Here is a 46,272-nt window from a genome sequence, read left to right on the forward strand (position 1 = left end):
TGGAGCTTTTGACGTAGAGGCGCTCTTTGCCTCGCAGGAAAAAGCGAAGCCACCGAACATTCTAGCTACCGGAGCTGGATATCACTAAAAGCGGAAGCGGCTCGTTCAGAGTCGCTTTTTTCTATGGGGATTGTCGTACGTTCTGGTACATGACATTTATATCAGCGATTTTCTAATTATATCGACTTACCGACAAATCACGACAATATCAGCACCCCTCTCCTCTACTTTTATCAATATATTACAATCCCTTTTATGTTAAAATATAGGTAACATCCTTTAGTAAAATAGATCCAAAAAAGCTTTTCCATATTCATCATTTACTACTTAAATGGCGGGAGTGGTTCAGTTGAAAGACTACTTAATTAGAGCATTTTTTGCGTTAATAACGGTTGGTATTGTCTTACTTATAGCTAATATTTTCAATATACGTATCGAGGTGAAAGACTATGCTTTCCTCGTTGTTGTAGCAATTGGTGGCGGCTGGGGTGGCTGGTACCTGTATAAAAAACAAAGTAATCAAAATGATAAAGGCATTCCAAAGTAATACGGAATGCCTTCTTTTTATTGCCGTCTATAATAAATAATAAAATTCAAACCGCTAATACAACCAATCGCAATAAACATATTAGAACTATGCACATCTCCGGCTAGATTATACTCATCAACGATAAAGCCAATCATAAAGAGTGTTATCGCCGAAACACCAATACACAATATCGAAATAAACCAAAGCGAAAATTCATTAATTAGCTCTTTCTTCTGTGTTGAAACAATTAGCATAACAAGAATAGATGCTGCTAATATACTTTTAAAAACAGGACGTAAATACACAAACTCCTCCATCTATTTCTCCTTTTCTAAAAACATTACATCTTAACATTAACATATTTAACCAAATTAAAAACACATGCCTTTTCAAAGTAAAATGACATGTGTTTCCAAAAATATCTATAAAATTGTATTATGATAGCTGTTTCCACTTCGTTCCTAAAACAGGACGCTCATAATTTTGGATTGCATGAATTAGTTTATCTGCCGTCTCAGCTGAAACGATCAACTCTTTATTTGATGGATTCATAAATCCTTCTTCTGCTGCACGTTCAACCATTTGCAAAATTGGTCCATAAAAGCCTTTTATGTTCAATAAACCAACCGGCTTATTATGTATACCAATTTGTGACCAACATACTACTTCAAATAGCTCTTCAAACGTTCCGTATCCGCCTGGTAATGCAATAAAAGCATCCGCAAGCTCTGCCATTTTCGCTTTGCGCTCGTGCATCGTTTCTACTTCAATTAATTCTGTTAGCCCTGTATGAACAATTTCTCCTCGGAATAGACCGCGTGACATAACACCTGTTACACGTCCGCCTAAGCGAAGAACTTCGTTTGCCACTTCTCCCATTAATCCAACGCAAGAACCACCGTATACAAGCTCATAATCGTTCTCAACAAACATTTTTCCTAACGCTATTGCCTGCTCTTTAAATTCTGGTCTCTCCCCTAAGTTGGAACCTGCAAACACACAAATCTTTCTCATTCCTACACCCCGAAACTATATATTGTTATGATACAATGAATATTGTACAACATATTGAAGGGATGAGGAAGAAATGGATATCATCGCATTTCAAAGATGGGTGGAGGAATTTTACGAAAAACGAAGCTGGTCACAGTATAATTCCTTTATTCGCTTAAATTTCTTAACAGAGGAAGTTGGAGAAGTTTCACGCGTTGTTCGCGCAATCGAAATTGGCCGTGATCGTCCTGACGAAAAAGTGAAAACAGAAGAAGAACTAAAACAAGAGTTAAAAGAAGAACTTGGTGATGTACTATCTAATCTTATTATTCTTTCACAAAAATATGATTTAGATTTACAAGACATTATGGAGGCTCACGTCACAAAGCTTTCGAAAAGGTTCGAAGTATCCAAATGAGAATATTATCAATTATGGTATAATATTCTTGTCACAATATTAAGGGGGATTTTATGTTATCTAAAAAATTGCACGACGCATTAAACGATCAAATGAACTTTGAATTTTACTCTGCCCACGCCTATATGGCAATGGCTGCTTACTGTACAGCTGAGAGCTATGATGGATTCGCTAACTTTTTCCTTGTACAAGCTGAAGAAGAACGTTTCCACGCAATGAAGCTTTACAACTACATTAATGACCGCGGTGAGCGCGCTATTATTACTGGATTTGATAATCCAAATAACGTATATGAATCTGTACTGAACGCTTTTGAAGTAGCACTTGAGCACGAGCGTGAAGTAACGAAGCGTATTTACAACTTATCTGATATCGCTTGGGATGAGCGTGAGCATGCAACAATTACATTCTTAAAATGGTTCGTCGATGAGCAAGTAGAAGAAGAATCTTCATTCGATAGCATCATCCAAAAATTAAAACGTATTACAAGCGATTCAAACGCATTATTTATGCTAGACGCTGAATTAGAGAAACGTACATTTACGCCTCCAGCTGAATAGTATTTCAATCACCTTAATGAATGTATTAAGGTGATTTTTTTATTTCTTCTCTAAGCTGAATAACCCTCGCCAAATCCTTCTTATAAAGCCCTGAAACCTTTTCAACAAAGTTACTATGAGTAAAAGTCCCATCGCCTTCTTCTACTATGCTTAAATATCCATGTATAAACTTCAAAAGCGCTCTAGCATCTTCTCCAGTTAAATGATTAATGTTCTCTATAATCTCATCAAACTCCCTTAAACTATCCGATTCTTTCACCCTAATTCCCCCTCTCTATATTATTCATCATACCAAAATAAAAAAGTCGTTCATCCCTCTAGACGAGAGATAAACGACTTCGTTTGTTTTTATTACAGCATAACCCCAACGATAATCGCTGATAATATACTTACTAACGTTGCACCGTATACAAGTTTTAATCCGAATGAAGATACAACGTTTGCTTGTTTGCCATCGATACTCTTCGTTGCACCTGCGATAATTCCGATTGATGAGAAATTTGCAAATGATACAAGGAAGATAGATAAAATACCTACTGTACGAGTTGATAAATCACCAGCTACTTTTCCAAGGTCAAGCATTGCAACGAATTCGTTCGTTACTAATTTCGTTGCCATAATTTGTCCTGCCGTTAGCATCTCTGATGTTGGAATACCCATTACGAATGCTAATGGTGAGAAAACGTATCCTAAAATGCTTTGGAATGTGATTCCGAAAATTGAATCGAACACACCGTTAATTGCTGTAATTAATGCTACGAAACCGATTAACATCGCCGCTACTGTTACAGCGATAGAGAAACCAAGCATAATATATTCGCCTAACATTTCAAAGAATGTTTGTTTTTTATCTTCTTGTAATTCTAAAATATCGTCTTCTTCTTTCACTTCATATGGATTAATAATATGAACGATAATGAATCCACTAAATAAGTTTAATACAAGTGCTGTTACTACATACTTTGGATCAATCATTTTCATATAAGAACCGACGATTGACATCGATACTGTTGACATGGAAGATGCACAAAGTGTGTATAAACGATTTTTCGGTAATTTGCTTAGTTGATCTTTTACTGTAATGAATACTTCACCTTGACCAACGATTGCAGCTGCTACTGCATTATATGATTCTAGTTTTCCTAAGCCGTTAATTTTACTTAATAGGAAACCGACTGCACGGATGATAATCGGTAAAACTTTAATATGTTGTAAGATCCCGATTAATACTGCTAAGAAAATAATTGGTAATAATACTGTTAAGAAAAATGGTGCTTGTCCATCATTTGCTAGACCACCAAATACGAAATTAACCCCTGCTTCCGCAAATTTTAAAATAGCGCCAAATCCATCTGCAATCCCTTTTACTAATACAAATCCGACCTTTGTATTTAGTAAGAAATACGCAAGTACCAATTGAATGACAAGCATAAGTGCAATTGGTTTATATTTAATTTTCTTACGATCTGAACTGATAAGGAACCCTAGTACAAATACTACAAGTAAACCGACTAGAAACATTACGATCTTCATATGTGAATCCTCCACTTCTCCCACGAGTTATCGGTCGTATAACGTATAACGAATGACGTCTGACCATTGATGTTAAAAAATTTAAAACCCCTAAATATTATTCAACTGTTTTCCAAAATCAGTAAGCGTTTACATAAATTGCAATTTATAAAAGGTAGCTTCTTCTCTCCTACCATACTTGAAAGTCTGAAATTGATACCACCTACAAATCAAATTGTAAGCGTTATCTAATCGAAATGCAATATAAATTTAAAAAGATTTTTATATGTTAATATATTCCTAACTAATTGGTTTTTTCATGCAAATTTACCATAAAAAATAGCCCTAGCTATAAGCTAGGGCCACCTTTGTTTATAACATAACACCAACGATAATCGCTGATAGAATACTTACTAATGTCGCACCATACACAAGGCGTAGACCGAATGATGATACAACATTTGATTGGTTTTCATCGATACCTTTCGTTGCACCTGCGATAATTCCGATTGATGAGAAGTTCGCAAATGATACAAGAAATACAGAAAGAATACCAACTGTACGAGCTGATAAATCACCCGCTACTTTTCCAAGATCCAGCATCGCAACAAACTCATTTGATACTAATTTTGTTGCCATAATTTGTCCCGCTGTTACCATCTCTGCTTGCGGGATACCCATTACGAATGCTAATGGTGAGAAAATGTATCCTAAAATAGCTTGGAATGTAATACCGAACATTGAATCAAACAAGCTATTAATTGCTGTAATTAATGCTACGAAACCAAGTAACATTGCCGCTACTGTAATCGCGATTGTAAAGCCAAGCATAATGTATTCACTTAGCATTTCAAAGAATGATTGTTTTTTCTTATTTTCTAATTTCAGTGTATCTTCTTCTTCTGTAATATCGTACGGGTTAATAATATGAATAATAATGAAACCACTAAATAAATTTAATACAAGTGCTGTTACTACATATTTCGGTTCGATCATTTTCATATAAGAACCTACGATTGACATTGATACTGTCGACATGGAAGATGCACATAATGTATATAAACGATGTTTTGGGATTTTACTTAATTGATCTTTTACTGTAATAAATACTTCCGCTTGCCCAACAATAGCCGCTGCTACTGCGTTATATGATTCTAGTTTTCCTAAACCATTTACTTTACTTAGCGCAGTACCAATAGCACGAATAAATATCGGTAAAATTTTAAAGTGTTGCAGAATTCCGATTAAAACGGCAAAGAATACGATTGGTAATAACGCTGTTAAGAAGAATGAAACCTCTCCTTTATTAACAAGACCGCCAAATACGAAAACGATTCCAGCTTCCGCATATCCAAGAAGTGCGCCAAATCCATCTGAAATTCCTTTTACTAAAATATAACCAACTTGCGTGTTTAATAAGAAATAACTTAACGCTAGCTGAATAACAAGCATAATTGCGATTGGTTTATACTTAATCTTCTTTCGATCGGCACTTATAAGAAAACCGAGTACGAATACAACGAGCAATCCTACAAGAAACATAACAAACTTCATTAATAAAATCCTCCATTTAACTCTTCATTAACGTTGAACGTCTGACTACTTGAAATAAGAAATAATCCGAACTTTCCATTTCTCCTCCAAAACCTTCAATCGGATAGGAAAGATCATAAAACCTCTTGTTTCAAAGGCATTTCCCATTCTAACATAAATCACAACTCATATCTGCATTTTTCTTAAAAAAATTACATTTTATTATAAAACGTTCATGAATGTTCGTCTTTTACATTATATAGCGAAACTTTAATCAATATCATCCCCACTGATTATTAGCCCGTATCAATCGAGAGTTTTACTGTTCACAAATAGCAGGATAAAACAAAAAAATGAGCATCAAGTTTCACTTGATGCTCACCTCATTATACTGCTTTTTCTTTATCAGCTACTGCTGGCTTATCCCAGCACTCTGTATTGTTCAAACCTGGAATAGACTCCGCATAGAATACTGGATCTTTTCCTTGTTTCTTTTGCTTAACGTAATCTGATAATGCCGCGAAAGCATACTTAGAAAGAAATACGATCGCAACTAAGTTAATAACAGCCATAATCCCCATAAATAAATCTGCTAAATCCCAAACGATTTGAATTGTTGCTACAGATCCTAAAACAACCATACCAAGTACAGCAATGCGGTATGCATTTAATAACACTTTACTTCCATTTAAAAACTCAATATTCGTTTCACCATAGTAGTAGTTACCTACCAATGAACTAAATGCAAACAAGAAGATTGCAACTGCTACAAATATAGACGCCCACGGTCCGATATGTTGGCTTAATGCTTGCTGCGTTAATTGAATACCATTTAGATCAGCTGCATTATGCACATCTGATAAAAGAATGATAAATGCTGTACAACTACAAATTAATAATGTATCTGTAAATACCCCTAAAGTTTGAATGAAACCTTGTTTAACTGGGTGCGTTACGTTTGCAGTCGCAGCTGCGTTCGGCGCACTACCCATACCTGCTTCATTTGAGAATAATCCACGTTTTACCCCTAGTAAAATCGCAGCTCCTAATCCCCCACCTACTACTTCTTTAATTCCGAAAGCATGTAAGAAAATTTCTTTAAATACATACGGAATTGCCGTAATGTTTGTTACAACAACGAATAATGCTACTGCTACATAAATAATTGCCATTACTGGAACGATCATTTCAACCGCACGTGCAATACGTTTTACTCCACCGAAGATAATAACTGCAAGTAAACCAGCCATTACAAGACCTACTAATCTACTGTCTGTTTTGAATGCCCCATCAAAAGCAGCCGCTACAGTATTAGACTGTACAGCGTTAAAAACCAATCCGAAACTTACTGTTATTAAAACAGAGAAAATTGCTCCAAGCCAGCGCTTATTTAATCCCTTTTCCATATAATAAGCTGGACCACCACGGAATGCATTCCCATCTTTTACTTTATAAATTTGCGCTAATGTGCTCTCTACAAATGCAGAAGCACCCCCAATTACCGCAATTAACCACATCCAAAATACTGCTCCTGGTCCACCTGCTGAGATTGCGATAGCTACACCAGCTAAGTTACCAGTACCTACACGAGAAGCTGTACTCATACAAAAAGCCTGGAACGAAGATACACCGCTCTTCTCTTTTTGTGCTTTTCTCGTTTTCGAACTTGCCCCATCCCCAAGCAAACGAATCATTTCACCGAAGTAACGAACTTGGACAAATTTCACACGAAATGAAAAGTAAAGCCCTAACCCAATTAACATCGCAATAATGATATATGACCAAAGGACATTATTTACATCCCCAATTACCTTAGCTAAAAAATCCATAATTGCATTGCCCCCTCTTCCTAACAATAAGAAAATTATATTCTAAAAACTTTTAGTAATCAAGAATTTTATGTTAGGTTTCATGACATGGTCACGTTAAACTTCTTAACATATATGTTTTTTTACGTAAAAATATAACCAGTACGTGCATTTATCCAATACTCAATCACTCATCCCATTCGACCGGTCATACTTTTAAGACAGTGCGTTCTCTACAAATAACGAGAGGAATGAACAAACAAAAATTATATTACTAATTACCTCTCACCCTTTTCATCATTTACTACAACAAAAAAGGCGAGCATCGAATTTATCTCGATGCTCACCTTTTCATTACACTGCTTTTTCTTTATCCGTTACCGTTGGCTTATCCCAACACTCTGTATTCGTTAAACCAGGAATAGAATCTGCACTGAAGACTGGATCTTTCCCTTGTTTCTTTTGCCTTACATAGTCTGCCAAAGCAGCATATGCAAATCGGCCAAGAAGTGTAATCGCGATTAAGTTTGTGATTACCATTAGTCCCATAAATAAATCCGCCATATTCCATACAACTTGAAGTGTGGCAACCGAACCGAATAATACCATTCCCACTACCGCAATACGGTAAATCGTTAACCAAGTTTTACTTTGTTTAATGAATTCAATGTTCGTTTCACCATAATAGTAGTTTCCTAGAAGTGAACTGAAAGCGAATAGGAAAATAATAATCGCTAAGAAGCTACTTGCCCATGGGCCAATTTGTGAACTTAATGCATTTTGTGTTAATTCAATACCTTCTAAATTTGTTGCCTTATATGCACCAGAACATAGTACGATAAATGCTGTTGATGTACATACTAAGAATGTATCCACTAACACTCCAATTGTTTGAATAAAACCTTGTTTCGCCGGATGCGTTACATCAGCTGTTGCTGCCGCGTTCGGCGCACTACCCATACCTGCCTCGTTCGCAAATAATCCGCGCTGAATACCATACTTCATTGCAGCACCGATACCGCCACCTACAGCTGAATCTAAACCAAATGCTCCTTTAAAAATTTCTGTAAACATATCCGGTATTAAATAATAATTTTTAATAACAACGAAAATTGCTACTGCAATATAAATAAGTGCCATTGGCGGAACGATCATTTCAGACATACGCGCGATACTTTTCACGCCACCAAAAATAATAACCGCAACTAATACTGCTAATACAATCCCAACAACGTAACGCTCAATACCAAAAGCGTTTTTAAATGCTAATGTAACTGTATTTGCTTGTACGGAGTTGAAAATTAATCCGTAACTAATTGTAATAAGGATAGAGAACCAAATTCCCATCCAACGTTTATTTAAACCTTTTTCCATATAATAAGCAGGACCACCACGGAAGCCACTGCCATCTTTTATTTTATAAATTTGTGCAAGCGTACTTTCCACGAAACTTGAAGACGCTCCGACAATTGCAATAACCCACATCCAAAATACTGCTCCAGGTCCTCCCATAGAAATAGCTAACGCTACGCCCGCTAAGTTCCCGATTCCAATACGAGCTGCTGAACTCATACAGAACGCTTGGAAAGAAGATACACTACCTTTTTTACGCGTCTTTCCAGTTAATCCATCACTCATTAGTCGAACCATTTCCCCTAAATGAGTAATTTGTACGAATTTCAATTTAATAGAAAAATAAAGACCTAAACCAATTAACATTGCAATAAGAATATATGACCAAAGAATTGTATTCGTTGATGAAACAAATTGCTCTAAAATATTCATACAATTAACCCCTCCTTTTCTCCATAAAACGAATTATATTTAAAAAACATTTAAAAATCAACATTTTTCGACAATTTGCAATTTCCAAATATTAGCCAGACACGAAGTAACAATATCTTTATGACTCTCCTCCCTCTAACTGTGCATACTAAACAAAAAGTAAATCTACAAACTACCCCATTGACAAAAACACCAACCTGTAACTATAATGATTACATCAGGTTGTAACAAAGCTTATTACAACAAATTCATTTACTTTCAGATATACACTTTAACAAAACACTTTGGAGGGATTTATTATGAAAATCGGAATCATCGGAGCAACTGGTAAAGCAGGAAGTCGTATTTTAAAAGAAGCATTAGATCGCGGACATGAAGTAACTGCAATCGTAAGAAACGCTGCAAAAATTACAGAAGAAAATATAAAAGTTTTAGAGAAAGATGTATTCGCTCTTACATCTAATGACCTACAAGCATTTGACGTAGTTGTAAATGCATTCGGCGCTCCAGCAGGAGAAGAACATCTTCACGTAGATGCAGGAAACGTACTAATTGAAGCTATGAAAGGTGCACCTAACACAAAATTACTTGTAGTTGGCGGCGCTGGAAGCTTATTTGTAGACGAAGAGAAAACAACGCGTGTATTTGATACGCCAGGTTTCCCAAATGAATACCTTGCAACAGCTCAAAACCAAGGTAAAAACTTAGAAATTCTGCAACAAACAAACGATATTACTTGGACATTCATCAGCCCTTCTGCACTATTCGCATTAGGAAAACGTACTGGTTCTTATACAGCTGGACAAGACAATCTCCTTGTTAACGCAAAAGGTGATAGCTACGTAAGTTACGAAGACTTCGCAGTTGCAGCACTTGATGAAATCGAAAATCCAAAACACGTAAACGAACGCTTCACAGTTGTTTCTGAAGCTGAATAATACAAAAATGCGCGTAGACCCAACATCTACGCGCATTTTTTATTACAATGTTTTCTTTACTAGCTTTAATCCACTTTGAGTGATTTTAAATTCAACTTCTGTTGAAGCCACTTGTTCTGCTAACTCATTCTTTTTATACCATTTCAGACGACTTGGTTCTGCATGATACACTTTTACTACATCACCATACTCAAATGAAGTAACATTTACCTGTTCCGCAAAATTCTTTGAAGTTTCTTGCCCTTCCGCTGATATATGCTTTTTCTTATTCCCATTTTGATCATAAATCGCAAAGCCTATATACTCTTCGTTCACAAAACGATAATGAATCACATCATTCGTAAATGTTGCATGTAACTTCTTTTCATCATGATTTAACGTAATAATAGAACGTGTAACATCGGACACACCTTGATAGACTAGACTATCCCCATATGTCACTTCTACAGGAACTTCCGTCACTTTCTTATTTCCAAATCGATCTTTCGTTTCTACTTTCACTGTTTGCTGACCAATTTTTGTCGTATCTGGTTTCCCTACAAAACCTACTACTTCTCCACCCTGTACTTCAACAAATTTCTTCGCATCTAGCGTTTCACTATTTGTTCCGATTACTACTTGCTGCGGATTTGCTTTTACTGTTTGCTCACCGTCTAATCTTTCAAATCCATTTTCAGTGATTTTGAAGACTAATTCCTTTATCTCTTTACTTTTTCCTTCGCCCACATATACATCTTTTTGATACCAATGTAAACGAGAAGATTCCGCATGATATACTTTCACTACATCTCCATACTCAAATGCAAGTCCATTTACTTCCTTAGCAAATTCTTGCGTATTCTCTAAACCTTTTACCACTATATTTTTCTTCACTGTTCCTTCTTTATCGTACAGTGTGAATTCAAAATACTTTTCATCTTTAAAGTAATCATGAATTAAGTTCTTTGTATGTGTCGCACTCAGTTTTTTCGTATCATGATGCAAAGTTACAATTGATTTCATATCGTCGGCACCATAACTTAATCCATATACAAGTAGGCTATCTCCATATGTTACTGTTAAAGGAACTTCTGTCACTTGCTTATTTCCAAACATATCTTTCGTTTCTACTTTTACTTTTTGTTCACCTAGTTTTGTTGTATCTGGTTTCCCTATAAAACCTACTACTTCTCCACCTTTTACTTCAACAAAGTTTTTCGCGTCTAACTTTTCAACGTCTGTTCCTACTACTACTTGTTGCGGTTTCGCTGTTATTTCTTGTTGAGTCGCCATTCTTTCGAAACCTTGCTCCGTAACTTTAAAGAATACTTCATGAACGCCATACTCTGTATCCACGAATTCATTCTTTTTATACACTTTAAATCTATCAAACTCTTTTTGATATACTTTTACTACATCACCATACTCAAAAGTCATTCCATTGAATTGTTCTGCAAATGCTTTCGTATTTTCAGATGCTTTTACAGATACTACTTTCTTCTCTTTTCCAGCTTTATCGTATACAGTCATCTCCATATACTTCTCATCTGCAAATGAAGTATGCATTGAACCTTCTGAATTTGTTGTACTAAATTTCTTTTCTTCATGGTTTAATGTCACAATCGATTTAATATTCGTTCCACCATGCCATGTACCAAAGAACATAATGCTATCACCGTAAATTACTTCTAATGTAACCTCTGTCACTTGCTTATTTCCGAAACGGTCTTTCGTTTCTACTTTTACTTTTTGTTCACCGATTTTTGTTGTATTTGGCTTTTCTACAAATCCAACTACTTCCCCATCTTTTACTTCAACAAAGTTTTTCACGTCTAACTTTTCAACATCTGTTCCAACTACTACTTTTTGCGGTTTCGCTGTTACTTCTTGCAACATATCCATTCTCTCAAAACCTTTTTCTGTCACTTTGAAGAATAGTTCTTTTGCCCCTTTTTTCTCACCTTGACCAGTAAGGGTATTATTTTGATACCATTTCAAACGATCCGGTTCTGCGTGGAATACTTTTACTACATCTCCATACTCGAATTGCATACCATTCACTTGCTTCGCAAAGTTCTCTGATGTTTCTTGTCCCTCTGCTGTTACATGTTTTTTCTCTTTTCCATCTCGATCGTATAACGTGATACCCATGTATAACTCTTTATTAAAATACTCATGAATCTCGCTATCCATATCAGTCACATGGAATTTCTTCTCTTCGTGCTTTAAAGTTACAATTGAAGCAATATCATCGCCATATCCTGCGTATACAATACTATCTCCATAAACCACTTCTACAGGTACCTCTGTCACTTGCTTATTCCCAAAACGATCTTTCGTTTCTACTTTTACTTTTTGCGGTTTCGCCGTCACTTCTTGTAAACTATCTTTTAATTCGAACCCTTGCGGAGTAATTTTAAAGAATTTTTCTTTTTTATTTTTAGCTTTCCCTTGATCTACAAGTTCGTTATTTCGGTACCATTTTAAACGACTTGGTTCTGCATGGAATACTTTTACTACATCACCATATTCAAAATTCAATCCATTTAGTTCCATCGCAAATCGTTTTCCACTTTCTTGCCCTTCTGCTGATACACTTTTCTTTTCAATCCCATTTTGATCATATACTGTTAAACCTATATATTTTTCTTTATCAAAAAGGTAATGTATTTCATTACTAATAAAAGCGACATGTAATTTTTTTTCATTGTGACGAAGCTCCACTGTCGACATTACATCATTTGAAATCCCTTGAAAAATCATACTGTCACCATAAACAGCATTGACTGGAACAGTAATTAAATTTTCATTCCCTTTTTCATCCTCAATTTCTACTAACACTTCCTGTTTTCCACTCTCTAATTTAGACCATATAATCTTACCTGTTACTTTTACATTCTCACCTAAATTTTGAACAAGTTTACCCGCTTGCTCTTCATCAAAATTGGTACCAACTACAAGGTTTTGTACCTCATTAGCAGGTTCACCATACGGAACTTTATACGGTTCAACTTGCTTCTCGCGAATATCATTACTATCTGTAGCTTTCCATATTTCTTTTTCTAATTTAGGTAAATTTAATTTTTCTATTTTTTCTCTAGTCTCATCACTTGGAGTTAATCCCCATTCTTTAAAGAAAGGAACTAAATTTTGTCCTGCCACTTTTGATGTCATATAAACAAACATTTGCTTTTTCTCTTCATCAGAAGTAGGCAATTCCTCCTTAGGTAACATACGATAAGCTTGATGCAGTCTCGGATAAAAATGTTCTCCGTAAACAACATTTAATTGCCAAAACATTGTAAGAGGATCAAATTCATCAATTATTCTTTCTTCTATAGGTTTCTCTAAGTACTCAAATGACTTTTTATAGTGCCCATCCATTTCTAATTCATTTCCTAATGCTTTTTGCACCATTAAAGAATAAATATTGACTGTTACTTCTCCAATAGCATCCCAATCCCAAGGACTTTGCTGATGTAGATGTCCAACTTCATGCCATGGTCCCCAGCCATCCTTTTCAAGCACTTCTATATCTAAAACTCTATTCATTGCGCTTGGAATATATCCTGTATGATAATTTGTTGCAAACATAAAATCATCTTCAGCAGGCTTCCGTTTTTCAACAAACTGAACATAATGAATTGGAGATTTCGCGAGTCCAATTCCATCCTCTGATAAACCAGCTACTGCATTTTCTATTCGAATAATCTTATCATGCAATTTCATTAACTCTATCGGGCTTGTGTTTTTCATAAACTTTTGTATAGAGCTCGGACTAGCAGTAACTAAACTTCGCTCACCTTTTAATTCAACCGCATAAGGATCTTTATATTTCTTTAACATTTCATCCCAATCTTTTTTCGTATGCTTACCTAAAATAAACAAAGGAAAATGGCTACCACCCTTCGTAACTGAAGCAGTTACCTCACCTTCGTTATTCATATTGTAAAAATATAAAATACCACCTCTTGGCGATGAAATAACGTTTTTTCCAGGTTTTAAATCGAATTTTTCAGGTGCCTCTTCATCATAAGATCTCGTTCCTATGAAAGCTTGAATAGACTGTGTTCCTTTTATTTCAACTGTAATTTTTTCATTTGCCGCTGCATAAATTCCAGTCGGTTCATTAACAGAAAGATCAAAAGTTACTTTTAATCGTTCTGTTTCCTTGTCTATATCCCCTTTTCCAGGTACCTGGAACGTCCTTTGCTCAAATTTGTTCTCTTCCAAATTCCCACCTTTAACCTCTTCTAAAGGCGCTGCATATCCTTTCGATGCTTCGAAAGCTACTGGCGATAATAATGTAGATATACATATTCCAGCTACTAATACCCTACTCGTCTTTTTCTTCGACATAATCTGTGTCCCCTGTTCCTTTATTTAGAGAAACCACCCTATGCATATTCATCTAATAAGAAATCCTATTATTTTTATAAAAACATTTAGTGAATAGACTAACACCTCGCGCACCTGTATCATTTACTACCGCATATCTCTCCATGTATTTACTTTCCTACATTATAAAAATTTTTATGTACTTTATTCTCCTCACTTCTCTCTGCTTGTGATGAGTTCTCTCTACATAAATAGAGAATAGTAAACGATATATTTTCAGTATTGTCATCTATACATCTAAAGTTGTAAATAACAAATAGAATCTTACATTTTCTTCATATATGACCATCTATAGGTAGTTTTTCCAACTGAATTCTACACGCTTTCTACTTTGTTTGATAGCCTTTTCAATCAGAATAATGTTACAATTTTGTGAATAAAATCCACTAATTGTAACGTTTGGATTTCACTATATTTATATTATTTCAAAATAAATTTCAAACTGTATAAACAGCGCTCTCATTCGATATATAATTTTCCTGATATAATTTTAAAATTCATATAAAAAAGCACTGGCACACGCCAATGCTTTTTCATTATCTCTTTTGATTCGGTTTATGTGGTTCATTTGGAGTATGTGGTTTATTATTCTCATGACCATTTGTTGTTTTCCAACTGACCGATAACTCCGGACTTGTTTTTTCTTCACTACGCTCAAGTAATACAACTGCATTTTGAATAGTCGGTGTCCCTTTATGTGCAATCCCTTGTAACTTTGTTAAATTCCCTAATACTTTAAAGCTAAACCCACCAGCTGGTGTTTGTTTCGGAATTAAGATGCGGAACTTTTCTCCTACATTAAATTCCGTTTTTGCTTCGCCCTTTTCATTTACAAATTTCGCGCCTTCTGGTGCACCTGTTGCTTGCACTTTATATGTTCCGCTTTTCGCATTTGTTTCTACTGTATATAAACCTGTTTCAAAGAAATCATTTTTCAACACTGCTTGTTGTTCTTCTGACGGCACGACACTCATCGTAATTTCTTGTAATTCTTCACTAGCACTCGCTTTTGCAACGATGTCTTTCGTTACTTTTTCTACATTTTTATTACGGAACTCTAAATCGTTAATATCAATTTGCTTTAACGCATTCCATACTGCAAGCTGCGTTGCGTAATGGGCATCTCTCCAATCAGAAACACCTAATTCTTGTGGGCTCTTTTGCGGATACCCATTTAACAGTACACGGTATACATTAATATCCACTTTTCCCATTTCCGGTAAATCTTGACCGCTTGGAGATTTCAAATCTACATTTAAGCAAAAGGCAATTTTTCCATCTGCTGTTTTAATAAGCTCTGTTCGAATTGGTTTCTTCTTTGACCTACTATAACTCCAATCCATTTCATACTTTGTATGATCCATAACTTCCGCGAATGCTTTTTGAAGTGGAAATAATAAGTTCGCAAATACAAATAAAACACTCAAAAAAGCGGCCATTAGCTTGAACGATCTTTTTATATTCATGTTTACAACCCCTTATGAAATAACAAATTTTCTTCTGTTTATTATTTAGTTAGAAACTTTTTTTATGCATAAGCAAAACAAAAAAGAGTGCAAACTGTTTGCACCCCTTCTCTCCACTATAAGTTTAGAAATCAAAGTTATCAGGATCTGGACCAACGCGATGATTTTCATTTAACGCATCAATTTTCTCCATATCTTCTTTCGTTAATTCAAAATTAAATATATGAGCATTTGCAATAATGCGGTGTTCTTTCGTTGATTTCGGAATTGTTACAACTTCATTTTGAAGATCCCAACGTAAAATGATTTGAGCTGTCGTTTTATCATACTTATCAGCAATTTCTTGCAATGTTTCGTTATCTAACAATTGACCTTGCATAAGTGGTGACCATGCTTCCATTTGAATACTCTGCTCTTTACAGAAAGCTTGTAATTCTTTTTGTGTTAAGCGAGGGTGATATTCCACTTGGTTAATCATTGGCTTGATTTCCGCATCTTTCATTACATCTTGTAAGTGATGAACTTGGAAGTTACTTACACCAATTGCACGTACGCGCTCTTCTTTATAAAGTGTTTCTAACGCTCTCCATGTATCTTTATATTTTCCTTCTACAGGCCAGTGAACAAGGTATAAATCTAAATAGTCTAGTTCTAATTTTTTTAAGCTCTCTTCATATGCAGCAAGTGTCGTTTCATACCCTTGATCTGCATTCCACACTTTTGAAGTAATAAATAAATCTTCTCGAGTAATCCCTGCTTCTTTTATACCAGCACGAATTCCTTCTCCTACAGCTTTCTCATTTCCATAAATCGCAGCTGTATCGATACTGCGGTATCCTGCTTTAATCGCCGATTTCACAGCTTCTACAAGTTCTGGTCCATCTTCTACTTTAAATACACCTAAACCGAACCAAGGCATTTCTACACCGTTATGCAATGTTGTTGTACTTTGTAAATTTTTCATTATATTTTCTCTCCCTTATTTCACTTGATCTCTTTTTTCTAATGTCATACTCCACATTGTTAAAATAACAGCCCCCGCTACCATGATGCCGCCTACCCAGGCCGTATGAATTAACCCTAACGAGTTCGTTACAATACCGCCCAAGTAAGCACCAAGAGCAATTCCTGCGTTAAATGCTGCAATGTTAATCGCTGATGCCACATCAACAGCACTTGGAACAAATCTCTCAGCCAAGATAACGACATACACTTGTAGCCCTGGAACATTCATAAACGCAAATAGTCCCATAAAAATAATTGTGATGAGTCCAGCGACTTTAAATGGCGCTGTAAATGTTAAAACAAATAATACAATTGCTTGAATAAAGAACATGTAAAATAATGCTCGAATCGGATTATGATTTGATAATTTCCCGCCAACCATATTCCCAATCGCAATTGCAATTCCGTACACTAACAAAATAATTGTAACGGTACTTGATTTAAATCCTGTTACTTCTTGTAATAGCGGAGATAAATACGTAAATGTTACGAATGTCCCCCCGTACCCTAATGCAGTAATAGTAAATACAAGTAATAGTCTTCCATTCGTAATCAGTTTGAATTGATCACGAAATGATACGGATGTACCTTTTTTCAAGTTAGACGGAATTAGCATACTGTTAGCGATTAAGGCAACGATTCCAATTGCCACAATTACCATAAACGATGCTCTCCAGCCAAATTGTTGACCGATAAATGTTCCAATTGGTACGCCTGTAATGGTCGCAACAGTTAAACCAGTAAACATAAATGCAATTGCACTTGCACGTTTATTCTCTGGTACAAGCGCAGCCGCAATTGTGGATCCTATCGACATAAAAACACCATGCGCAAACGCAGATACAACCCTCGCGATAAGTAACACAGTAAAACTTGTTGCCACTGCCGCAATTCCATTACCAATAATGAAAATAATCATAATCCACATTAATAACGTCTTTCGCGACATACTAGCTGTTAACGACGTTAATACTGGGGCACCAAACGCTACTCCTAATGCATATAAAGAAACGGTTAAACCCGCTGTTGTAACAGAAACATGTAAATCCTCTGAAATAGATGGTAATAAACCGACACTAATAAATTCGGTTGTACCAATTCCAAACGCACTAATTGCTAGTGCTAATAAAGCAAACATACTTCTTCTATTCGTCTGTACCGCTGAAGAAGATACTGTATATGAATTCACTTGAACTCCTCCTTAATGCGAGAAATCCAATCATAATAGTGTGATAAAAAGGCCTTTTTATCTTCTACAAACATAACTTTACTGCTGATATATGCTATTATGAATGGCTTCACTCTTTTTTTGAAGAACGCACTTTGAAGTACGATAGGTACCAAAAAGTAACATAGGCACTTTTTAGTACCGTACTACTCATTTCCCTCTTACGTATGCTATTATGGAACATATTCAACATGATAAAAAGTACGTACTTTAAAGTGCTATAGGTACTTTTTAGTAACATTTAAATTATTTAGCTTCTTTTGTTGGAGAACTGAAATCTATATTCATCAAAGGAGATTTTTTATATGAAGAAATATAATATTCCCGTTGAAGCGACTTTAGAGGTTATCGGCGGAAAATGGAAAGTCGTTATTCTTTGCCACTTAACGAAAGGTACAAAGAGAACGAGTGAATTAAAACGTCTCATGCCTGGTATTACACAAAAGATGTTAACACAGCAATTACGCGAATTAGAAGAAGACGGAGTTATTCAAAGAAAGGTATACAATCAAGTACCACCGAAAGTAGAATATTCTCTTACAGACTACGGTTGGTCTTTAGAATCCATTCTTGATTCTCTTTGTACTTGGGGCGAATGCCACCTTGAAAAAAGCGGTAACACATCGATGCTAATTACAGAAGGTGAACAATAAGAAAAGGAAAAAATGAACATAAATTTGTCCATTTTTTCCTTTTCTTATTTATATATACGTACATTTCCTATCTTATCAAAATAATTTATGCGCTTTCACGCCTTGTCAGTACTACGTTATACGCTTAATATCAAATAATTAGGAATCATTTTTATGTTAACATAGGTGTATATAGTATATAATATAGGATATATATTATATACACTTTCCGATAAAGGAACTTTCCATTATGCGGACAAGCCATGTATCGGACAGTTCATAAATAATAGGTAGGACATTATGGTTTTGGATTTATGATTTCAGCTTACTTGCTGGCATAAATTTAAAGGCATTTTATTGTGCTTTGTGAAACTTTGTATAAAGTTTCGCAAACGTTTACTATCTTACCTATCAAAAATAAGAGTATTGCTATCGTAAAGGAGAATTGGAGATGCCAGAAACTATGACTCAAACAAAGCCAGAACAAGAAACTGTACAAATTTCTGCTAGCCAAGGACAACTTGATGTACTTGATCAGTTGTTAAAACCTGAGGTACAAGAATCATTAACTACACTAGTAGAACAGCTTCCAAAATTAACTGAGCTTGTTAACATTTTAACTAAGTCTTATGATTTCGCTCAAACTGTTGCTACTGATGAAGTATTAAAAAGCGACACTGTTAGTGCAATCACAGAGCTTGTAGAACCTGTAAAAGATACAGTGAAAGGCATGGCTGCTACTGCAATCGAAGCGAAAGATCGTGCTGACGAAAGCAATGAAGTTATCGGCCTGTTCGGTCTATTAAAATTATTAAAAGACCCACAAGCGCAAAAAATGTTCCGCTTTGTGAACGCATATCTTCAAATTAGTGCAGAACGTAACAATAAATAAGTTAACTTATAACAACAATTAGTAAAGACGGGGGATATCATACTATGTCAAAACAAATTGTCATCTTAGGCGCTGGTTATGGCGGTCTTCTTGCCGCTTTAAACGTACGTAAATATTACAGCAAATCAGAAGCGCAAGTTACAGTGATTAACCAATACCCAACACACCAAATCATCACTGAACTACACCGCCTTGCAGCTGGTAACGTTGCTGAGCAAGCAATTGCAATGCCACTTACAAAGCTTTTCAAAGGTAAAGACATCGATCTTAAAATCGCAACAGTTGAGTCATTCTCAGTTGATAGCAAAGAAATTAAACTAGCTGGTGGCACTACTTTATCTTACGACGCACTTGTAGTTGCTTTAGGAAGTAAAACTGCTTACTTCGGTATTCCAGGACTAGAAGAAAACAGCATGGTATTAAAATCTGCTGCTGATGCAAACAAAATCTACAAACACGTTGAAGACCGTATTCGTGAATACGCGAAAACGAAAAACGAAGCTGATGCTACAATCGTAATCGGTGGTGGCGGATTAACTGGCGTTGAGCTAGTTGGTGAGCTTGCTGACATTATGCCTAAACTTGCAAAAAGCCACGGCGTAAATCCAAAAGAAGTTAAACTTCTTCTTGTTGAAGCAGGTCCAAAAATCCTTCCAGTATTACCAGACCACTTAATCGAACGTGCAACTACTAGCCTAGAAGCACGCGGTGTTACATTCTTAACAGGTCTTCCTGTAACAAACGTTGCTGGCAATGAAATCGACTTAAAAGACGGTCAAAAACTTGTTGCTAACACATTCGTTTGGACAGGCGGCGTACAAGGTAACCCATTAATCGGTGAATCAGGTCTTGAAGTAAACCGTGGCCGTGCAACAGTTGATGCATACCTACAATCTACTTCTCACAAAGACGTATTCGTTGCTGGAGACAGCGCTGTTGTCTTCGCTCCAGACGGACGTCCATACCCACCAACTGCACAAATCGCTTGGCAAATGGGTGAGTTAATTGGATACAACTTATACGCAGCACTAGAAGGCAAAGCATTCGAAGAGTTCGCACCTGTAAACTCTGGAACACTTGCTAGTCTAGGACGCAAAGATGCTGTTGCTACAATTGGAGCAAGCAATACTCCACTTAAAGGCTTACCAGCATCATTAATGAAAGAAGCAAGTAACGTTCGTTACTTATCACACATTAAAGGTCTATTCAGCTTAGCTTACTAATCTGAATATAAGCCCGAATCATGCCCTGCATGGTTCGGGCTATTTTTGTCCCGCATTAACGGGCAGTAAAACTTCCACCTTAAATTCAGTGAATGCAGGGATGAAGTTGGAAGATTAACTGCCCGTAAAAGCCCGATTGGTTCAACTAATAATCAGTGGGGATGAACAAAATCCCCACTGATTAAAGTTTCACTTTATCCGTAATTTTCTCTAACTTATTTATTCGGCAGAAGAATATTATAACCCTTTTAATTATCTAAATTTACTGATTATTTTATGTCTAAATTGTGTATATGAAAAGATGGAAGTATTCTTCCTACTCCCATCCTTTCACACAAATTATTCTCCTAACTTCACTAAGCTGTAGTTCTTCTTCCCTTTACGAATAATAATAAATCGTCCATCAAATGAATTTTCTACAGTAACATCTGTACCCACATCCGTTACTTTTTCGCCATTCATCGAAATAGCTCCATTATTAATATCCTCACGTGCTTGTCGTCTAGATGGCTCAATTCCTAAATCGACTAGCCATTCTACGATATTTTTCGTCTCCTTTGAAGACTGGAATGTTGGCATCTCTTTAAAGCCCTGTTCAATTTCATCGGCTGTTAACGATTTAATATCCCCGCTAAATAACGCTGCTGTAATTTTCACAGCTTGCAGGAAGGCCTCTTCTCCATGAACGAATTTCGTCATTTCTTCCGCTAATACTTTTTGCGCTTCACGTCTATGAGGCTCTGTTTCTACCTTCGTTGCCAATTCATCAATGCGCTCTTTCGTTAAGAACGTAAAGTATTTCAAGTATTTAACTACATCACGGTCATCTGTATTCACCCAAAACTGGTAAAATTCAAATGGTGTTGTTTTTTCAGGATCAAGCCAAACTGCACCACCTGCTGATTTACCGAACTTCGTACCATCTGATTTCAGTAATAACGGAATCGTTAATCCAAATACTTTCGCTTCGTGCCCTTCTAACTTACGAATTAAATCTAAACCACTCGTAATATTTCCCCATTGGTCACTACCACCAATTTGCAGTTGAACTTCTTCTTTCGTGTATAAATGATGGAAGTCCATCGCTTGCAAAATTTGGTACGTAAATTCTGTGAAAGAAATTCCTGTATCTAAACGACTTGCTACAATATCCTTCGCTAACATGCTATTAATGCTAAAGTTCTTTCCGTAATCACGTAAAAACTCAATAATGTTTATTTCATGTGTCCAGTCGTAGTTATTTACCATCTTCACTTCGCTATTTCCGCCAAAATCAAATAGCTTTTTCATTTGCTCTGTTAACGCATCCACGTTATGCTGAACTACTTCTAACGTTTGAAGTTGACGTTCTGATTGACGTCCGCTCGGATCACCAATCGTTCCTGTTGCCCCACCAATTAAAATAACTGGATGATGGCCAGCTAACTGGAATCTCTTCATCATCATAAACGGAATTAAATGTCCAATATGCATACTATCACCAGTCGGATCAACTCCGCAGTATAGTGAAATCTTTTTCTCTTCTACTAGCTTACGTAAACCTTCTTCATCAGTCTGTTGATTCACAGCGCCGCGCCATTCTAATTCATCAATAATATTCATCTTTTGTCATCCCCTTTATTTTTTAAAACAAAAAGTCCCTATGTCTATGACATAGGGACGATTATTCACCGTGTTACCACCCAGTTTGTATAAATAGCATAGCTACTCATACCACTCTTAGCAATAATATCGATTGCCAATCCGCTTAGCATTACCTAAGATACTCCAGAGTGTAATTCGCAAGTTTGTTTGTGCTAGGTTCCAGCAACCCCTAGCTCTCTCGTTAACAGTGACAAACTGCTACTGGGCTCTTTCAACGTATGTTATTTGTTAAATTATTAGCCATTATATTGAATTGAAAACAAATTGTCAACAATACCCAAATGTTATTTTAAAATAATTCATACTTTTATACGCTTTTAATTCAAAGATTATTATAGATCTTCTCCAATAATCCTTACTTCTCGCTCTAACTTCACGCCAAATTTCTCTTCAACAGTCTTTTGTACAAAGTGAATTAAATCGATGTAATCTTGTGCTGTTCCGTTATCAACATTCACCATAAATCCAGCGTGTTTTAAAGAAACTTCCACTCCGCCAATTCGCTTACCTTGTAGTCCTGATTCTTGAATCAATTTACCAGCAAAGTTATTTGGTGGACGCTTAAATACACTACCACATGAAGGATATTCTAGAGGTTGTTTTGATTCACGTTTAAACGTTAAATCATCCATTTTTTCTTTAATTTCTTCACGCACACCTTCTTGAAGCTCAAATCTCGCTTCAAGAATAATGTAATGGTTGTTTGCAAATACACTCTTACGATATCCAAATTCAAATGCTTCTTTCGTTAAAGTACGTAACTCTCCATCACCTGTCATTACGACAGCTTCTGTTAATACAAACGATACTTCACCGCCGTATGCGCCAGCATTCATATATAAAGCTCCGCCAACTGAACCTGGAATGCCACAAGCAAACTCAAGACCCGTTAAATTATGATCTAATGCAATACGTGATACATCAATAATTGCTGCACCACACTGTGCCACAATCGTCGTTCCTGTTACAGTCACATCTGTAATGTGAATTAAACTTACTGTAATCCCACGAATTCCACCATCTTTAATAATGACATTCGATCCATTTCCTAAAAACGTAACTGGAATATTATATTCGTTAGCATATTTGATAACTTCTTGAATTTCATCATAATTTGTCGGCGCAACGAACACATCTGCTTTTCCACCAACTTTAATATGCGTATGATTCTTTAACATTTCATCTTGTTTCACATGACCTTCAGGCAATACCGTACTTAAATATTTATAAACCTCTTGCATATTCATTTTACGATTCCTCTATTTCTATATTCTTTTTATCCCGTTATACGGGCCCATAATATCCCCACATACATGAACGAACCTAAAGTGGTGGATACAGTGTACCCAAAATCAATTCGAGACACCTATAAACCTCTTAATTTATAAGAGGTGCCACTCATATTAAAATATATATTGCATAATAAAGCAACCAAAATGGGCTACTAAACTTGACATGTCATCAGAAAGACAACAATTTGTAAAATATATTACTTTTTCAAAACACTATCCTTCAGTATCTTACTATACCATACGAAAATAAAGTGGTATTTTTTTGTAATCTTTACTTTATTTTCATCAATAAAAAAGATGCTTTTACCTATGTAAAAGCATCTTTTTTATTACTTATTGTAATTTACTTTTCGTTCTCTTCTTTTTCCTTATCAAACCATAATAGCTCATCGTCATCAACTTCACCATTATAATTGATTAGAATCTCTTCTCCCGCTTTTATATCTTTGTAAGCAAAGAAGTTAAACGTGTGATTCTCAAAGACAATATCATACGTTGCATTCGGATTATATGCATGATTAAATAACATGCCGTATCCTAAAAGGAATGCTGTATGATTTACCCCATACTCAAATGCGTAGTCAGCAAGTAACGTTTTCTCAATGTGTTCATGCTGTTCATTCGGATAAGAGATAACTGGTGCTGAGTGAATCAACTCACCCTTTTTAATATCACGAGTTGCAAATACCCCTCTATTAAATTCTCCATCACTAAGTTCAGAAGTCTTAACTTCGATCATATGCGTCACCTATATAATTCTTTCTTTGAAGTATTTTATTCCGCTATTTGCGGGGTTCAACTAATAATCAGTAGCGTATAGCCCCACTAATTAAAGTCTCAGTTTATCTCCTTAAGCTTGGCAGAAAACGCGCAGAAAAGCAATTAAATTACTATCAAGTATTCATTTAAATGAAAAAAGAGCACACATAGTGTGCCCTTTTTAAGAGATATTACTTTTCTAAAATATTTTCTAGCAACTTCACTTGCTCGCTAACAGTATGCAACGTCTTCACCGATATATCATTTCGATGTTTTTCTTCTTCCACACTTGCTAACACTTCTTCCGTAGCCGCAGAAGTTTGCTGAATTACATTAGAAGCATATGTAACATCCTTTACGATATTTGTCGTTTTAACCTGCAAGTTTTCTTGATGACCAACAATCTCTCTCATTACATCATTAATTGCATCAATAAACTTTCCTAAATCCGTTACATTTGTTAAAACACTTGCTAGCATTTCATTACATTCTTCTTGTACTTTTTCTGATTTTTCTACCTGTACTTCCACTTTACTTGCCTGATTACTAAACTCCTTCAAAATACCTTGAATTCTCCCCGCAGAGCGATTCGATTCTTCGGCAAGCTTTAATACTTCATTCGCTACAATAGCAAATCCTTTTCCATGCTCGCCCGCTCTTGCCGCTTCAATATTTGCATTTAAAGCTAGCAAACTCGTCTGACTTGAGATATTCGTTATTACATCTACAATTTCGTTGATTTGCTTCGACTGCATCATTAAATCTCTAAATATAATTCCTGATTGTGAAACAACATCATTTAAACTTCTCATATTCGCTTCAAAATTTCGTAAAGTATGTACACTACCCTTTGAAATCTCTAAACTTTCATCAACACGAGTCGATGCATTTCTTACTTGCGAAATGATTTGTTCAATATTCCCTTCCATATCGTTCAATACTTCTACTGAACGTGACATCATCTCTGATTGTGATTGAGTGCCAACTGCCACCTCTTCAAAAGCAAAATTAATTTCACTCATCGACTCCATCGATGTATTCATATTTTGTCTTAAGTGATTGAAATTACTATCTAGATTCACAACCGTTTCCTCAATCAGTCTTTGCGTTTCTTCTAGCTCCTGAGCTTTCCTCATTACTTCTTGCTTCTCATCACTTAAACGAGCTAGCAGATTAGAGCCAATCTTCGTTACGCCCCACATAGCGATCGTTACGATTGCTAACAAGCTTGCGAAGTTTGCAGCTTCAGATGCCGCTGTATAAGCAAAAAATTGCTTCGGCCAATAACTACAAAGAATAAATGTGATAATAACCGCCACTCCGCCGAGAATGATAACGAGACGTTCACTTAAATAAATAAGTGAAACTGCTAATGTAAAGTAGACCATTTGAAATACAGCCGGACTTTCATTAAAAGCTTGTACCATAATGAAAGACATAATAAGCAACATAAATGTCATGATATATTTATACATCGCTTCCATGCTTTCTATAAAAGTAAACAGCGTTCCAAATACAACAACTGAAATACCACAAACCCAAAACGCTATTGCTCTCTCTGTAAAAATATATCCGTAATACCCAATCGCGATTATTCCAAGAAAGAAACTACAAATCGTAATGAACAGCAATAAATGATTTTTCTGTGATTCTTTCTCCAGGTTAGAAAAACAAGTTCTCTTTAACCACTCCATATATGAAACCCCACCTTCTACTTATACATATCGATTACTTCAGCTTAAATACCGCACTTACTGGGTTATGATCGCTATTTTCAAACTTTAAATCTTTCCCTTGTACATTTACAATTTCCACATTCGGTGAAACGATAAAACCATCAATAATTGTGACAAAGTTTTCACCTTCCACATACTTCTTCACATCATCTCTCACAGTCATAACAGACGGGTCTACAGCCCACTTAAAGCCACCATCAGTAAAGTCCTTTGGTAACTCTACTAACCACTCAGGACGCTCTTTCACAAACTTCGGATCACTTAACTGAGCGTCCGAAAGTAATTGATTCCAATCTCCGCCCATTATTACGTAATCACCATTTTCATAATGCTTGTTCATATATTCTTTTAAAAACTCTACTTGCTGTTTTCTAATTTTCCCGCCTTCATCATACGCAGACAAATGTAAATTTACGAGTCTCACAAACTTCCCATTATTAACAGGTATTTTATGCTCAACAATCGCTCGATCTAAATCAAACAAACGCTTTGGCCAAGGCTCCATTCCAGGAAGTTGGAACCTCTGCGCTGTTTGAACTGTATATTTAGAAAACGTACTTAGTCCAGCCTCCGCATATCCCATTGGACTTGTAATTGGTACAGGGACCCATTTTGTATCATAGTTCTTTCCGAACGACGAAGCATAATCAGGTAATCCTTTTTTCAAAAATTCATGTCCATTTACATCAAAAGATCGCAGTGATTTTATATCAACCTCTTGTAATAAGGTAAAATCACTATTCTCATTTTGTAAAAACGAAAGCATATTCTTTAAATTCGTTTCCGTTTGCTCTTTACTACTTGAACCAGAACCTTTTCCACCATCCATAAAGAAGTCTTGATCCTTATCTAATCCAGCATATCCAATATTAAATGTTGTAACTTTAAATTCATTTCCAAGCGCTAACACACGTTCCTTATTATTTTCCACCTTCAAACTTATAACATTAGCTGGCTGTTCTTTTGTAAGTGTCATATACGCTAAAAAACCACCTACAACTCCCACCCCTACTAAAATACATATAAGTACTATTTTTAATAATTTCTTCAAATAAACGCCCCTTTTCTAAAACATGCAACTTAATTATCTTTATTTTCAGTTAAATAAAACTGAATGACAGACATACGAAATATTTTATCACATAGAAAACCCTATATCACTATATTTAGTTTATAAGTAAATATTCTTGCTCTTACATCAGCAAAAAATACAAAATATCCCAACTTTTTCACTGGAAATCAAACGCGATGTTTAGTACACTATATGTAATAATCATAGGCGATGGAGTTCGCCATAACTGCTGCTTAGCTAATGACTCCTACCAGTATAACTACTGGTAGGAGTCTATTTTTTTGAGCAAGCTATTTAAAGAGGTGAAGAAATTGATTTATATTATCGTTGGCATAGCCGGTATATTAGGAGCCCTTTCTCGCTATTATTTAGGTCTTACTATTCATAATTCATGGAATCATTCATTTCCGCTAGCTACATTGCTCATCAACTTACTCGGCTGCTTCTTATTAGCGTGGCTGACTACGTATATCGCTCGGAGAAACATCTTGCCTTCAGAAATTATCACAGGCATTGGGACTGGATTCATCGGTTCCTTTACGACGTTTTCAACATTTAGTGTAGAAACTGTGCAACTAATCCATCTTTCTGAATGGGGTACGGCTTTCTTATATGTATCATGCAGCATACTTGGTGGTCTCATTATGTCTGGTCTTGGCTATACACTAGGTGATTTCTTAATTAAGAAACATCTTACGGAAGGTGATCACTTATGATAGAAGCTTTATTAGTGGCAACAGGTGGATTTTTCGGTGCTATTACACGATTTGCAATTAGCAATTGGTTTAAAAAAAGAAATAAAACTTCCTTTCCAATTGCTACATTTCTCATTAATATAACAGGGGCGTTTTTACTCGGATATATAATTGGCAATGGCGTCACTACAGGTTGGCAATTATTATTAGGTACTGGATTTATGGGTGCCTTCACGACATTTTCAACATTTAAACTAGAGTCCATTCAGCTCTTCAATCGTAAAAACTTTTGCATACTATTTCTATATTTAAGTGCTACTTATATTATTGGTATCCTTTTTGCATTTCTTGGAATGAAACTAGGCGGAATATAAAAAAAGAAAGCGACTCTTATCAGTCGCTTTCTTTCATAAGAAGTATGTCCCGCCATATGGAATGGAAAATAAACCCACTGGATGCACATCGTAATGTACAATTTGCATCGGAGGCTGTGAGTACGACATATACTGCCCTTGCATCATTTGTGCAAAATATGCTTGTTGCTGCATTTGAATCGCTTGATTCACAGCATGAATTGTCCCCTGTGCTCCTGCCAAAGTAATAGCCGATCCGACTTGCCTTTCAGGATAACAATAATGATTCACCATGATTCAGCTCACTTTTTATTTTTCTTCCCTATCGTATGTTTCTATTTCATGGCAAGTGTTTTATTACGCTGTCTTTTTTCGAAGCACCGAGAAAAGAGACACACACAAAATTGCAACAATTCCAGTGAAAGTAAATAAATATGCTAACGGAATTAAGTAAAATGGCTCCACTAAAGTTCCATCTCGTTTTACTTCCGAACCAATTACATTAAACATAATGATGCATAACACTCCTAAAAATATTGGACTAGAAGCTAATAAATATTTTTTCATCATAATCTCTCCTTTTTATACTGTAAGATTAAAAATTTAAACACTTTGATCTATTACTGTTTTTTTAACCTTGAAGTAATAAATCCAAATAACGAAATACCAATACCACTAAAAAACAGTAAATAACTTATTGGTACTAAGAAAAAGTACGGTTCTATAAGCAAACCAGTTCCATCCATTTTACTAGTTGCACCGTGTATGAATAAACAAGTAGCTCCTAATGATATCAATACAATTGCTAATAAATATTTTTTCATAATATATTCTCCTTTGATTTCACAATTAATTTATCTGCATTCCTTTTTACTATTATCACTACCATCATAATAAGCACACTAACATTCTCAGTCAATAACTATTTATCGTTTCGCGATAATATATTATTGTTAAACGTAACAAAAAGGCTATAGACAATCATTATCTATAGCCTTTTCACTCCATTATTTCGTTCTAAAATATTGCTTCTGAAACATACACATTCTTATCGCATTATGGTAGTTACCATCAACGAAAAATTCGTCGAGAAGTTCTCCTTCTACCATAAATCCAACTTTTTTATAAACATGTACAGCTTTTTCATTCTCTTTATCAACAACTAAATAGAGTTTATGCATATTTAATACAGAAAAAGCGTAATCCATCGCTAAACGCGTCGCTTCCGCTGCATAGCCATGTCCTTGATAATTCGGATCAATAATAATTTGGAATTCTGTTCTTCGATGAATATAATCAATTTCCACTAACTCAACTAATCCAACCATCTCATTATCTTTCTCTAGGATAAAACGCCGTTCACTTTGATCATGTATATGTTTATCGTATAAATCCTGCAGCTCCACAAATGCCTCATACGGCTCTTCAAACCAATACGACATAATATGTGCATTATTATTCAGTTCGTGTACAAACTTTAAATCTTCTCGTTCTAAAGGACGTAACTTCAAATCCTGACTCATTGCTATAACCTCCAAGTAAAAGAAACTTCTTCACTTAATTTCTCAATTTTTTTCAATTTCAAACGCCCTATTTACATTGTAAACTTTCAAGTAACTTGAAGGTCAAGACATAAAAAGTTAGTGCAAGCTACGCCTGCACTAACTGACCCTAACGACGAAAAACCTATTAAAGTTGCTAATGCCCCAATTCCACAAATCTTTTTTGCTCTTGAATTCCCCCAAAATTTGTTAAACATGAATCACATCACTCCTTTTTAGATTCCCTTATTACAAGAACATGATAAACTAATATAAAAATTTCATGTCGAAATTTACAACTTATTAACGAAAAAATGAAAAAAATGCAGATATTTACTGTAAGTTAATAAAAAAACAAATTACCCTTAACCTACCCTAGACCCGTGTAGGCTAAAATATTATTGTGAACGTTTTTCTGAAAATTAAGAAAAGTAGATAAATCTATGAGAATACAATATAGAAAGTATTCATTATCTGTAATTTCACTAGCCCTATTTACTCTTATTGGTTGTACTAATAATGAGAAAAAAACAATAAAAACGAAACATATACTTTTGAGGATTCCCAAAAACGTGGTGATATTATTGAAAAAAACGATAAAGTTTATAACATAAAGAAATTAGATACTTTCGTAAAAAACTATAATTCAAATAAAGACGATTCAGTTAGAATTACTAAATTTAATAACAAGAACGAACCTATTATTATTGATTTAACTGTAAAAAAAGAAAAGGAATCTACCTCCGTCTATTATGATGTCAACTACACAAAAACAAGTGAGAAACATAATGAAAATCAAGAGATACAATATTCGAATAATACATGTCAAAAGATACAGAAAGATATCGAAGACAACAAAATAACTTATAAATTAGAATGTCCTGACACTATTCATTTGATTACAGCCTCAAAATAATAGGGAGGAAAATTGCAAATAAAAAAGTAGTGCAAACTTATGTCTGCACTACTACTCTTTTCTCAAATCTCTCATATTTGATATGTATAAAGCAATGACTAAAACAAGAATGGATCCCGCATATAACAACGTCTCCATCGGTTCCTCATGAGATACGATAATTAAACGAATTAACGCCGTAATTCCGATATAAATAAAATAACGTAACGGGAAATGATAATTCGACTTAAAATACTTAATAATCAATGCGATGAACTCGAAGTATAAGAAATAAACGATGATGCTCTCAACTAATTTATATGATGTATACTTCTTCGCTGAAAATATGTATTGAATAAATGTGATAGTCTCGTTAATTAAAAAGATAGATAAGACAATGGATAATATAATTAACGCTATATTTAATATCCACTGTAAAACGCTAGCTATAAGATGATCGATATTAAAGGACTTCATTTTATCTTTAAACTCCCCTTCGTGTAAGTACGTATTTATTATAGCAAAATTATACTAGCAAAAGTGTTAAATCAAATATGATCGTCCTCTTTCACTATCACTTCACCATCCTGATATTTACGCTTAATATAGCCGTTTCACCAATCTTTACTTTGTATCTTTTAGCTTTTTCACAATGAAACTATATGCGTCAAAATCGTTTCATGATATTATTACCTGCACATACCTACACTTTATATAATAACGGTACAGTACAAACAACGTACTGTACAAATATATGTGGGGGGATTAACTATGAACGAAGCGTTACTATTAGTCGACATACAAAATGATTACTTTGAAGGCGGCAATATGGAATTGCATCAACCTGAAAAAGCCGCACAAAAAGCGAAAGAAGTCTTGAAAGTATTTCGTGAAAAACATAAAACAGTTATTCACGTACAACATATTGCGAACAATGAAGGAGCTACTTTCTTCTTACCTGAAACAGTAGGTGTTCAAATTCATGATGATGTACAGCCAATCGCTAACGAAAGAGTCATACAAAAACATCACCCTAACAGTTTTTTAAGAACCAATTTATTTGAAACATTAAAGAATGAAGAAATAGATCAACTAGTCATTTGCGGCATGATGACTCATGTATGTATTGATGCAACAGTACGTGCTGCAAGTGATTTAGGATTTCAATGTGTTGTAATTGAAGATGCTTGTACAACAAAAGATTTAGAATTTCAAGGAAATCTGATCCCCGCAGTACACGCTCATCAATCGTTCATGAGTTCGTTAGAGTTTGGTGATATTTATGCAAAAATCATGTCGGCAAACTGTTTTATAAACAAGAGCAAATAAAGAATTACAGTTCCATATAAAAAAAGAAAGAATAAATCTCTTATTCTTTCTTTTTTTCGATTGTCTTAATGACAGTATTTATACGATAATCACCATAATGTAAAACATCTGCAAGAGTCTCTTCTAATTGCTGGTGCGAAGATGTGTGAAGAATCATGATATAACACCCATCGCCACTTATACGATACATTTCAGTAATTACGTCCGTTTTTTCAAAAAAGGTTTGAATTTGATTATGGTAATGTGGTGCATGCAGAAATAGTGTCACAAACGTCATAATAGACCCTTCTAACTTAGCCCTGTCGATATCTATCGTATATTTTTGAATGACACCTGCCTCTTCTAATTTATTAATTCGTTTCCCAACAGCCTGGCCAGTCAAATGTACTCTCTCTCCAATTTCCTTCCAGTTCATTCTAGCGTTTTCTTGTAGTAACTTTATAATTTTAAAATCTGTTGAATCGAACATGGACATCCCCTTCCTATAAGAATCCCTTCTATAAGATCTTCATTTCCCCTACAATTCATCTCAAAAAATTTTACAATACAATCAATTAACTCTATTAGAAATTACATTATTGTTAATGGCTTTCCTTCTTCCTTACAATGTATTTTTTTAACAGCTTTAAAAAGCCTTACTACACATAAATTGTAGTAAGGCTCTGACTATTTAAGATAAACATGAAACGACTTCATTATCTCTATACAAATAAGGTTTAGCAAATAATGTTGCCATCCCCTCCAAGGAAAAGAAACCTTATTTCAACTTTCCTATTGATAAGTTAACACGATAATTCCCGTATTTTAATAGTCGTCCTAGAAAGTTATCTAGTTCTTCATTGGAAGCAAAATGTGTTTTTAATAAATAACACCCCTCACCACTTATACGGTGTACTTCAGAAATCCCTTCTTCTCCTTGAAAGAAATTCATAAACTCTTGATGATTAGCTGTTGTTACGAACAAAGTAACAAATGCAGTCACTACTTGTCCTAATTTGATTCGATTTATTGCAATTGTATATTGTTCAATAATCCCTAAATCCTCTAATCTTCGAATTCGATTTCCTACGGCCTGCCCCGTCATATGTATTTTTTGACCAAGTTCTTTCCATTGTATTCTTGAGTTTTCTCCTAATAATTTCAGTATCTCAAAATCTGTTTGATCAATGATATAAACCAATCCTTTCACCGTGAAAGTAGAAAGCCAGAAAGTGTTTCGCCAACTTATTCTGCTTATCGATACAATTCACTATACTTAGTTTATCCTCTTACATCACATTATTTATCAGTTATATTTACTTATAACACAGAGGACGCAACAAAAAAATACATCTAGATTTAAAGGAGGTTACAAATATGTTATTACAAGAAATTCTATCGTTCAATGAACAATTTGTAGAAAATAAGGAATACGCTCCTCGTGAAGCGACAAAAATGCCTAAAAAACGTATGGTTGTTGTTTCTTGCATGGATGCTCGTTTAATTGAGCTACTTCCAAAAGCTTTAGATATACACGATGGTGATGCAAAAGTTATCAGAAATGCAGGTGGTAAAATTGCTTCTGCTTTCGATAGTGTTATGCAAAGTGTTGTCGCGTCAGTATACGATTTAAATGCAGATGAAATCTTCCTTATTGGACACCATAGATGTGGTGCGAGCCAAACGAATCCAAAAGGAACACTTCAAAAAATATTAGATCGTGGAGTAGCTTCACCAGAAATTTTATCAGCGATTGAATATGCTGGTGTTGACCTTAAAAAATGGTTATTCGGATTCGATGATGTTCGCGATTCAACACAAGCTAATGTTGATTTAGTAAGAAATCACCCACTTATTCCAAAAGATGTTCCTGTACACGGTTTAGTTATTGATCCACATACAGGGAAATTAGATGTAGTGGTAGATGGATATAAAGCATTACATGGTGAAACAAAATAATTAATATTACTTACACGAAGGGAAGTTATTAGATATGAAAAGACAAGTATTAGATATGAATCGACCAGAAGCTACAAAAAAAATTTTAGAAGCAAAAATTGCAAAAGGTTTAACATGGGAAGAAATTGCAAAAGTAAGTGAAAACTCTGAGACTTGGGTTGTAACAGCGTTATTAGGACAAGCTACAATGACACGCCCAGAAGCAGAAAAAATCGGTAAACTATTAGAATTAGATGAAGAAGTAGTTCAAGCATTAACAGTAGTTCCACTTCGCGGCCAAGTAATGGAAATGCCTCCTACTGACCCAATTGCATATCGTTTATATGAAATGATGTTACAATATGCACCAACTATTAGAGAGTTAATCTTAGAAAAAGCCGGCGAAGGCGTAATGAGTGCGATTAACTTCAACCTAGGTGTGGATACACAAGAAGATCCAAAAGGCGGCGATCCTCGTATCGTGATTACACTTAACGGGAAATTCTTACCATTCCGTACTTGGTAATTAATTAAAAATCTATCTATATAATTAAAATAATTTTATAGATTTACAAAATCCATCCTTTTTAATCTAACTGTGTAGAAAGGATGGATTTTTACTATGCGATTCTTTTTCAGCAAAGGAGACTAATATGAATAAAAAATACTTTGATACGAGCTTTAGTATTCTACAATGGTTTGTGTTTCTATTAGCAAATGCAATTGCATTACCTATCATTATTGGTGGCATATTCCATTTACCAATAGAAGATATCTCAACATTAATGCAGCGGACTTTTTTAGTCGTGGGAGTAAGTTCGTTTCTACAAGCGTGGTTTGGGCATTGCTATCCCATAGCGGATGGGCCAGCAGGTTCATGGGTAAGTATATTTGTCATATTGGGACAAGTAGCTATGCATCAGGGACAAAGTGCAAAAGATGTATTACAACTTTTAGAAGGCGGGTTAATTATTGCAGGTATATTACTCTTCGTTCTTGGTATAACAGGGCTTGTTCATCGAACCTTACGTTTATTTACCCCTTTAGTTACAGGAACTTTTCTTTTAATCTTAGCACTTCAGCTTAGTGGTGTATTACTAAAAGGAATGATGGGATTACAAGAATCTGCAACTCATCCCGACTATACAACAGCTACTATTGCGCTCTTTGTTTTTGCTCTTATTACTTTCTTATCAATTAAAGGGAAAGGATGGATGAAAAGTTACGCTGTGTTACTTGGAATTTCATGCGGTTGGCTTTTGTATGCAGTATTAGGAAAATCATCTCATATGCCTTCACATACAACGCTAGTTAAGTTACCAGAGATATTTGCTTGGGGCACACCTAGATTCGATATTGGAATGACTCTAACTGCGACTTTATTTACCTTTCTTTTAGTTGCAAATACAATTGCTGCTATTTCGGCTGTAAAACAAGTGGCTCCGTTATCTAAAGAAAATGAAAAGCAAACACTGAACCGTGGTGTATGGGTCGGAGGTATATCACATATTATCTCATCATTGTTCTCTACAATTGGAATTGTACCATTACCTGCATCAGCAGGATTTATTCAACTAACAGGTCAAAAAAAGGTGAAGTCGTTTCTTATAGCAAGTCTTATATTAGCAAGTATTTCTTTTATCCCCTCAATTGTAAACTTTATATCCTTGCTACCAGGTCCTATTGCTAATTCTGCACTTTTAGCTACATTTGTCCAAGTAATAGGCATTTCATTTCAATCCATTTTACGTGAAGAATTAAAGCAACGCCGATTAACTATATTAGGAATTTCATTATTAATCAGTTTGGGAATAATGTTTCTTCCAGAAAGTGCATTTAGCGAAGTTCCTTCTTCCTTACAATATGTTTTAAGTAACGGATTACTCGTAGGTACTATGATCGTTATTTTGCTAGAACAATTTTGGAAAGAGTAAAATTTGTGACTAAGTAAAAAAGCGCCCTGATTACAGGGCGCTTTTTTATACCTAATGACTAATACTAGCCGTTGGGTATAATGTTGTTCCTCCAATTGAAACTTTTATTTCATTTGTTAATGGAACATTTTGTTCATTAATAATTGTTCTCCACCATTCCCATGCAAGACCAGTACATTCTCTAGCTACGATTTTTATATTTTTTGAATTTGGTGGAAGAGGGATAACTGTAGAGTAATGAGCTGTTTTGTCTCTACCGCTACCATCCCATGTTTTATGTGTTAGTACTTCTTTCCCATTTTGATCAAATGTGAATTCATCCCAAGATACATCAAATTGAGCAACGTAAGCACCGTAATGATCAAGTATCATTTTAGCACTTGAATATTCTGTAGTTGTCGTCTCAATATAATCTGTATTGTTATGAACAGCAGCAGTTGCATTATCTTTTAAGAAAGTGCTTGTATATGAAATTGGGTATGCTGGATTTTTAAAACTTAATTCAGCATTATCTTTAATGATATTTCGGATTTCATTGAAATCTTTTGTAACAACCTTGTTATGCTCTTTCGCATCTCCGCCTAATACGACAGCAGTAAAGGTACTTTCTTCAAAAATATCTTTATACTGTCCACTCGTTTCGACGCTGTTATTCTTAAGTAAGGCTTTAAAAGCAGCTTGTACATCTTTACTCTTAGATGTTGTTTCTAATTTTACATAAACAGTTCTACCATAAGCTACATTTGAAACCATAACAGGTGGAGCCGAATTACTTACACCTTTACGAGTTAACTCACCAAAAGTAACACTATTATCAAAAAGATCGGATGGATTGTTAGGTAGTTCAGCACTTACGGTATAAAATATTTGCTTATATGCCGCTACCATCACTTTCTTCTCTCCATTTGCAACCGCATTAAAATCGATGTTTAGACTGTTATCGAGATATTTAGCGTTAACGTTAAGGGCACTTGCGATTTGTGATTTACTATAAACCATAGATTCTGTATACTGCATTCTTGCAGGTAACGTATGTGTTTTAGAATACTTTTCATTCCAAGTAGATACTAAATCATCTACTGCTCCAGCCACATTACCATATGTCGGATTTTGGACAGTAATTGTATTTTCTTTTCTCATGCCAGGTAAGTCTATACTAATATTCAAAGGCTTTCTCTTAGCCACTAATAAACTCGGTTGATTGTCTGCAAAAGCTTTATTTGCAAGTTGTACCGCTCCTGGATACGTACGATTCACCACAGAATCAATAATCGAAATATCGACTGGTGAAGTTGTAAGTGATTTTTTCTCGCGTTCCACTACTACAAATTTACCATTTGAATTGATACTTTCTTTCGGAACAAAACTCTCTACCTTATCACCATTTACAGCTAAAACCTCTTGATTATTATATTTAAGATTTGCTATACCAGTATCAATGCCACTAGCATTTTTGATTACATCAGTTGCATTACCTACTTGTGTTTCTGCGAAGGAAATAGATGAATAATTAATAGTGCATAGACTAACTAATAAACATGCAAGGAACTTTCTTCTTTTAGTGTTTTTCTTAATATTCAGAAAAATCACCCCGTTCTTTTTTAGTAAGATATAATAATGATTGATATATGATAGCTAGCTAATAACCTTACATAAACGCTTTTAAAAATTCTTGAACTAAAGGAATTACTCCACCTAAAAATTTTAAAACTGCCATTGCGATTTCCATATTATTTCCTCCTTTTTTATTGCTGCGAAAATGTGATTAATCTTTATGCCCCCATTATAGTGACCCCTTACACTTTTATCAATACACTCTTATATGCAATATTACATACTAAGAACCAAGCTGAATCCTTATAAAAAGTTATACAGAGATAAATTTTCCGTTTGGTAGATACTTGAAAAATTGAAGCATTCCTTTGCATTTTATGAGTAATTTACAAGTTTATTGTTGGAAGCGTCGCAGGGCCGGAAGTAATGAAATACCTGTGGGACAGAGCTATCATCGGCAATCGCATAAAAAAAGCTGCTACCTATAAAATATAGACAGCAGCTTTTTTGCATAATCATTTTGTAACTAATAAACAGCAATTGGCCCATAAGGACCATTAATAATTTCTATTTTTGTTTCAAAAATATCTGTCAAAAGTGTTGGGTCCATAACCTCTTCTACTGTTCCAAAAGCAGCAATTTGTCCATCTTTCATAGCACAAATTTTATCAGAGTATTTAGCTGCAAAATTTATGTCATGCATAACAGTCAAAATGGTTCTTCCGAATTCATTAGCTGCACGTCTTAAATGCTCCATCATTTGAACAGAACGAGCAACATCAAGGTTGTTCAGAGGCTCGTCTAAAAGTACATATTCCGTCTCTTGGCACAATACCATCGCTACATATGCCCTTTGTCTTTGACCACCAGAAAGCTCATCTAAATATCTATTCTCTAAACTAGTTAAATCTAAGAAATCGATATATTTAGAAATGATAACTTCATCATCTTTAGTTAATCTTCCCTTTGAATAAGGAAAGCGCCCAAATCCAACTAATTGTCTAACAGTAAGCCTCGTTACAAAATGATTTTCTTGTCGCAATATAGTCAGGATTTTTGCTAAGTCTTTTGATTTAGATTCAGAAACATCCATATTCGCTACTTGAATTTGACCTTCATCCATATCCAAAAGTCTTCCAATCATCAAAAGTGTCGTAGACTTTCCAGCGCCATTTGGTCCAATTAAAGAAGTAAAGCCTGCTTTTGGTATTTCAATATCCAAAGGTCCTATTTTTACCTTATCAGTATAGAACTTTTTAACATTATCAATTTTTATCATAAAGCCCTCTTCCTTAAAACAATAGTTAAGAATATGATTCCACCAAATAATTCAATAATAACTGAAACTACACCTTGAGCATGGAATACATGATACATTAAAAAGTATGCACTCGTCATTATTAAAAATCCTATAGCAAACGCCATTGGGAAAATATATCTATGATCATAAGTTGACGCCGCCTGATAACTCAAAGTTGCTACTAAAAAGCCGTAGAAAGTAAGTGGCCCAATTAGAGCTGTTGAGATAGACATCAAAATAGCAACTAACACAAGCGTATAAATTACACTAGGTTGATATTTAACCCCAAAAGAAGTAGCAACATCCTTTCCTAATGACAAAACATTCAACTTCTTAGAATGAGTAAAAATTAATACTGCTACAATTATGATCATAGGAATTACAATAGGAAAATATGCAGGGTCTGCATGGTTAACAGAACCAAATAATCTCGCTTGTAAAATATCAAATTCTGAAGGCGCAAGTAGTTTTCTCATGAAAGTTGACACAGAATTTAGCCCGGTACCAATAATAATTCCAACTAAAAGCATAAGTTGTAAATTCCCGTATTTACCGGAAAGTAACCATCCATAAAGTATCAAACTCATGAAGACCATCACAACAACTTGAAATAAAAATGATCCAATTCCATTAAAGTTTATTAATGCACTAGCACCAAAGAAGAATATTGTACTCGTTTGAATTGCTGAATAAAGTGATTCGAAACCTAAAAGTGAAGGAGTAATAATCTTATTATTCGTAATGGATTGGAAAGCAACTGTCGATAAGCTATGGCAAACTGCAGCAATAATCATTGCAACAATAGCTACTATCCTTCTCTTAACAACTGGGATAAAAGAAGGTGAATCTATCGGAACTGGATTGTTATAAACTAAAAGTCCATATGAAGAAAGGAGACCTAAAGCAATCAATGTTATGAGTAAAATCCAATAACGTCTTGCTTCCTTCTTAGAACGAAAAGCACTAGCTGATCTACTTGCATTATGAAGGCTAGAATCGATTTCGACATTTTCCTTATTTTTATATTCTAATGTGATCATCGCAGCCTCCTTGGTTTTCTTCGTCTCAATAGAATAGTAATAAACACGACCGCTCCCACTGTTGCAAGTATTAAAGAAACAGGGACTTCAAAAGGCTTTATAATTGTTCGAGAAATGATGTCACAGGCAGTTATTGTCCCCATTCCAATCACACAAACCCAAGGTAAATTACTTCTAAGATCATCACCTCTAAACATGGAAACAATATTTGGCACAATTAATCCCAAGAAAGGTAAGTGTCCAATAACAGCTGCAACAATTCCAACTGCAACAGAGATAAGGCCAGTCCCAAAAAGAACAATTCTATTGTAATTAACGCCAAGGCTTGTTGCGACATCTTCTCCTAGTCCAGCTAAAGTCAATCTATTAGCATACATAAAAATAAGCAAAGTAACGATAACAATTAGCCATAAATATTCATATCTTCCTACCTGAATGTTAGCAAATGAACCTACGAACCAAGTTTCAATACTTTGCGTCATTTGAAAAAGAAGTCCCATAAAAGTAGACACTGCAGAAATAACTGCTCCAAGCATCAATCCAATAATCGGGACAATTAAAGAAGAACGAAGTTTAACTCTTCTTAAAAATAAAAAGAAAATCATAGTTCCTATAAAAGAAAAAATGATTGCACCAGTCATTCTTTGAACTAAAGTCGGGGCAGGAAATAATAAATACACAAAAAGCAGGCCTAAGCCTGACCATTCAATCGTTCCCGTTGTAGTAGGTTCAACAAAGCGATTCTGTGTAATGAGTTGCATTACGAGTCCTGCCATCGCCATTGCAGCTCCAGTAAGCATTAATGCAACTGTTCTCGGAACACGAGTAATGAAAAACATCTCCATTCCGTCCTCTTGTCCACGAATATCATAAACCCCAGTAAACAGTGATATAATCCCTAAAATCATAACAACTATAACCGCTATTATAAAAGGTTTTGTCCATATTTTATTGTGATTATAAAACTGGGGTTGAGAAATATTCTCAACCCTAGAAATCATATTTTTTGACACTGTTTCGTACCCCTTTACACTACTTAGCTAAAGTTTTTGCAATATTCCCAAATAACTCTACATAAGTCTGAATTGATTCATTTGTGTAAGTATCTTCTGGTGCATAAACAACTTGTTGTTTAGAAACAGCAGTTGTGTTTTGAAGAGCTGGTGATTTAGAAATAACATCCTTAGCAGGAGCTGACTTAGCTGCATCAGATGTTGCAGCATCACGATCTAATACGAAAAGCCAATCAGGATTTGTTTGTGCAATAGCTTCAACAGAAACGTCATCACCTTTATGACCTGCAGTAGAATTAGACACTTCTAATGCTGGAGTCCAACCGAAAATTTCATACATTGGTCCCCAAACACGACCAGAATGTGGAGCAGCAAAACCAATATTCCCACCAGTAACGATAACACTCATAACTTTATCTTTTCCGTTATAAGCAGATTTTGCTTTTTCAATAGATTTATCAAAATCAGCTACTAATTGTTTAGCTTCTTTATCTTTAGCAAAGATTTTTCCTAAAGTAGTTGTAGAATCTTTAAGTCCTTTTACTAAGTTTTCTCCAGGCTTAGTAGCCTTCTCAGAAACATCAAAATTAAGATCAATAACAGCTGCATTTGGCACTAATTTTTTGATTTCTTCGTAATGATCAGCAAATCTTTGACCAACGATTACAAGTTCAGGGTTTGCCGCTGCAATAATTTCAAGATTTGGTTCGCGGTGATTCCCGATATTTTTAACTGAATCATCTTTTTTATATGCTGAATCCGCAGGCATGATATCCTTTGGAGCAGCCGCTAATTTAATTCCCCAATCAGCTAGAGTTTCAAAAGTTCTATTATCTAAAGCAACTACATTCTTTGGATTTACAGGGACTTTAACAGTTCCATGAGCATCAGTGATTTCAACCGTTTTTGGCTTATCACTACTATCACCTTTATTAGCTTTCGAAGTTTCCTTACCTGAATCTGAGCAAGCTACTAACATTAAAGTGAAAATTGCTAGAATACTTACTAATTTTAAAAGCATAGTTTTTTTCATACGTATACTCCTTATTATGTAATTTAGTTCGAAAATGATAACGTCCATAGATTGAATTAGATAATAACTGCTATTCACCTAAATCAATATTGATAATCATTTTCATTTGAACATCCTGTTAATTAGTATAGTCATTAATTCTGTGAAAATCTTGTGAATGGTGTGAGTTAACAAAATTAAAAACAAATTAGATACAGTCTCCACCAGATCCATCCCCCACACGTACTAACTGATAGATTAGCACCTTATAAACCATGATTTCTACTGCAAAAAAAATGCCCATGAATAGCTAATTTTTTCATAATCCATTGCCTGGTAGCAATCTTCTTTTTATAGTTTCCGTCTTTTAATATTTCACAGAAACTATTTGATTATCAGGTTTAATAGAAAAAACTGTACTTTACCTATTATCTTATTTTATCATTCAATCATTGAATAGCCCCTGCCATGTATCGTTTGAATATATCTATCTCTCTTCTCGCACTTTAATTTTTTTCTTACATACCCAATATATAAATCCACTACATTGGGATTGACTACTACGTTATATCCCCAAACCTGGTTCAAAAGCATTTCACGGCTCAATATTGTGTTTTTATTCTTGATTAAAAATACAAGTAAATCGTACTCGCGCTTCGTAAGCGTGAGATTTTTACCACCTTTTTTCACAATATTGCTAGATGCATCAACAAAGAGATCTTTAAACTGAAAAAAGTTTGTCTCATTTTGCTGGATACAGTCACTTCTCCTTAAAATAGCTTGAACCCTCGCTACTAATTCTTCTTTCACAAATGGTTTTCTAATATAATCATCTGCTCCTGCTTGTAGCCCTGCTATGCAATCCTTACTAGAAATATTGTCGGTCACAATAATGATCGGTGTCGTTTTAACAAGTCGTATTTGTCTACAAATTTCTGGCCCCGATATACTTAATGAATCCCAATCCAATATGATAATATCCCAATCTTGTTCATATACTATATTTAAACCTTGGTTTTCATTGTGAAGTTTTAAAATGAAATAGCCCTCTTGCGTTAGACCGCTTACTATTTTCTTTGCAAAAGACCGTTCATTCTTAATTACTAACACCTGCTTCACCGATGGTTCACCTCTACTTCAATATAACTTAGTTGGATAAAAAGTTATCTCCAAAAAATAATTTAAGATTTATAAATATTAAATCCCTAAAAAAAGCCATTATAACAGCTTATTAGGAGAACTCTATATAATCTTACAATAGATATGGATAAAAACACAAAATATATGAAGATTTAAATACATATTATTTAATCATTAAGAGCAACTATATTATCTAGCTGCTTATTATCAATAACTATTCCCTCAGTTTCTGTTTCAAGGGTACCGTCCTCAACTTAAGCATTTTATAAAACCACAAAATGAAAAAACGGTATTCTTTCTATTTTTCTACTTATAAATACTTGTGTAGAAGTGATTTTGTTATTGTTTATTTTAGATAAAATTGTGATCGTTAGGGGATAACACACACAAGATGCATTGAGAATGGAATTGAAAGAACCGAAGAATTAAATACATTCTAATTTTAGAACCATAACCTCGCCAACCTGGCAAAGTTATGGTTCTTTTTGTGACTTTACCCATAAAGTTGCCGCTAAAGGAAGCATATCTTTGCCGCGGATTAATTATTAACCCATAAGCTTGCCGTGAATACTGTTGGTTTGTAATAAAGTTTGATTAAAAGCATGCTACAAAAATTGATTTTTCAACAGAAGAAACCCAAACATTTTGAAAAAAGTTTGATCAAAATGCTTGGGTTATTTGTTGCTAGTGAATAATTTTTTATAAAAAGTTTAATCATTTTTCTATCTGTGTTTGCTCAACAATCGCGTCCGATTACTAAAGATCATTATTCAAACCTTATTGAAGAAAAGCACCCGTTGGTTAAACAACAGAAGGTTTCTTAGTCAAGAACCGCTCCAATAGTATTACGGTATTAAATTACCTATCATAAGATTCGAGCTTCAAAATAAATTCTTCAACATCCTTGCCTCTTGCGTTGGAAAAACCCTTATCTTCAGAGATGATTTTAAACCTGCATTTTTCCAATACCCTAATGGAGGCGAGGTTATCTTTAGCGGCACGAGCATAGAGCGGGCGTACCTTAATATACTCCAGAAACTCCGACAACGCTTTAGTTGCAATACCATGACCCCAGTATTCCTTCCCAATCCAGTAGCTTACTTCGGGTTCGCAGAACTGTTCAAAGTTCGAGACGTGTCCAGTGACAATGCCATTGAATAATATAGTCTTAATTGTGATAGTCTCGTCAGCGATAATTTTTTTCCAATGGTCAAAAAATGCGTCCTTATCAGTGGGATCTTTAGCTGTAAAGGCAGCCATATAGTTCGCCGTTGAATCTAGTTGTTGTTCGAAAAAGATAGGAAGATCTTCCTCTGTGATATCTCGTAGCTTCACTTCGCTTTTGCTAATGGATTCCATATAATTCACAAGCTCCTTAACATATTTTTGAATATAAATTCTTCCAAGTTTAGAGAAATTCCTTCTTCAACTAACCTGCCACTTAGCTTAAGTACGTTTCTTCATAATATTCTCTATATTCTTTAACAGAAATATCTAATTTTCTTATTAAGTGTTATTCCACAAAATGGCCCTTTAGTTGAGTAACTTTATTGCTACTCAACAGTTCCTTAATCCGTCTTTCAGTTCAAATCTTCTTTTCACTATAAAAACACCCCTTTAGATAAACAGATCCAAAGGGAGAAAACATCGCGTCTTTTTTATAAACATCGTGACTTTATTTAAAAGCGACATTAAAAATATTCTTCAAATCCTGGAAGCATAAGTTTGCCACAAACAAAAAGAACCATAACCTTGCCAAAATGGCAAAGTTATGGTTCAAATCACACAAAATAAAAAAACCACCAAATATGTATTGGTGGAGACGGTGGGAGTCGAACCCACGTCCAAAAATATCGGCACTTAAGCTTCTACGAGTGTAGTCGATATATTAGCATTTCGCGAACTCTTCGGCCTATCGACAGGCTTCCAAGTTGCTAGTCTGATTGTTCTCTTCCTTCGCCCTCAGACGGCGAACTCCGGCGTAGTCCACTTAGTTTGAGTCCCTTACCCTACCACATGGACGATGGAGGGAGGAACCTTTAGTGCAATTAAGCAGCTAAAGAAAGATTGTTTTGTTTGCCAATTATAGGCTTTGACGTTTTAACGAGGCCGATCCCCTCGACTCGCAACCTAAGCTCGAACTATCCCTGTCGAATCCGTAACGTCCCCATGATAAAAATGGAGCATACGAAGAAATATCGTGATAGCTACTAAGAGCTGTTTTTCAATGTGCAACAATCTTACATAAGTTATTATAACATACGCGCGTCGTTTTACAAATGTAAATATCTGTATTACATCTTTTGACGATCACGGAACGCGCGTGCAATTTCACGTTTTGCTTCTTTTTCTTTTAAATCGTTACGCTTATCATATTGCTTTTTACCTTTTGCTAAACCAAGTGCCATTTTCGCGAATCCATTTTTCAAATAAATTCTAACTGGAACTAATGCATAGCCTGTTTCTTTTGAAGCACCCGTTAACTTTTCAATCTCTTTTTTATGAAGAAGTAACTTTCTCGTACGAAGCGGATCATGGTTGAAACGATTCCCTTGCTCGTACGTACTAATATGCATATTATGTACCCATACTTCACCATTATGTACACGTGCAAACGCATCTTTCAAGTTCACGCGTCCAGCGCGAATCGACTTAATTTCCGTTCCTTGAAGGACAAGCCCTGCCTCGTATGTTTCTTCAATGAAATAATCATGAAATGCTTTTTTATTTTGTGCAATAACCTTACCTGAACCCTTTGGCATATAACGTCCCTCCTCTATTTTTACTATTGTAACAAATGTTAATAAAAAGCGAAAGTGGCTCGCTCAGAATCTTTGGACATTGGAACTCCCGAGAGAGAAGCGTTTTTTGCTTCGTTCGAGGGAGTGAAATGGCCAATAGATTCTAGCCACTGTAGCTGGATTCCATTAAAAAGCGAAAGTGGCTCGCTCAGAATGTGAGGTGGATGGAGCTTCTGACCTTGAGGCGCTCTTTGCCTCTCGGGAAGAAGCGAAGCCGCCGAACATTCTAGCCACTGTAGCTGGATTCCAACAAAAAGCGAAAGTGGCTCGCTCAGAATGTGAGGTGGATGGAGCTTCTGACCTTGAGGCGCTCTTTGCCTCTCGGGAAGAAGCGAAGCCGCCGAAC

Annotated in this window: 45 protein-coding genes, 1 other RNA gene, 1 pseudogene, 1 riboswitch and 1 other annotated feature; of the genes and pseudogenes, 15 read left to right on the plus strand and 32 right to left on the minus strand. The window is 35.1% G+C overall.

The features are described from left to right. Nucleotides 1-349: 349 nt before the first annotated feature. The gene (locus tag ABH961_RS29000) at nt 350-547 is read left to right on the plus strand and encodes a hypothetical protein (protein WP_000656322.1); all 198 of its coding nucleotides are present in this window, start codon (nt 350-352) and stop codon (nt 545-547) included. Nucleotides 548-564: 17 nt separating this feature from the next. On the opposite strand, the gene ABH961_RS29005 is transcribed toward ABH961_RS29000, so the two are convergent. Both ABH961_RS29005 and ABH961_RS29010 read right to left on the minus strand, forming a co-directional pair. Further along, a complete protein-coding gene (locus ABH961_RS29005) occupies nt 565-846 on the minus strand; it encodes a hypothetical protein (RefSeq protein WP_048542405.1) in 282 nt (93 codons plus the stop codon). A gap of 118 nt (nt 847-964) precedes the next feature. Continuing rightward, on the minus strand, nt 965-1,543 hold the full coding sequence (locus ABH961_RS29010; RefSeq protein ID WP_483862363.1) for an LOG family protein: 579 nt from the start codon (nt 1,541-1,543) through the stop codon (nt 965-967). Between the two features lie 73 nt (nt 1,544-1,616). Here ABH961_RS29010 and ABH961_RS29015 point away from each other — a divergent pair, with 73 nt between their 5' ends. Both ABH961_RS29015 and ABH961_RS29020 read left to right on the plus strand, forming a co-directional pair. Next, nucleotides 1,617-1,940 carry a MazG nucleotide pyrophosphohydrolase domain-containing protein gene (locus tag ABH961_RS29015; protein WP_098078507.1) on the plus strand — a complete coding sequence of 108 codons (324 nt, stop codon included), beginning with the start codon at nt 1,617-1,619 and terminating at the stop codon, nt 1,938-1,940. A gap of 53 nt (nt 1,941-1,993) precedes the next feature. Next, on the plus strand, nt 1,994-2,500 hold the full coding sequence (locus ABH961_RS29020) for a ferritin (protein WP_048542408.1): 507 nt from the start codon (nt 1,994-1,996) through the stop codon (nt 2,498-2,500). A gap of 25 nt (nt 2,501-2,525) precedes the next feature. Here ABH961_RS29020 and ABH961_RS29025 read toward each other — a convergent pair whose 3' ends face one another. From ABH961_RS29025 to ABH961_RS29045, 5 genes are all read right to left on the minus strand, one after another. Then, on the minus strand, nt 2,526-2,759 hold the full coding sequence (locus ABH961_RS29025) for a hypothetical protein (RefSeq protein ID WP_048542410.1): 234 nt from the start codon (nt 2,757-2,759) through the stop codon (nt 2,526-2,528). Nucleotides 2,760-2,851: 92 nt separating this feature from the next. Next, nucleotides 2,852-4,033: a NupC/NupG family nucleoside CNT transporter gene (locus ABH961_RS29030; RefSeq protein ID WP_098078510.1), complete on the minus strand. Its 1,182-nt coding sequence runs from the start codon at nt 4,031-4,033 to the stop codon at nt 2,852-2,854. A 351-nt stretch (nt 4,034-4,384) separates the two neighbouring features. Further along, nucleotides 4,385-5,566: a NupC/NupG family nucleoside CNT transporter gene (locus tag ABH961_RS29035; RefSeq protein ID WP_000673848.1), complete on the minus strand. Its 1,182-nt coding sequence runs from the start codon at nt 5,564-5,566 to the stop codon at nt 4,385-4,387. Nucleotides 5,567-5,931: 365 nt separating this feature from the next. Next, nucleotides 5,932-7,374, minus strand: a complete 1,443-nt coding sequence (locus tag ABH961_RS29040) for an alanine/glycine:cation symporter family protein (RefSeq protein WP_404520586.1) — start codon at nt 7,372-7,374, stop codon at nt 5,932-5,934. Nucleotides 7,375-7,707: 333 nt separating this feature from the next. Next, complete coding sequence (locus ABH961_RS29045) at nt 7,708-9,138, minus strand: alanine/glycine:cation symporter family protein (RefSeq protein ID WP_060488095.1); 1,431 nt, start codon at nt 9,136-9,138, stop codon at nt 7,708-7,710. A 299-nt stretch (nt 9,139-9,437) separates the two neighbouring features. Here ABH961_RS29045 and ABH961_RS29050 point away from each other — a divergent pair, with 299 nt between their 5' ends. Beyond that, a complete protein-coding gene (locus ABH961_RS29050; protein WP_048542416.1) occupies nt 9,438-10,076 on the plus strand; it encodes an NAD(P)-dependent oxidoreductase in 639 nt (212 codons plus the stop codon). 42 nt (nt 10,077-10,118) lie between these two features. Here the strand turns inward: ABH961_RS29050 and ABH961_RS29055 are convergent, their stop codons facing one another. The 4 genes from ABH961_RS29055 to ABH961_RS29070 form a co-directional block, all read right to left on the minus strand. Then, nucleotides 10,119-14,414 (minus strand): putative mucin/carbohydrate-binding domain-containing protein, encoded by a 4,296-nt coding sequence (locus ABH961_RS29055; RefSeq protein ID WP_404520589.1) that lies wholly within the window; start codon nt 14,412-14,414, stop codon nt 10,119-10,121. A gap of 575 nt (nt 14,415-14,989) precedes the next feature. Continuing rightward, on the minus strand, nt 14,990-15,919 hold the full coding sequence (locus ABH961_RS29060; protein ID WP_048542419.1) for a thioester domain-containing protein: 930 nt from the start codon (nt 15,917-15,919) through the stop codon (nt 14,990-14,992). A 124-nt stretch (nt 15,920-16,043) separates the two neighbouring features. Further along, nucleotides 16,044-16,883 carry an aldo/keto reductase gene (locus tag ABH961_RS29065; protein ID WP_404520591.1) on the minus strand — a complete coding sequence of 280 codons (840 nt, stop codon included), beginning with the start codon at nt 16,881-16,883 and terminating at the stop codon, nt 16,044-16,046. A 15-nt stretch (nt 16,884-16,898) separates the two neighbouring features. Next, nucleotides 16,899-18,062, minus strand: coding sequence for an MFS transporter (locus ABH961_RS29070; protein ID WP_180228544.1), 1,164 nt, complete (start codon nt 18,060-18,062; stop codon nt 16,899-16,901). 395 nt (nt 18,063-18,457) lie between these two features. Here ABH961_RS29070 and ABH961_RS29075 point away from each other — a divergent pair, with 395 nt between their 5' ends. The 3 genes from ABH961_RS29075 to ABH961_RS29085 all read left to right on the plus strand — a co-directional run bounded on the left by ABH961_RS29075 (nt 18,458) and on the right by ABH961_RS29085 (nt 20,899). Continuing rightward, nucleotides 18,458-18,805 (plus strand): winged helix-turn-helix transcriptional regulator, encoded by a 348-nt coding sequence (locus ABH961_RS29075; RefSeq protein WP_000760478.1) that lies wholly within the window; start codon nt 18,458-18,460, stop codon nt 18,803-18,805. Nucleotides 18,806-19,235: 430 nt separating this feature from the next. Beyond that, nucleotides 19,236-19,676: a DUF1641 domain-containing protein gene (locus tag ABH961_RS29080; RefSeq protein ID WP_001115312.1), complete on the plus strand. Its 441-nt coding sequence runs from the start codon at nt 19,236-19,238 to the stop codon at nt 19,674-19,676. 44 nt (nt 19,677-19,720) lie between these two features. Further along, entirely contained in the window at nt 19,721-20,899 is a 1,179-nt protein-coding gene (locus tag ABH961_RS29085; RefSeq protein ID WP_000043194.1) for an NAD(P)/FAD-dependent oxidoreductase, read from the plus strand. Nucleotides 20,900-21,238: 339 nt separating this feature from the next. Here ABH961_RS29085 and tyrS read toward each other — a convergent pair whose 3' ends face one another. The 5 genes from tyrS to ABH961_RS29110 all read right to left on the minus strand — a co-directional run bounded on the left by tyrS (nt 21,239) and on the right by ABH961_RS29110 (nt 27,381). Next, nucleotides 21,239-22,501, minus strand: a complete 1,263-nt coding sequence (gene tyrS, locus ABH961_RS29090; RefSeq protein ID WP_048542425.1) for a tyrosine--tRNA ligase — start codon at nt 22,499-22,501, stop codon at nt 21,239-21,241. 50 nt (nt 22,502-22,551) lie between these two features. Next, nucleotides 22,552-22,767: a binding site (T-box leader), on the minus strand. A gap of 108 nt (nt 22,768-22,875) precedes the next feature. After that, nucleotides 22,876-23,790: a UDP-N-acetylmuramate dehydrogenase gene (gene murB / locus ABH961_RS29095; protein ID WP_048542427.1), complete on the minus strand. Its 915-nt coding sequence runs from the start codon at nt 23,788-23,790 to the stop codon at nt 22,876-22,878. Nucleotides 23,791-24,178: 388 nt separating this feature from the next. Continuing rightward, on the minus strand, nt 24,179-24,574 hold the full coding sequence (locus tag ABH961_RS29100) for an SET domain-containing protein (protein WP_000573650.1): 396 nt from the start codon (nt 24,572-24,574) through the stop codon (nt 24,179-24,181). A gap of 211 nt (nt 24,575-24,785) precedes the next feature. Beyond that, nucleotides 24,786-26,288 (minus strand): DUF4077 domain-containing protein, encoded by a 1,503-nt coding sequence (locus ABH961_RS29105; protein WP_098132679.1) that lies wholly within the window; start codon nt 26,286-26,288, stop codon nt 24,786-24,788. A 34-nt stretch (nt 26,289-26,322) separates the two neighbouring features. Then, nucleotides 26,323-27,381: an endonuclease/exonuclease/phosphatase family protein gene (locus ABH961_RS29110; RefSeq protein ID WP_098222778.1), complete on the minus strand. Its 1,059-nt coding sequence runs from the start codon at nt 27,379-27,381 to the stop codon at nt 26,323-26,325. 218 nt (nt 27,382-27,599) lie between these two features. Further along, nucleotides 27,600-27,659: riboswitch (Fluoride riboswitch) on the plus strand. 54 nt (nt 27,660-27,713) lie between these two features. On the opposite strand from ABH961_RS29110, the gene crcB (ABH961_RS29115) reads away from it, so the two are divergent. Both crcB (ABH961_RS29115) and crcB (ABH961_RS29120) read left to right on the plus strand, forming a co-directional pair. Next, nucleotides 27,714-28,118, plus strand: coding sequence for a fluoride efflux transporter CrcB (gene crcB / locus ABH961_RS29115; protein ID WP_048542863.1), 405 nt, complete (start codon nt 27,714-27,716; stop codon nt 28,116-28,118). Beyond that, nucleotides 28,115-28,471: a fluoride efflux transporter CrcB gene (gene crcB / locus ABH961_RS29120; protein WP_064473510.1), complete on the plus strand. Its 357-nt coding sequence runs from the start codon at nt 28,115-28,117 to the stop codon at nt 28,469-28,471. The genes crcB (ABH961_RS29115) and crcB (ABH961_RS29120) overlap by 4 nt, the downstream gene beginning before the upstream one ends. A gap of 33 nt (nt 28,472-28,504) precedes the next feature. On the opposite strand, the gene ABH961_RS29125 is transcribed toward crcB (ABH961_RS29120), so the two are convergent. The 4 genes from ABH961_RS29125 to speG all read right to left on the minus strand — a co-directional run bounded on the left by ABH961_RS29125 (nt 28,505) and on the right by speG (nt 29,973). Then, nucleotides 28,505-28,744 (minus strand): DUF3947 family protein, encoded by a 240-nt coding sequence (locus ABH961_RS29125; protein ID WP_404520594.1) that lies wholly within the window; start codon nt 28,742-28,744, stop codon nt 28,505-28,507. A 63-nt stretch (nt 28,745-28,807) separates the two neighbouring features. After that, nucleotides 28,808-29,020, minus strand: a complete 213-nt coding sequence (locus ABH961_RS29130) for a DUF3955 domain-containing protein (RefSeq protein ID WP_262753398.1) — start codon at nt 29,018-29,020, stop codon at nt 28,808-28,810. 50 nt (nt 29,021-29,070) lie between these two features. After that, complete coding sequence (locus ABH961_RS29135; RefSeq protein WP_088123718.1) at nt 29,071-29,277, minus strand: DUF3955 domain-containing protein; 207 nt, start codon at nt 29,275-29,277, stop codon at nt 29,071-29,073. Between the two features lie 180 nt (nt 29,278-29,457). Continuing rightward, nucleotides 29,458-29,973, minus strand: coding sequence for a spermidine N1-acetyltransferase (gene speG / locus ABH961_RS29140; protein WP_088064778.1), 516 nt, complete (start codon nt 29,971-29,973; stop codon nt 29,458-29,460). Nucleotides 29,974-30,434: 461 nt separating this feature from the next. Between speG and ABH961_RS29145 the strand changes: the two are divergent. Further along, a pseudogene (locus ABH961_RS29145) lies at nt 30,435-30,907 on the plus strand (DUF4362 domain-containing protein). A gap of 51 nt (nt 30,908-30,958) precedes the next feature. On the opposite strand, the gene psiE reads toward ABH961_RS29145, so the two are convergent. Then, entirely contained in the window at nt 30,959-31,363 is a 405-nt protein-coding gene (gene psiE / locus ABH961_RS29150; protein WP_002144945.1) for a phosphate-starvation-inducible protein PsiE, read from the minus strand. A 294-nt stretch (nt 31,364-31,657) separates the two neighbouring features. On the opposite strand from psiE, the gene ABH961_RS29155 reads away from it, so the two are divergent. After that, nucleotides 31,658-32,215 carry a cysteine hydrolase family protein gene (locus tag ABH961_RS29155; protein WP_404520597.1) on the plus strand — a complete coding sequence of 186 codons (558 nt, stop codon included), beginning with the start codon at nt 31,658-31,660 and terminating at the stop codon, nt 32,213-32,215. Between the two features lie 40 nt (nt 32,216-32,255). Here ABH961_RS29155 and ABH961_RS29160 read toward each other — a convergent pair whose 3' ends face one another. After that, nucleotides 32,256-32,684, minus strand: a complete 429-nt coding sequence (locus ABH961_RS29160) for an Lrp/AsnC family transcriptional regulator (protein ID WP_223270633.1) — start codon at nt 32,682-32,684, stop codon at nt 32,256-32,258. A gap of 288 nt (nt 32,685-32,972) precedes the next feature. Further along, complete coding sequence (locus tag ABH961_RS29165) at nt 32,973-33,404, minus strand: Lrp/AsnC family transcriptional regulator (protein ID WP_002096214.1); 432 nt, start codon at nt 33,402-33,404, stop codon at nt 32,973-32,975. Between the two features lie 167 nt (nt 33,405-33,571). Here ABH961_RS29165 and ABH961_RS29170 point away from each other — a divergent pair, with 167 nt between their 5' ends. The 3 genes from ABH961_RS29170 to ABH961_RS29180 all read left to right on the plus strand — a co-directional run bounded on the left by ABH961_RS29170 (nt 33,572) and on the right by ABH961_RS29180 (nt 36,066). Next, nucleotides 33,572-34,153, plus strand: a complete 582-nt coding sequence (locus tag ABH961_RS29170; protein ID WP_098047322.1) for a beta-class carbonic anhydrase — start codon at nt 33,572-33,574, stop codon at nt 34,151-34,153. 55 nt (nt 34,154-34,208) lie between these two features. Further along, nucleotides 34,209-34,658: a cyanase gene (gene cynS, locus ABH961_RS29175; protein ID WP_033657709.1), complete on the plus strand. Its 450-nt coding sequence runs from the start codon at nt 34,209-34,211 to the stop codon at nt 34,656-34,658. Nucleotides 34,659-34,785: 127 nt separating this feature from the next. Continuing rightward, the gene (locus ABH961_RS29180; protein ID WP_098078538.1) at nt 34,786-36,066 is read left to right on the plus strand and encodes a purine/pyrimidine permease; all 1,281 of its coding nucleotides are present in this window, start codon (nt 34,786-34,788) and stop codon (nt 36,064-36,066) included. A 51-nt stretch (nt 36,067-36,117) separates the two neighbouring features. Here ABH961_RS29180 and alo read toward each other — a convergent pair whose 3' ends face one another. The 9 genes from alo to smpB all read right to left on the minus strand — a co-directional run bounded on the left by alo (nt 36,118) and on the right by smpB (nt 45,887). Next, on the minus strand, nt 36,118-37,656 hold the full coding sequence (alo, locus tag ABH961_RS29185; RefSeq protein WP_098078541.1) for an anthrolysin O/cereolysin O family cholesterol-dependent cytolysin Alo: 1,539 nt from the start codon (nt 37,654-37,656) through the stop codon (nt 36,118-36,120). A 490-nt stretch (nt 37,657-38,146) separates the two neighbouring features. After that, nucleotides 38,147-38,899 carry an iron ABC transporter ATP-binding protein gene (locus tag ABH961_RS29190; protein WP_098078543.1) on the minus strand — a complete coding sequence of 251 codons (753 nt, stop codon included), beginning with the start codon at nt 38,897-38,899 and terminating at the stop codon, nt 38,147-38,149. Next, nucleotides 38,896-39,960 carry an iron chelate uptake ABC transporter family permease subunit gene (locus ABH961_RS29195; RefSeq protein WP_098078546.1) on the minus strand — a complete coding sequence of 355 codons (1,065 nt, stop codon included), beginning with the start codon at nt 39,958-39,960 and terminating at the stop codon, nt 38,896-38,898. The genes ABH961_RS29190 and ABH961_RS29195 overlap by 4 nt, the downstream gene beginning before the upstream one ends. Then, nucleotides 39,957-40,973 (minus strand): ABC transporter permease, encoded by a 1,017-nt coding sequence (locus ABH961_RS29200; protein WP_098078549.1) that lies wholly within the window; start codon nt 40,971-40,973, stop codon nt 39,957-39,959. Before ABH961_RS29200 ends, ABH961_RS29195 begins: the two co-directional genes overlap by 4 nt. Nucleotides 40,974-40,992: 19 nt before the next feature. Next, complete coding sequence (locus tag ABH961_RS29205) at nt 40,993-42,006, minus strand: siderophore ABC transporter substrate-binding protein (protein WP_098078552.1); 1,014 nt, start codon at nt 42,004-42,006, stop codon at nt 40,993-40,995. 420 nt (nt 42,007-42,426) lie between these two features. Then, entirely contained in the window at nt 42,427-43,104 is a 678-nt protein-coding gene (locus tag ABH961_RS29210; protein WP_002034688.1) for a response regulator transcription factor, read from the minus strand. 879 nt (nt 43,105-43,983) lie between these two features. After that, entirely contained in the window at nt 43,984-44,484 is a 501-nt protein-coding gene (locus tag ABH961_RS29215) for a GNAT family N-acetyltransferase (protein ID WP_002184681.1), read from the minus strand. Nucleotides 44,485-44,939: 455 nt separating this feature from the next. After that, nucleotides 44,940-45,294, minus strand: a transfer-messenger RNA (tmRNA) gene (ssrA, locus tag ABH961_RS29220). 125 nt (nt 45,295-45,419) lie between these two features. Beyond that, the gene (gene smpB / locus ABH961_RS29225; protein ID WP_001123908.1) at nt 45,420-45,887 is read right to left on the minus strand and encodes an SsrA-binding protein; all 468 of its coding nucleotides are present in this window, start codon (nt 45,885-45,887) and stop codon (nt 45,420-45,422) included. A gap of 178 nt (nt 45,888-46,065) precedes the next feature. On the opposite strand from smpB, the gene ABH961_RS29230 reads away from it, so the two are divergent. Then, nucleotides 46,066-46,272: hypothetical protein (locus ABH961_RS29230; protein ID WP_404520601.1), on the plus strand; the 207-nt coding region annotated here is incomplete at its 3' end.

Origin of the sequence: Bacillus sp. RC251 (genome assembly GCF_044908765.1) — a bacterium.
Taxonomy (GTDB): Bacteria; Bacillota; Bacilli; order Bacillales; family Bacillaceae_G; genus Bacillus_A; species Bacillus_A wiedmannii.

What these genes read in the sequence shown, in the direction of transcription:
- ABH961_RS29005 (WP_048542405.1), bottom strand. Translation starts at nt 846, where the DNA reads ATGGAGGAGTTTGTGTATTTACGTCCTGTTTTTAAAAGTATATTAGCA.
- ABH961_RS29010 (WP_483862363.1), bottom strand. Translation starts at nt 1,543, where the DNA reads ATGAGAAAGATTTGTGTGTTTGCAGGTTCCAACTTAGGGGAGAGACCA.
- ABH961_RS29015 (WP_098078507.1), top strand. Translation starts at nt 1,617, where the DNA reads ATGGATATCATCGCATTTCAAAGATGGGTGGAGGAATTTTACGAAAAA.
- ABH961_RS29020 (WP_048542408.1), top strand. Translation starts at nt 1,994, where the DNA reads ATGTTATCTAAAAAATTGCACGACGCATTAAACGATCAAATGAACTTT.
- ABH961_RS29030 (WP_098078510.1), bottom strand. Translation starts at nt 4,033, where the DNA reads ATGAAGATCGTAATGTTTCTAGTCGGTTTACTTGTAGTATTTGTACTA.
- ABH961_RS29035 (WP_000673848.1), bottom strand. Translation starts at nt 5,566, where the DNA reads ATGAAGTTTGTTATGTTTCTTGTAGGATTGCTCGTTGTATTCGTACTC.
- ABH961_RS29040 (WP_404520586.1), bottom strand. Translation starts at nt 7,374, where the DNA reads ATGGATTTTTTAGCTAAGGTAATTGGGGATGTAAATAATGTCCTTTGG.
- ABH961_RS29045 (WP_060488095.1), bottom strand. Translation starts at nt 9,138, where the DNA reads ATGAATATTTTAGAGCAATTTGTTTCATCAACGAATACAATTCTTTGG.
- ABH961_RS29050 (WP_048542416.1), top strand. Translation starts at nt 9,438, where the DNA reads ATGAAAATCGGAATCATCGGAGCAACTGGTAAAGCAGGAAGTCGTATT.
- ABH961_RS29055 (WP_404520589.1), bottom strand. Translation starts at nt 14,414, where the DNA reads ATGTCGAAGAAAAAGACGAGTAGGGTATTAGTAGCTGGAATATGTATA.
- ABH961_RS29060 (WP_048542419.1), bottom strand. Translation starts at nt 15,919, where the DNA reads ATGAATATAAAAAGATCGTTCAAGCTAATGGCCGCTTTTTTGAGTGTT.
- ABH961_RS29065 (WP_404520591.1), bottom strand. Translation starts at nt 16,883, where the DNA reads ATGAAAAATTTACAAAGTACAACAACATTGCATAACGGTGTAGAAATG.
- ABH961_RS29070 (WP_180228544.1), bottom strand. Translation starts at nt 18,062, where the DNA reads ATGTTTGCTTTATTAGCACTAGCAATTAGTGCGTTTGGAATTGGTACA.
- ABH961_RS29075 (WP_000760478.1), top strand. Translation starts at nt 18,458, where the DNA reads ATGAAGAAATATAATATTCCCGTTGAAGCGACTTTAGAGGTTATCGGC.
- ABH961_RS29080 (WP_001115312.1), top strand. Translation starts at nt 19,236, where the DNA reads ATGCCAGAAACTATGACTCAAACAAAGCCAGAACAAGAAACTGTACAA.
- ABH961_RS29085 (WP_000043194.1), top strand. Translation starts at nt 19,721, where the DNA reads ATGTCAAAACAAATTGTCATCTTAGGCGCTGGTTATGGCGGTCTTCTT.
- tyrS (WP_048542425.1), bottom strand. Translation starts at nt 22,501, where the DNA reads ATGAATATTATTGATGAATTAGAATGGCGCGGCGCTGTGAATCAACAG.
- murB (WP_048542427.1), bottom strand. Translation starts at nt 23,790, where the DNA reads ATGAATATGCAAGAGGTTTATAAATATTTAAGTACGGTATTGCCTGAA.
- ABH961_RS29100 (WP_000573650.1), bottom strand. Translation starts at nt 24,574, where the DNA reads ATGATCGAAGTTAAGACTTCTGAACTTAGTGATGGAGAATTTAATAGA.
- ABH961_RS29105 (WP_098132679.1), bottom strand. Translation starts at nt 26,288, where the DNA reads ATGGAGTGGTTAAAGAGAACTTGTTTTTCTAACCTGGAGAAAGAATCA.
- crcB (WP_064473510.1), top strand. Translation starts at nt 28,115, where the DNA reads ATGATAGAAGCTTTATTAGTGGCAACAGGTGGATTTTTCGGTGCTATT.
- ABH961_RS29125 (WP_404520594.1), bottom strand. Translation starts at nt 28,744, where the DNA reads ATGGTGAATCATTATTGTTATCCTGAAAGGCAAGTCGGATCGGCTATT.
- ABH961_RS29130 (WP_262753398.1), bottom strand. Translation starts at nt 29,020, where the DNA reads ATGATGAAAAAATATTTATTAGCTTCTAGTCCAATATTTTTAGGAGTG.
- speG (WP_088064778.1), bottom strand. Translation starts at nt 29,973, where the DNA reads ATGAGTCAGGATTTGAAGTTACGTCCTTTAGAACGAGAAGATTTAAAG.
- psiE (WP_002144945.1), bottom strand. Translation starts at nt 31,363, where the DNA reads ATGAAGTCCTTTAATATCGATCATCTTATAGCTAGCGTTTTACAGTGG.
- ABH961_RS29155 (WP_404520597.1), top strand. Translation starts at nt 31,658, where the DNA reads ATGAACGAAGCGTTACTATTAGTCGACATACAAAATGATTACTTTGAA.
- ABH961_RS29160 (WP_223270633.1), bottom strand. Translation starts at nt 32,684, where the DNA reads ATGTTCGATTCAACAGATTTTAAAATTATAAAGTTACTACAAGAAAAC.
- ABH961_RS29170 (WP_098047322.1), top strand. Translation starts at nt 33,572, where the DNA reads ATGTTATTACAAGAAATTCTATCGTTCAATGAACAATTTGTAGAAAAT.
- cynS (WP_033657709.1), top strand. Translation starts at nt 34,209, where the DNA reads ATGAATCGACCAGAAGCTACAAAAAAAATTTTAGAAGCAAAAATTGCA.
- ABH961_RS29180 (WP_098078538.1), top strand. Translation starts at nt 34,786, where the DNA reads ATGAATAAAAAATACTTTGATACGAGCTTTAGTATTCTACAATGGTTT.
- ABH961_RS29190 (WP_098078543.1), bottom strand. Translation starts at nt 38,899, where the DNA reads ATGATAAAAATTGATAATGTTAAAAAGTTCTATACTGATAAGGTAAAA.
- ABH961_RS29195 (WP_098078546.1), bottom strand. Translation starts at nt 39,960, where the DNA reads ATGATCACATTAGAATATAAAAATAAGGAAAATGTCGAAATCGATTCT.
- ABH961_RS29205 (WP_098078552.1), bottom strand. Translation starts at nt 42,006, where the DNA reads ATGAAAAAAACTATGCTTTTAAAATTAGTAAGTATTCTAGCAATTTTC.
- ABH961_RS29215 (WP_002184681.1), bottom strand. Translation starts at nt 44,484, where the DNA reads ATGGAATCCATTAGCAAAAGCGAAGTGAAGCTACGAGATATCACAGAG.
- smpB (WP_001123908.1), bottom strand. Translation starts at nt 45,887, where the DNA reads ATGCCAAAGGGTTCAGGTAAGGTTATTGCACAAAATAAAAAAGCATTT.